Raw genomic sequence first — 56604 nt, forward strand, 5'->3', positions numbered from 1 at the left:
TGATCCTTACATGGACTATTTCATGTTCAGCGGCCTCCATAGCATTGGTGATCAGGTTACGGAAAATGGACATCAGGAAATAATGATCCTCTGTGTACAGGTCTTCTTCCAATGACAGATCAAGACAAAGGGTACGTCCGCCTGGTGTGGGGGCCGTATTCAGGCTGTTTTCCAAGACTGTGAAAATATCTTTTAGATGCATGCCCTCGTCGTCGAGATTCAGATCAAGAGCCTCGGAAAGTCCGCGCAGGATCAGAAGATACTCTTTTTTGATTTCGTGGATATCCTTTGCTACGGAAAGTGCCTGGCGGGATAATTCGCTGTCCGGCCGTTCCTTTTGCATCTCCTGGTAGAGATGATAGGAGGTATTCATGGTATCCTCGATCAGACGCGTATTTTTCTTCATCCACAGGACCTCTCCATTGAGCTTAGAAATCAATAGGAGCAGACGCTGGTAACGCTGGGCATGTTCACGGCGTAACAGGCTGAATTTGTAATAGCGCAGCACCAGATAGATACACCAAATAGAAGCGGTACGCAATACCGCCACCAAAAGGATGCTCAACTGATGTTTCCAGGTAAACGCTCCTGCCCCTAAACGCAGTGCAAGTTCTACCAGGTTCGCTGCATAATCAAAGAAAAAGAATACTGGAATATGAAAATCACCCCAGTCATAATTGTGCTTTAAGCAATATAGGAAGAATAGAACTCCGTAAGTAAGATAAAAGACCATCTCTGGGAAATTATCCACAGCAGAGCTCCCGATTGTCCCTTGACGAAACCAGTCCACAGCGATCCGGGAGGCGTAGACTCCGGCTGCTGAAAACAAGGTGACAGGAATGACAGGATATTTTCCGGCCAGCAGCAGTAGAACAGAGAACATGATAATCCCAGTAGAAATCTTGAAGTTGCTGATGAAAAGATTCATGTTGACCTGTGCTGCCAACACGATGATGAGTCCATACATCACGACCGGAGGCTGATGTTTTTCCCGCATTGCTTGCGCTCCTTTCTATTGAAATCAGTAGTTTCTTCTAACATAAATTTACAATATGTTACCATTTTAGCATGAAAGAAAAGGGGGGACAAGACTCAGATAAAGGATCCTTATAGAGCATCCTGTAACGCATGCCCTATGAGAATAGATATTTAGAAAAGACCTAAAAATTTTTTAGATTTTCACAAAAAACCTAAAAAAAAAAAAGGATAATCGTTGACTTTGCACAAATCAGGTGGTATACTCAAGAGGCTAGGGATAGCTATATGGTTTGCTGTTTTTGAGTCAAACAGCGCCATCGTGCTATCCTTTTTTATTGCCTCAAAATAAGCTGGAAGGTGGCAGATCGATAAAACAAGTAGACTCAATCATAGGTCAATAATCATGGAAAGGGGGAAGAAAGTTTTGTGTTTTATTTATAGAGGCAGTACAAGATAAATGCTTGAACGCAGAAAGCAGTCCGTGTTCATATTAGAAATGGAGTGCGAATTTCTGCTATAAAACTTTTGAAAATTAGGGGGACTCATCATGAGACAGACAAATCAGGAAGCGCTGTTTGATTTTTACGGGAAACCAGGTTTTAACCAGGTCTTTCCATTGGCGCTGCAGCATGTGGTGGCTGCAATCGTAGGAATCGTTACACCGGCAATTATCGTTTCAGGAGCAGCAGGGTTGGACAATGCGGATAAAGTGTTTTTGATCCAAGCGGCTTTGGTCATTTCAGGACTGGCTACTTTGCTGCAGCTTTTTCCACTTGGAAAGAAAGACGGATTTAAGGTAGGGGCAGCGCTGCCGGTGATTATGGGTGTTAGTTTTGCTTATGTACCAAGCATGCAGGCAATTGCAGGAGACGAGAGCGGCTTAGGAATACCGATGATTCTAGGAGCGCAGATCGTAGGAGGTGTCGTTGCGGTCATCGTTGGCTTTAGTATTAAAAAGATTCGAAAATTATTCCCGCCATTGATTGCAGGTACAGTTGTTTTTACAATCGGACTTTCCCTGTATCCTACAGCGGTGAACTACATGGCCGGAGGGGCAGGCAAACCACTTGCAAAGGAAGTAGGTAAGCTCGGGTTTGGTTCATGGCAGAACTGGACTGTTGCTCTTTTGACTCTGGTTGTTGTAACTGGATTGAACCATTTTGCAAAGGGAATATTTAAGCTGGCATCTATTTTGATCGGAGTGCTGGTAGGATATGCAGCGGCATTGTGCATGGGATTGGTAGATTTCAGTGGAATCGCAGCAGCAGGATATTTCCAATTACCTACCCCTCTTCATTTTGGCGTGGTATTTGAACCTTCCTCCTGTATTGCAATCGGACTTCTGTTCGCAATCAATTCTATCCAGGCAATCGGCGACTTTTCTGCGACAACAACTGGTTCTATGGACCGGATGCCGGAGGATAAGGAGCTGCAGGGCGGAATCGTCGGATATGGTATTTCGAATATCATAGGTGCGCTTTTAGGCGGTCTGCCGACAGCTACATACAGCCAGAATGTCGGAATCGTCGTGACGACAAAGGTAATCAGCCGCGTGGTTCTTGGCTTAGCAGCCCTGATGCTTTTGATCGCAGGAGTGATTCCAAAATTTTCTGCAATTTTGACTACCATACCTCAGTGTGTGCTGGGCGGTGCTACAATCAGCGTATTTGCATCTATTGCAATGACCGGAATTAAGCTGATCATGACAGAAGAGATGAATTACAGAAATACTTCAATTGTAGGTCTTTCTGTAGCATTGGGAATGGGAGTCACCCAGGCAGCCAATGCACTTGCATCTTTCCCAGACTGGATGACAACTATTTTTGGAAAATCTCCAGTAGTAGTTGCGACCTGCGTAGCAATCCTCTTAAATCTGATACTGCCAAAGACCAAGGATGAGAAAACAGAAAGTAAGTGATACATGCGAATTCCTTCCAAAACGAAAAGCTTTTATCAGTTATTTGAAAATATTTCATATATTTTATTGTAAAACATTGAATTATCTGATAAATTAAGACTATAGTTGAAGGATAACCGATATGCTGACGTTCACTGACAAGAGGTCGGGTCGCACATTTACTTTGAAGAAAGAGGTACTTTGTTGAAAGCAGCGAGCATGGTCCGAAGCAATGGATGCATCTCATATTGGAGAGAGATTCCTAAAACGGTCTGGGAGGAGGCACAGTTTATGGAACTGGAAGTTGCAATCATTAAAACAAAGGAAGAATTGACTGCATTGAGACCATTTTATGTGGAGAATGCGCTATGGGGAACAGAGAAATTTCCAAAAACATATGGTTATCTCGGATTTGTTCCTGAAGATGGGTTTTATTTAAAAATGATATGTGAGGAATCAAATCCGCTTCGTACATACACGAATGCGAATGACCCTGTCTATAAGGACAGTGCGATGGAGGCGTTCTTGATGTTCGAACCGCCGTCCGGCAGAGGCGCCAAGGAGAATTATCTGTCCCTTGAGGCCAATGCCAACGGTGCACTCTTAGCTGCGTATGGAGAGATGAGGACATACCGTACATATCTGACCGGAGATGAGCATCGGGCATTTGAATGCAAAGCACAGATAGAAGAAAACCAGTGGAGCATTGATCTTCGGATTCCAATCTGGATTCTGGAGAAAATATATGGACCGCTGGATTTAGGAGAGGGCAGCTATTTTACCTGTAACTTCTATAAAATATCAGAGACGGCTGAGATTGAACATTATGCATCTTACTCACCAATACTCACAAGCATACCAAGCTTCCACCTACCCGAATTTTTTGCAGAGGCAGAGATCGTAAATATTGCGCGGTAGAGGATGAGATTAGAAAAGGGACGCTTTTGAAAACCCGGGGGAGAAGACTGGACAAAAATCCAGACTTCTCCCCCGGGTTTTTGAAATCTATGCGCCAGAGTTGACAGTAGGATGGATTTCAGCTCCATGCATCGAAGATGCATTTAAAATGGACTGAAATCGTAACTGTGCGCAGGGTACCTGTGAACAGTTGCCCTCGATTCCTTATGTCTTACCATGAAGGAACAAGATGGTTTATTAATCATAATTTGTTTGGTATAATAGAGTACCGGCAGAGATTGTTGAATTACGGGAGGGGGCGGTTTATATGGAGCTGCTTACATTATATTTAGTAGATGATGAACCGATTATTTTGAAGGGACTATTGGAGACATACGACTGGGAGCGGATGGGGTTCGAGGTAATTGGATGGGCACGTGATGGGGAAGAAGCGCTTTTGGAGATTCCTGTGAAGGAACCGGATGTGGTACTGACGGATGTGCGGATGAAAAAGATGGACGGGCTTGCGCTGATCGAGAAGGTGAAAGAGCTGGATATGAAGACGAACTTTGTTGTGATCAGTGCTTACCGGGATTTTGAGTATGCCCAGAAGGCATGTCAGAACGGCGCGCTGTCTTATCTGGTAAAGCCCATCGATGAGGATGAGCTGGAGCGTACCATGTCTGAGATCTATGAGATGTGTACGGAGAAGAAGTTCAAGGAAAAGAACTATTCACTTTGGGAAAAGGTGCTTCTGGAGGATAAAGATAATTTCCTGAATCAGATGGTAGGAAAATATCTGGATGATGCCATGGAGGTACAGGAACTGGAGGAGTTTTTTATAAGTCTGTCCAGGGAGAAGGAGCTTCGGCATTCTTTTGCAGTCATCACGGCAGGAATCGATATTGCGCAGCGTGTCGTGAACCAGAAGGAATTTGATATGAAACAGTATGTGCTGGACACGAGCCTCTATAAGAAAATCAAGGAGAAATATCAGGTCTGGACTAAAAAGACCCAGGAGGGAGCGACCTGCTATATTGTGGATCTAGGGGAAAACGGCAGAATAGAGCATTTGAAGATTATCCTGACGGATCTTAGGACGGAACTAAAAGGGGATATGATTTCCACGCTTTCTAACAGTGAGAAGGGACTGGAAGGAATTAAGGAAGCATATGTGCAGTCCCTGCATCTGTTCGAGGTGGCAGCAGAGGCTGGAGCCGGACTTCTTTCTATGGAAGGAAAGGCACCGTTAAAGACGAAGAATCAGTATTCTTTGGATGTGGAGACGCAGATATTAGGTGCGCTTCGGAAAAATGACGTTGAGCAGATGAAGCGGGCTTATGAGAAGTTCGTCTATATTCTGCCGGAGGAAGAAAATGCGGTGCGCGTGTACCTGCGAAGGCTTGCCGTCCGGGTAGAATTTTCTATGGAGGATTCTTATGGACTGAGTGAAGAGATGAAACAAAGCTTTCGCAATTTTTATGATGCAGTGGATACGGTAATGCCGCCAAAAGGGGTCAATATTCTATATCAGCTCTTTCTACATATCATTGAACTACGAAGCAGCATGGAGGAAAGTACTACGGAGCAGTATTTTCAGGATTATATCCCGGTGGCACTGGAATATATCCGGGTGAATCTGCAGGATGAGAACCTGTCCATAGGAAGTGTGTCAGAGCATGTTTACCTGAATCCGGTCTATTTTGGGCGGATCTTTAAGAATGTGATGAAGATGTCCTTTAAGCGTTACGTCCAAAATATGCGGATGGAAAAGGCGAAGGAGATGATTCTGGAGGATAAGGAGAGCATTGCGAATATCTGTGTGCAGGTGGGAATTCCCAATCCTTCTTATTTTTCACAGGTGTTCAAGCAGTATACGGGAATTCTTCCCAGTGAATATAAAAGGAGCCTGGAAACATGAAATCTGGCAGGTATAGGAAATACTTCTTCGGAATCAAGAAGAAGGCAGTCTTTACGATTTCATTGATATTCGGGATTATCTTTTTCCTGACTTATCTGGGAATTGATAAAGTCGTGAAGGAAAATACAAGAGAGTTCTTGACAGAGCAGTATTCTTATCTGAATGATAAAGTATTGGGATCGTTCGGCGGTCTTTATGAGGAGTTGAATTCTCTGACCGCGGATTTTATTACCAATGATTACGTGCAGAAGACGCTGACGAATCAGCAAATTACTGCGGCGGACAAGGAAATGCTTGAAAAGACGTTATCTTATTATAATAAGAGCTTTCTGGACTCCTATCTGGTCATCGATAATAAGGGAAATCTTTATTCACAGAGGGATGTCAGCCTGGATATGGAGAAATTCAGGCGAAGCACGATCTATAAAAGTCTGGGGGAGGATTATTCGAAGACGAAGATTCTATGGACCAGGGATGTGATTTTCGGGACGAATAAGATGAGCTTTTTTGCGGTGCGCTATATCCATGAGATGAATTCTGTGCATGATGCTGGTGTCTTGATCCTAAAGCTCAATGAGCAGGTGATGGGGGCGGTACAAGAAAGCGCCGTGGATGAAGAACTGGCATATTTTATCGTGAATCCAAATCAGGAGGTCTGTTTTAAAAAGCTGCCCGAGAGCATGGGGGAGAACTGGCAGCAGGAGTTGGAGCAGGTGTTTCCGAAGGCGGATGGGGAATATGATACCGAGGCAGAAATGCAGCAGGAGGGGCAAAAGAAGGATCATATCTTGCTTTCCAATAACCTGAAACATGGTATCCTCAGCGGAAAGACGGATGAGAAGACACAGTTCACGGTCATTACCTATGCACCGGGAAGCATCACGAACCAGATTATCCGTGAGATTCAGCTTGTGATGGGGCTGATCTTTGGATTTATGTACATATTAACAGTTCTGGGAGTCGCAGCATTCACGGATAAGCTGACCAGACCGATCCAGTACTTAAGTTCTACAATGCGGGCGTTTGACGATAGTAAGCTGGAGGAAAAGGTCGCGCTGGATACGAACACAGAACTGGATTTTATCGGGCAGGCTTACAATAAGATGACTGTAAAGGTCAAAAGCCTGATGAACGACGTGATGCATAAGGAAAAGGAATTAAAGGATAGTGAAATGCAGACCATGCTCTATCAGATTCGGCCGCATTTTCTGTATAATACATTGGATACGATCTATATGCTGGCGAGGATTCAGAAGGAAGAGACTATCATGAAGATGACGCAGTCTCTGTCTAAATTCCTGCGGATCAACTTGAGCAACGGCAGAGAGAGTATTGCGGTCAGCCAGGAACTGGAGCATGTGAGCTCTTATCTGGAAATCCAGAAGATCAGGAATGCAGACCTCTTTCAGTATGAGATTGAGGCAGAGCAGGGGATAGAGCAGCTCTATGTGACAAAGATGATTCTCCAGCCAATTGTGGAAAATTGTATTAAGCATGGGTTCCGGGATATTTATTCCGATGGGAGAATCTGGATCAGGGCGTACCAGGAAGAGGGGTATCTCTGCTTTACTGTAAAAAATAATGGAACTGTGATTGGACAGGAGGCGCTGGTTCAATTGAACCGGATGGAGAAGGTGTCCATGGAAGAGATGGATCAGTTGATTCAGAAACGGCAGGGCGGCTTCGGAATCTGCAATGTGGTGAAAAGACTGCGCCTGCGTTATAATCATCAGATTCGATTCTATTATGAAGCGGAAGCAGACGGCACCCTGTGTGTGATTAAAATTAAATTGGAAGAGTTGGAAAATGAATTTGTGCCGACAGGAGATAGCATAAATGAGGAAAGATAGGAAATGCCGGGGCAGAAAGAGGGGCTTTTGCCTTTTGTGTATGATTCTGGCAATGATATACCTGTTATCAGGATGCAGCAAATCATCAGAGACTAAGACGTCTAAAAAGGAAGAAGTCACATCTATTCCAGTGACATTCCTGATTAATCCAGCAACGAATCTGAGTGAGAATCAGGAACTGGTGGAAGGCTTTAACGCTCGGTATCAGGGAATATATGAGGCAGAGGTGGAGTGGCTCACGGAGAGTGCGAGCGGCTACCGGGAAAAACTAAAGCAGTGGAATGTGCTGGATGAAATGCCGGTCATTATCACAGATGCCGGGTTTGATTACGATTTTTACCGGCTTCTTGTGGAAAATAAGCGTCTGGTAGATCTAAAGCCATATATGGAAGCGATTCCAGAGTGGAAGGCCTCAATCAAGCCAGAGATACAAAAAGAATGTACAGAGGAGTCCGGTGAAATCTACCTGGCCCCATTAGGGAGCGAAATCAAATCCTATGCGGGAATAATTTACAACAAGGAGCTTTTAAGGCTGGCAGGATATGAGACCTTCCCGGAAACCTGGGAGGAGTTCTGGAAGTGTCTGGACGCACTGAAAGCGCTTGGGGTCACTCCGATCTCCCTGCATGGTTCCGGCAGCTATTGGGTGCCCATGCTGTTTGCGACCAGTTATATTTATGGGACTAGGGATGGAAAGACATTTCTGGATGAGGATTTTCCAGACAGCTATCAGAATCCAGAGATGGAGGGGATGCTTGCCATGCTGGACAGGATGTATGGATATACCTTTGAGGATGCTGTGGAAATAGATTATGATGAGGCAGCAGAACGATTTTGTGACGGAAAAGCTGCAATTTTTGCTAATGGATATTGGATGATAGAGGAATTACCGGAAAATGTGAAGGAAAAGTTGCAATTCGCTCCATTCCCTGGAAATATCCTGATGAATTCTCCACGCATGAGTGCATGGGCGATGACTGCCGGATACGATGCAAAGGTCACCGACGGGGCCGCAAAACTTCTGGCATTCCGGGTACAGCAGGACCAAGAGAATACACAAAGATTGATGAACCAGGAAGATCTAAGCTCGGTGGAAGATACCTATATCAGTGCTGTGAAGAAGAATAAAATGGTGATGCCTAATTACCAGATGAAGTGGGAGCAGGAGATTCAGAATGATTTCTTTACGGAAAACCTGCCCGGTTATTTGGAAGGGGACGTGGATGCTAAAACGCTTTTAAAACGGATGGATGAAAGGCTGACAGAAATCAGGGCAAAGAAGTAAGGGGGCAGAGCTTTTTTAAATCACTATTTGTGGAGACATAATTCATAGCGCAGACCTTCTTTTTTGCGTGACAGGAGGGCAGTTTTATATTATAATCACTTAGGTGAGAAGAGCAAGTTTGATGCAGAACAGACGGGAGATACATATGAGCATTTATGATACTTTGAATGAACAGCAGAGGGAGGCGGTGTTCCATACGGACGGGCCTCTTTTGATACTGGCAGGGGCAGGCTCAGGCAAAACAAGAGTGCTGACCCACAGAATCGCATATCTGATAGAAGAAAAGGGGGTAAATCCCTGGAATATCCTGGCGATTACATTTACCAATAAGGCGGCAGGAGAGATGAGGGAGCGTGTGGATAATCTGGTCGGATTCGGCTCAGAGAGCATCTGGGTGAGTACCTTCCATTCTACCTGTGTCCGTATTTTGAGAAGGCACATCGACAGACTGGGGTACGATAATAATTTTACCATCTATGATGCTGACGATCAGAAAACGCTGATGAAGGACGTCTGCAGGCTGATCGATATTGATACAAAGGTGTACAAGGAGCGGAATTTGCTCAGTGCAATTTCCTCGGCGAAGGACGAACTGATCACGCCCGCCGAGTATGAGCTGAATGCGGCAGGGGATTATGGAAAACAGAAGATTGCGAAGGTCTACCTGGAATATGAGAAGCAGCTTAGGGCAAACAATGCGCTGGATTTTGATGATCTGCTCGTGAAGACGGTGCAGCTTCTGCAGACGCAGCCGGATGTGCTGGAATATTATCAGGAACGTTTCCGCTATATTATGGTAGACGAGTACCAGGATACGAATACGGTACAGTTCAAGTTCGTAAGCCTTCTGGCAGGAAAGTATAAGAACCTGTGTGTGGTCGGTGATGACGACCAGTCCATCTACAAGTTCCGCGGGGCCAATATCAAGAATATCCTGAACTTTGAACAGGAATTTCATGATGCAAAGGTCATCAAGCTGGAACAGAATTACCGTTCCACGAGCAATATCTTAAATGCGGCAAATGCCGTGATCAGCAATAATGTGGGCCGCAAGGATAAGTCCCTGTGGACGGACAATGGCGAGGGAGAAAAGATTCAGTTCCGCCAGTTTGATACTGCGTATGATGAGGCTGATTTTATTGCGGAGGATATCCGCAAGCACGTTAAGGATGGGGCAGCATATAATGAACATGCGATCCTGTATCGGACCAATGCACAGTCACGTCTGTTCGAGGAACGGTTTGTGGCTGGCAATATTCCATATAAGATCGTGGGCGGCATCAATTTCTATGCACGTCGTGAAATCAAGGATCTGCTGGCTTATTTAAAGACCATTGATAATGGCAAAGACGATTTGGCAGTGCGCCGCATTATTAATGTTCCGAAACGAGGAATCGGTCTGACTACGATCAACCGGGTACAGGAATCCGCGCTGGAGAGAGAGATCGGTTTTTACGAAGCTCTCCAAGGGCTGGACTTGATTCCGAATATCGGCAGAAGTGCTGGAAAACTGGATTCATTCGTGGCTTTGATGGAATATTTTAAGGGATTTGCTGCGAAGGAGACACTCTCTGATTTGATGAAAGAGATCATTGAGAAGACTGGTTATGTGGAAAACCTAGAGGCAGAGGATAAGGAAGATGCCCAGTCCAGAATCGAGAATATCGAAGAACTGCAGAGTAAGATCGCGGCTTATGAGGAATCCTGTGCAGATATGGATGAGAAGCCGACTCTAAGTGGATTTTTGGAAGAAGTGGCCCTGGTGGCAGATATCGACAGCCTGGATGAAGAGCAGGATTATGTGATTTTGATGACTCTGCACAGTGCAAAGGGACTGGAATTCCCGCATGTCTATCTGGCAGGTATGGAGGATGGGCTATTCCCGAGTTATATGACCATTACCTCCGATGATAATGAAGATCTGGAGGAGGAACGCCGTCTCTGCTACGTGGGAATTACACGTGCCGAAAAGGATCTGACCGTAAGTTGTGCCAGAAGGCGTATGATCCGTGGGGAGACACAGTATAATAAAATGTCCCGTTTCTTAAAAGAGATTCCGACAGAACTAATGGAAACCGGAGCTGCTTTTGAAGAAGAGGTGGAGATGCCGACCCAGAATGCTTATTTCCAGGCGAAGCAGGTGTTCAAGCAGAAAGCATTTTCTACGGGAAAGACAGCAAAACAGTTTACCGTGACTAAGGAAAAGGGACTGGATTATACTATTGGGGACAGAGTGAAGCATATGAAGTTCGGAGAAGGGCTCGTGACCGATATTACAGAGGGCGGCCGTGACTATGAGGTGACCGTACAGTTTGATACTGCAGGGGTGAAAAAAATGTTTGCATCCTTTGCGCGGCTCCAGAAAGTATAATATGAGAGGTTTTAATGTTACTGTTTGCAGTCTCAAATACATGCGCAGAAGTCGCCAACAAAGCGGACTGTCACTGTGACGCAGCGTAAATTTATGTTTATATCGGTGAAGTGACTGGTTCCAGTCGGATAGAAACCAGCAGCGTTTTAACAAATTAAAAAATAAATTTGGCATAAATGAGTAGTAATATGAAAATGATAGTGATATAATAATCAAAAATGAACCTGTTTTGACAAGATGGGGAAAGGACGTGGATAATATGAGCAAAGTAGAGGAATTAATCGCTGAGACAAAACTGAATGAATTACTGCGTAAGAAGGAAGACGAAAAGCAGAAAAATACAGTACTCTGGGTTCTGGCAATCGTTGGGGCAGTTGCAGCAGTAGCTGGTATTGCATATGCAGTATACCGTTTCTTCACACCAGATTACCTGGAAGATTTTGAAGAAGATTTCGATGATGATTTTGATGATTATTTCAGCGAGGAAGATCAGGTATAGACAACCGCATGAAAGAAACGAATAATGGACAGGATGTGGAAGCTTGCGCACCCTGTCTATTTTTGTGATATAGAAAACTTTTTCACTATACTACAAAAAGCCCTCTGGTGGGTTTCGCTTGTGGAATCCTTTGCTCTTGTAAGAGGAATTAGTGGAAAAAGATTAGAATTGGCAGCAGATGCGTGGAAAACGAGTGTGGAGGCAGATATGAAAAAAGGACAGGTTTTTGAAGGTACAATTGAAAAGGTGGAATTTCCGAATAAAGGATTGGTGTGGATCCCGGAGGAAGAACGGTATGTGACTGTGAAGAATGGGATTCCGGGACAAAAGATCCGGTTCGTGGTGAATAAGTTTAAAAAGGGGAATGCGGAAGGACGACTTTTGGAGGTACTTGAGAAGTCTCCGCTGGAGAAGCGGGAGCCGGTCTGCAGTATTTTCCCGGCCTGTGGAGGATGTATGTATCAGACTATGCCTTATGAGGAGCAGTTGAACATGAAGGCGGCACAGGTGAAGGAGATTCTGGATGAGGCTGCCGAAAAGGAATATGATTTTGAGGGAATCAAGGCGAGCCCGAAGGAATTTGAGTATCGAAATAAGATGGAGTTTTCATTTGGGGATGAGTATAAGGATGGACCGCTTTCTCTGGGGCTTCATAAGAAGGGGAGCACCTATGATGTGCTGACGGCAGGGGATTGTAAGCTGGTTCATTCGGATATGAATCAGATCCTGCTCTGTGTGCTGGAGTATTTTAAGTCGAGAGGTGTCAGCTATTATAGGAAAATGCAGCACGAAGGATATCTGCGGCACCTACTGTTAAGAAGAGGGGATACGACCGGGGAGATTCTGGTGAATCTGGTGACGACGACGCAGGAAGAGCATGAGCTTAAGGGGCTTGTGGATGAACTTCTGGGTCTGGAACTTGAGGGGAAGATTGTGGGGATTCTGCATATACTGAATGATTCACTTTCTGATGTGGTGCAGAGTGATGAGACCAGGATTCTGTACGGGCAGGACTATTTCTATGAGAAAATACTGGGGATGGAGTTTAAGATTACACCGTTTTCCTTTTTCCAACCGAATTCCAGAGGGGCAGAGGTGCTTTATAGTACGGTGCGGGAGTATATAGGGGATATCAAGGATATGACGGTGTTTGATCTTTTCAGCGGGACAGGGACAATCGCACAGGTGCTGGCTCCGGTGGCGAAAGAAGTGATTGGTGTTGAGATTATTGAGGAGGCCGTTGAGGCGGCGAAGGAGAATGCAAAGAGGAATGGACTGGATAACTGCAGGTTTATCGCGGGAGATGTGTTCAAGGTGCTGGATGAGATAGAAGAGAAGCCGGATGTGATTGTGCTTGATCCGCCGAGAGACGGGATACATCCGAAGGCACTGCCGAAGATATTGGATTATCAGGTGGATAAGATCGTGTATATATCCTGCAAGGTGACAAGCCTGGCCAGGGATCTGGAGATGATACAGGGGAGAGGGTATGAAGTCGTGAGGTGCGTGGCAGTGGATCAGTTTTGTGAGACGGTGCACGTTGAGACGGTAGTATTGATGTCACGGGTCGAAGGGAAATAGGCGCGAAAGCCCAGTAATACTGCGGTTTTCGAGCAATCGGGCAATTTGGCATCGGACAGACAAAACGCTTCTCGGTAACTTATCCAAGGGCAAAAAGGCTCGAAAAGTGTGAGAGTTGAGTTGCCACGATAGATGTCACTATGTTGAGTTGCCGAGTTAGATGTTGGGAAGTTGTGGCTGCGAGATAGATGTCGGAAAAAAGGCTCCCACACTGCCATCAGAGGCGGGGAGCTTTTTGAAACAATATTATATTCATACATTGACAACTGTAAATGTGTGTGATATAATATGTACATCTCTCGGAGGTGAAAATCATGGGTTTCAGAGAAGACGTTAAAAAAATAAAGGCGCTCACGGATGAGAACCGCCTTGCGATCATGCTTGCTCTCCAGCATGGGGAGAAGTGCGGGTGTGATCTGCTGGAGGAACTGAATATCACACAGCCGACTCTTTCGCATCACATGAAGATCCTTGCGGACAGCGGACTTGTAGATTACTACAAAGAGGGAAAATGGATGCATTACTCCATCTCCGCAGACGGGGTCAGGGAGTTCCGGGACATGATCGGTTCCTACGCAAGATGTGACTGCGAAACGGACGAGAGCGTATCCTGCGGATGCAAGGAAAAGAAGTAATCGATATCTATCATTCATAGGCAGTCCTTTGGGATTGCCTATATAAAGCACTTAAGCATAGATATATTTCAATGTATCAAACTAACGGAGGCGAAGTCATGAGCAATCAAAGCAAAGGCATAAATACATTTCAGCGTTATCTTTCTGTGTGGGTACTGCTCTGCATGGCCATAGGAGTACTGATTGGGCACTTTATCCCGGCTATTCCTGATACGCTCGGTCAATTTCAGATTTCCGGCATTTCGATTCCTATCGCTGTTCTCATCTGGGTAATGATCTACCCTATGATGATGAAAGTGGATTTTCAGAGCATAAAACAGATTGGAAAGAATCCGAAGGGACTTCTGGTCACATGGGTTACAAACTGGCTGATCAAGCCGTTCACCATGTATGGAATTGCTTATCTGTTCTTATTTGTCGTATTCAAATCCATCATATCTCCCGGATTGGCAACGGAGTACCTTGCCGGAGCTGTGCTTTTAGGAGCTGCTCCGTGTACGGCGATGGTGTTTGTGTGGAGTACGCTTACAAAAGGAAATCCTGCTTATACGGTCGTACAGGTGGCGACAAATGACCTCATCATCCTTGTGGCTTTTGTTCCAATCGTAAAATTCCTTTTAGGCGTTTCCAATGTGGCTGTTCCCTATAGCACCCTGTTCGTCAGCATCTTTCTGTTTGTAGTGATTCCGCTTGTGGGCGGCATCCTCACGAGGATAACAGTCACGAAGCAAAGAGGCGCGGATTACTTTGAGAGCGCGTTTATCCACAAGTTCGACAATGCCACAACGATAGGTCTGCTGTTGACGCTGGTTATTATCTTCAGTTCACAGGCAGAGGTGATTTTGTCCAATCCGCTTCATATTGTGCTGATAGCGATCCCGCTAACCATTCAGACGTTTCTGATCTTCTTTATCGCTTACGGAGCAAGCAAGTTACTTAAATTACCACATGATATTGCGGCTCCTGCTGGAATGATCGGTGCATCGAATTTCTTTGAACTCGCGGTGGCTGTGGCTATTGCACTTTTCGGAACGACAAGCCCAGCAGCACTCGCCACCACAGTAGGCGTTCTGACGGAGGTTCCGGTAATGCTGATGCTTGTGCGAATTGCTAATAAAACAAAAGCGAGGTTTGCGTAATGTGGACTTTTATTCAGGATCAAATACTTGGGATGAAGTGGCTGAATGCCCTTATTGGGAAAGTATTGCTCATGGTCGGACTCGATGTGAATAGCCGGATTGGCGGCAGCATTCAGTTCTTCATTTATGACACAATTAAAATAACAGTATTGCTTTGTGTGTTGATCTTCCTGATTTCCTATATCCAGAGTTTCTTCCCTCCGGAGCGCAGTCGGAAGATCATGGGAAGATTCCACGGGATCGGAGCGAATATTATCGGTGCCTTGCTTGGGACGGTAACGCCATTCTGTTCCTGCTCGTCCATTCCGATTTTTATGGGCTTTACGAGTGCGGGGCTTCCGCTTGGCGTGACATTTTCCTTCCTGATTTCATCACCGATGGTGGACTTGGGAAGTCTTGTGCTTCTCGTCAGTATCTTTGGCGTGAAGATTGCCGTGGCGTACGTGGTGCTGGGGCTTGTCATCGCCGTCATTGGCGGCACTTTGATAGAACACCTGCACATGGAAGACCAGATTGCTGATTTTATCCGCAATAACAACAGCAAGGTGGATATCGAGTCTCCGAATCTCACTGTTAAAGACCGGCTGATTTATTCCAGAGATCAGGTTGCATCCACCTTTAAGAAAGTGTTCCCTTATATCCTTGTCGGCGTGGCTATCGGCGCGGTGATCCATAACTGGATTCCCGAAGGCTGGGTGGAAACCGTTCTCGGCAGCAATAATCCGTTCGGTGTGATACTCGCCACGCTTGTCGGCATACCCATGTACGCAGACATTTTCGGCACGATTCCGATTGCCGAGGCACTTTTGGCAAAGGGAGCATTGCTCGGTACGATTCTCAGCTTTATGATGGCGGTTACCACGCTCAGCCTTCCGTCCCTCATAATGCTGAAAAAGGCTATCAAGCCAAAACTCTTAGCGACATTTATAGCCATCTGCACAGTGGGTATCATCATTGTCGGATACGGCTTTAATGTATTTCAAAGTTTATTCATCTGAAGGAGGATATGATCATGGCACTGTTTGGTAAGAAAAAAGAAGTAGTCAAGGCGGAGCCCACATGTTGCTGCGGAGGGACGGAAGAAGTTAAGGCTGAATCTACTCCCTGCTGCGGAGAAAAGATTGATGGCGTTTGCTGCATCAAAGTTCTTGGTGCGGGTTGCAAGTCATGTCACGAACAGTATGAGAATGCCAAGAAAGCTGTTGAGAATCTTGGATTGAATGTTGAGGTAGAGTACATCACCGATATGGAGAAGGTAATGAGCTATGGTGTTATGAGTATGCCTGCACTCCTTGTTAATGATAAAATCGTATCTGTCGGTAAAGTGCTAAAGCCGGGAGAAGTTGAAAAGTTGTTAGGCTGATCATTCAGAAGAGATAAAGGCTCCTCACTACCGGCAAATGCGTCGGCGGCGAGGAGCCTTTTTATGCTTCAATGTCGATTGTGATGCCGGACTTGAATTCCACGGTGAAGTGGTCGTTGAAGACGGTGATCTTCTCGATGAGTTTTTTGACCAGAGCCTCATCAAACTCTGTGATGTCGGTTTCCTGACCAGCGATGAAGTCCTGCAGCTCCTTGATCCGGTTCATGGCTTCTTCCCGGTGGTGGCTGTCGAGCTCTGATTGTTCTTTCTGGTCACGGAGCCGGAAAATCTCATCAGCGATGGCGTCATAGTCCTGTTTGTTATTTGCCTTCTTGATGAGCTCTTTTTGAAGTTCCTCCAGCCGTGCCTGAATGCCGTCCGGTGAGAGAATGTCAGCGTTAACCACGGCCTTGGCGATGTTCTGCTGTAAGGTTTTCAGGAAAAAGTCTCGTTCAGTAAGAATCTGATGGAAGGCATTGACCGTGACTTCCTGCAACAGGAGCTCGTTAACCGTCCGGTTGGTGCAGTTCTTTTCAGCCGAGGTCGGTTCCAAGCGGCTGATACAGCGCCAGACGATGGACTTGCAGCCGTGGTTGTTCCAGTGAACGCGCCTGTAAAGCTCACCGCAGTCTCCGCAGAAAACCATCTGTGCAAAACAGTGATTGCAGGAGAAGCTGCGTTTCTTGCCGGTCGGGCTGACGTGGACTACCCGGCGACGGACAAGCTCCGCCTGCACCTGCATGAAGAGCTCTTTCGGAATGATCGCTTCATGGTCGCCCTCGACGTAGTATTGAGGAACGGTGCCGTTGTTCTTGATGCGCTTCTTTGTCAGGAAGTCTGTGGTGTAGGTCTTTTGCAGGAGTGCGTCACCCATGTATTTCTCGTTGCGGAGAATCTTGTTGATGGTGCTGGTGTGCCATTTTGTCTTGCCAGCGCCGGTGAGGATACCGTCAGCCATAAGCCCGTCGGCGATTTTATCCATGCTGGAGCCTTCGAGGTATTCCCGGTAGATGCGCTTTACGATTTCTGCCTGCTCCGGATCAATGATCAGGTGCCCATTTTCATCCTTGGTGTATCCGAGGAATCGATTGTGATTGACCTGCACCTTACCTTGCTGGTAGCGGTACTGCAGTCCCAGTTTGATGTTCTGGCTCATTGACTGGCTTTCCTGCTGGGCAAGGCTCGCCATAATCGTGATCAGCACCTCGCCCTTAGCGTCCAGCGTGTTGATGGCTTCCTTCTCAAAATAAACAGGTATGTTCTTATCCTTCAGCTGCCGGATGTATTGCAGGCAGTCGAGAGTGTTTCGAGCAAATCGGCTGATGGACTTGGTGATGACCATGTCGATGTTACCAGCCATGCACTCGTCGATCATTCGATTGAATTCATCACGCTTTTTTGTGTTGGTGCCGGAGATACCGTCGTCTGCAAATATGCCCGCCAGCTCCCATTCTGGATTCTTTTGAATGTACTCGGTGTAGTGCGTGACCTGAGCCTCGTAGCTTGTTTCCTGTTCTTCGGAATCCGTGCTGACGCGGCAGTAGGCTGCAACACGGAGTTTTTTCTGCGCTGATTGCTTTACTGTATTTCCGACCTGCCTTCTGGCCGGAATCACCATTACATTTCCCATTAGCTTACCTCGCTTTCAATGAGGCTGTAGAGGTATTCTGCCTGCAGCCTCGGATCTTCATAGTGTTGCTCTGCCGCAGCCATGCGAAAGCCGGTAGGAGACGCTGCGGGTTTTACACTCTTTTTCCTGTTCAGCCTGCCAAGTTTCCCGGCGCGTTCAAATCGAATGGCGGCAGCTTTATCGTAGGTTTCCTGATCAATGATAGCCGGGTAAAAGTCATCTCCGAGGTAGTGCCTGTTTTCCATCAGGCGCTTTGCCGTGCCGTGGTAGGTTTCAATGCCAGCAGCGGCAGCAGCCTTGGCCAGTGCCATCCCGGAGAGGTAATTCTCATAGAGCTTTCGTATTTTATTGGCTTCATCCTCTTTAATCGTGGCGCAGCCGTTTTCAATGCTGTAGCCGTAGGGTGTATGTCCCATGTATTCACATCCTTTCTCGAAGCGTCAGACCGCATTTCAGTTCAAAGCGCACTTCATTTCTGGAGCGGACAATGATGCGGGTCACATATTCATTAAACAGGTCATCATCGAATTCCTGAAGTATTCCACCTTTTTCTGTAAAGTGCAGAAGCGCTGTGGCTGCTGTGACCTTTGTTACATCTCCGGAAACAGCGTTTTTTAAGGCGTTGATCTCATCCCGGAAACTGTCAGCCTGCGAAAGCAGCTCATTCGTTTCTTTGTTAAAAAGGATCGGGTCGATGATGCCCTGTGTCATGAGCTTTGTCAGCGTCTCGCGCTTTTCTGTGTTCTGCGCCAGTAGGGTCTGTATTTCCTGAATGCGCCGAAGCGAGTCATCAGACGAAGTGTTTTTCAATGCGTCCACATATGGTTTTAGGATGATCCTGTGCGCGTAGACCAGCTTGTTCATCATGGTGACGAAAGCCTGCTTCAGATCATCGTCTTTTACAAAAAGCATGTGGCATTTATCTTTATCCTTGATGTGGGTACTGCAGCACCATGCGGTGTATTTGTATCCTGTGCAGCTGTGTATCCGGCGCTTAAAGGTATCGCCGCACTCGCCGCAGATGATCTTCCCGGAGAAGGTGTAGCGATTCTGGTATTTGTCGCTCCCTTTGACGACACCTTTTTCCGTTGCCCGCTGGTGAATAAAAGCGTGAGCAGCTTCAAAGTCCTCCCGGCTGATGATTGCCTCGTGATGATCCTTGACCATGTACTGTGTCTGCTCGCCGTGATTGTTGTGCCGGACAAAGCGTGAATCCGAGTACGTTTTCTGGAAAAGGCAGTCGCCGACATACTTCTCATTGGAGAGCATCCCGCGAATGGTTGTGGCTGTCCAGCGTCCGTTTCGCTTGGTAGGAATGCCGCGCCGGTTCAGGTCATCCGCGATGGCGTGGGTGCCTTTTCCGGAGAGCAGCGCTGCGAAGATTTCTTTTACCACAGCCGCCTGCTCCGGATTAATTACCATCTGCTCGCCATCCCAATCGTAGCCGTAGGGTGGGTAGCTGACTTTATAGGTGCCGCTCTCAAAGCGTTTCTGGATTGACCACTTGCTGTTTTCTGATATGGAAACAGACTCGCCTTCGGCCATGCTGGAGAGAATTGCCAGAAACAGCTCGCTCTCCATTGAGCCGGTGTTGATATTTTCCTTCTCGAAATAAATCGGAATGTGCAGGGCGAGCAGTTTTCTTACCAGTTCTAAGCAGTCCGTTGTGTTCCGGCTGAAGCGGCTGATGGATTTTGTGATAACAAAGTCCACTTTACCGGCCTTGCAGTCGTCAATGAGTCGTAGGAGCTCCGGGCGCTTGTCCTTCTTGGTGCCAGTAATGCCTTCGTCGTAATAGAGTCCAGCGAACTCCCAGTCATCACGAGATGTGATGTAATTTTCGTAGTGGGTTTTCTGTGCCTCAAGGCTTTCAAGCTGGGCATCGGAATCCGTAGAGACGCGGCAGTAGGCGGCTACCCTGATCTTCTTGAGTTTAACTTTCGAGCTCGCTGTTTCTGCGATTTTCGTGACTTTTTTCAAGGGAAGTCCCTCCTTTCCGTACGTCTATACATCACTCTAAAGCGACTACATATCAAGGGATTTTCGGCATTATTTCCGCGAACAAGGGAGAGAAAGTTTCGCGATTGATGGCGGTTAATTTGTTAAATTCAGCCACAGAAATGAGGCCGTCATCGAGCATCTTCTTTGCGATTGTCTGTGCTCTGCGGTAGTCCAGATCGCCCTGAATCCGCTCCTGCGTGAAATATCCAGATTGAACATTTGTGATTTCGTCTGTCATAACATATCCACCTCCAGTTTCCACTGGAGATGAACTGCCTTTTTGAGCGGAGGAAAATAAAAAAAGCCTGCGGGCATTCCGAAGAACACTCGCAGGCATAGCAGATTGGATATTCAGTTATTTCGCTCTGATCTTCCAGCCGGTCAGAATGAGGTTGACGTTTTTGATAAGCGTCGGGTTGAGCTTCTGGATAGCGGAAACCGTGGTGCCGTATTTCTTAGCAATCCCGGAGAGGGTATCGCCGCTTTTTACGGTGTAGTAGACCGGAGTGGATTCCTGTGTTTTTACCAGAGCATTGACCTTTGCCTGTACGGCAGAATAGTCATATCCGGCAGCGGTGAGGCGTTCTTTGCGGTCAGTTCCGTTTCCCCATTTGCCGTCCAGCACCTCCTGCGCCAGCTCATCTACGGTCTTTGCCGGAGTGACCGGAGCAGGAGTGGCAGGCTTGCTGTCATCGGACACAGCCTTTGTAAAGCCGTTGAAGCCGCCGTTCTGGATAATGGCAGGATAATCAACATAGGCGTAGTCCATATCCACATTACCACTGATGCCGTCAACAGAGCCCTTGGAAGAATACTGCCAGATGCCGTAGTCGCCTTTATAGGAGCATTTGCTGGCATACTGCGCTACCCAGTGGGCGTAGGGCGTGAGCTTCGTGTCATCCATGCGTTCTTTGAAACCGGAAACAGCGGAGCCATAGATCCCGACGAAGTAACCGGCATCTTCCATAGTTTCACAGAAAGCAATGGTGGCCTCAGTGATTCCGGCTTTGGCAGAAGCGGGCTGTGCCTCGTTATCCATATAGACCGGGTATTCCAGCTGCTTGCCCTTCAGGATTTGCAGGAAGCGCTCAGCGTCTGCTTTTCCGGCGGCAGCAGTCACGCAGTCCTTTCCGACAAAGTAATAAGCACCGATTGGGATACCGGCAGCCTTCGCACCTTTGTAATTTGCTTCCCATTTGCTGTCCGTATAAAAACCGGCATCGGAGCCGCCAGCTTTGATGATGGCAAACTCGATACCGGCCTTTTTGACTTTATTCCAGTCAATGGTTCCCTGCCAATGACTGACGTCGATTCCTTTTCTCGTCATATTATTTTTCCTCCTCATCGTGACGGTCGTGGAGCTGCTCCAAGACCTCCTTTAATTTCTCCGGTACCGGCAGGCCGAGATGTGCTGCGTTCTCCGTCAGTGACAGGCCTTCATTGGACAGGTAGAAGAAGATGATCGCCGTGCGGAGCACTCCCGGATGGCCGAGTACCTGAACATCAATGACGTTTCCGATGCCTACCAGCAGGAAGATCAGCACCTTGCGGCAGATTCCCTTAAAGCCGACCTCGCTTGAGAGCTTTTTGTCGGCAATGGCACACATGATGCCGGTAAGGTAGTCGCAGGTCACAAAGATCACCAGCGCAATCAAGAGCCCGTCACAGCCGCCTAAGAAATAACCAAGCCATCCTCCGACAGCGGCAAATACCAGTTGGATCGTGTTCCAGAATTCTTTCATGAGAAAATCCCTCCTTTGTGCAAAATAAAAGCCGCCTGCATTTTGCAGACAGCCTCATGAACTGTATCCGTGTATGAAGTTATATCTGTTTTGGCAGCGCTTCCCAGAGCCGCATATCCTCCTGTCCCAGCGACCACATGGCAAAGCCTCTCACTCCCCAGCGGTAGGCCGCTTCATTTGCCCAGTAAACGAGCGAATCCACGTCTTGATAGTAGAGGATGGAAAATCCGTCAGCATCACCGAGAAAGAGCCTTGATATCCAGATGTCGATGTCCTTTGGCGTGATGGTCACCGTATAATCGTTGCCACAGGTCAGGGCAAGCTCATGGGAGTGGTAGAACTCATAATCCAGAGAAATGCTCTCGCTGCGTGTCGCATCCTCCTCGATATCCGAGGTCAGCGTAAACACCTGAAATTCCGTATCCCATGTGGCGTTCGACCGGCTGATCCTTCCATACTGCGTAACTGTGCCATCCGGGAAGGTAACATCAAAGCGCTCGTAGGGCTCGTAAGTCCATGCATCGCCAAGGCGGAGCAGCTCGCAGACCGTCCGGTTATCTGATCGGTATCCGGCATAGCCTCCGGAAAAGCCGCTGACCGTAGCAGTGAAGCGAAGCGTATAGGAAGAACCGGAATAGACACGCACCTTGTTTCCACGGATACGCATTTCGACCGTGTACATGGATGGATTGTTACGAAGGTCGGCATTTGTTGTTCGTTCTATGGTCTGGCTGTAGCTGCCAAGGAGCGTGCTGCCGTTATAAAGCTCCACAGCTTGAGAATCATAATTCAGGCAGCAGAACAGATCACCGCAGAATACTCCGGCCTTGCCACTTCCTGTCGCTGGAAAAGCCAGCCTTGCTCGCAGGTGAATATCGGAAAAGCCGTCGTATTGCCATGCGAGCTTTCCGGAGCCGTCAAGCTGGGAGTAGACGCGGCTTTCGGAATATTCATCCTCGCGCCATACCGTCCAAGAGCCTGAAAGCGTCGTCCAGTAGTTTGTTTGCAGCACACCGTAGTCCCGGAAATCCTCATACCAGATGAGGGCAGAATCCGGCTTTCGCCTCAGCATTTCACAGGTGAGCTTGAAGGCTCTATCCGGCTGACACTCGTTGCCGTCCACGTCGATAAAGTGGCGAGGAGAAAGCGTAAAGGTCGCAGTGCCTGCAGAGGGAGCCTCCGAAAAGCTGCTGCAAACACGGTAGCCGTAAAACTGTACTCCTTTTACATCTACAGATATCACGATGGTGTGCGTCCCGGCAGATAGTGAAATGCTGCTGGCGAGCGTCGTCCAGAAGGTGCTTCTCCAATATGGCCACCAGAGCCTGCTTTCCGTAAAATGCGTCTGATTACCGTCAATCGAAACATAGATACCGTTTTTATCCCAGAAGGGATAGCAAAGTCGGATGGCGATGTCGTAGGTTCCGGCGCTTGATACGGAAAAGGTATATGTGGCAGAGCCAGCGTCACCGAGAGTGGCCACACCATTTTCAAAGGATACAATGCCGGAGTAGGAGCTTGTCGTTCCATCCGCATCCACATAGATGGTGCCGAACTCTGTGTGTTGTTCTTTGCTGTAAGCCGTCAGGTAATGCCGCCTGTTATAGGTTCCGTTCATCAGAGGATACTCATAGCTTGTGGCGTCTCTGCCTTCCATGAAGTCGTAGACCTGCGGAAGCGCCCAAGGCACCATATCGTAGTCATCCCAATATGCGAGGATCGGGATGAATGGCTGTGGAGGAGCATCGTCTGTAAAGTTATACTGACCGGTCATCCAGTTTTTTGCCGCATAGTAGGTGTTTGACGTGCCGCGATAGGTTTTACCAAGGTTTGCAGGAAGGTCATAAATCTGCCAGTTCCAGCCGTATGCAGGAAGGCCGAAGAATATCTTCTCCGGGTTCATGACTGTGACCGCATAGTCGTAAATGCCCTCCAACCAGTCCCTTGGAGAGACGGCTCCGGGAGCAGAGCCCGCCCACGCCATGCCATAGCTCATGATGGCCGCCGTATCACAGTAAGCGTTGAGATCGCCGTAAACGCACCAGTTTTCACCTCCGACCGAGCCGTTGATGGAATTCATACCCGGCAGGCATATGTTCATGAGCTTGCTGCTGTCATATCCTTTTACTGTGTTATAGATATTCCGAAACATCGCCGTAGAGGCAGCGTGCGTGGAATATCCGTCGCCTTTCTCAAGGTCGATGTCGATTCCGTCGCACCACGGGTATTTTTCCATAATGCGGACGATCTCCGAAAGGAAGGTATCCTGAGCGCCGTCGGTGTTATCTCGGAGAGCTGCAAAGATACTGTTCGTGCCATCGTTGGATATCGTCAGCAGCCATTTGATGTGCGGCCATCGGTTGATGTAGGTCAGCATATTGGAGATGGCCACACCGCTTTCTGTGATGACACCGGTGCGCGATACCTTAAAAGAAAAGAGACCTACCTGCGAGAGGCGGTCTCCATATGCGGCAAGTGCCTGATACATTCTGGAATTGCCCATGAATGTCCAGACCATGCACTTGCGGCCTTTCAAATAATCATAACTCACAGGGCATCACCTCCGTCCTGCATTTCCTGAAACTCAACATAGATGCGTGCAGACTTTTTATCTGCCACAGTAATTGGGTGCTTGCTGTCACCAGCAGCAGAGTATTGAAAAAAGCCGTCCTTGGATGTTGCAGAGCCGTTCTTTAGGCACTCCCTTGTAGAGGCAAAAAGGTCAAATTCATCACCGGCAGCAGCCGCTGCTTTGAAAATTGCCTTATGAGCACCTTCACCCAGCGCAAGCGATATACTCCCGGCAGCCATCGCCTGAATCGGATAGACCTTGTAGTCAAGACCGGCAGCAGTGGAGCCGAGATTAAAGATGACACAGGTAGCAGCGGAACGGACGATACCGTTATAAAACTTCTTTCCGTCTGTAGCATCATCGCCATCGTATTTTTCCAGAAGTGTTTCGGTGTTGATGACAAAGCCCGTGACTTTATCGCCTTCCTGCAGCATCAGGTCGGTAAACCAGACCGAACCGGTGCAATCTATGACGGTGGGCTTTACCGTGATGTTTACGACGCGCTTATCCTGTTTTTTTGTTATTGTCTCTGTAAAGCGTGTAAACTCCGGCATTTATCCATCCTCCGTCCATTGAATTTCTGATACATGACCTACCCAGCCAGTGGCGATGGAGCCGCCCTGCAGGAGCATGTCTGTGATATAGACTGTACCGGTGCAGTCGGTCACGCATACCCGGATGGTGATCTTTGTGACGCGGCCATACTGAGGAGAGACATCCTGTGCCACGTGTGTAAATGAAGCCATAGAAATCCCTCCTTCAGATCAGGTCTATAAATCGTGTTTCCGTTGTTCCGTCCTCGTATTCAAAGGTCACCTCAATGCCCACCTGTCCATTCGTACCTTTTGAGAGATTCTCAGAGGCAATCTGCGCCGAAAAGGTATAACACTGCCTGTTGGCGGGCGTTATGGTCTGTGAAAGACTCTTTGTGGTATTCAGCGCACCTTCGCATTTGAAGGAAGCCGTGCCGGATACGCCATTATCTGCATCCACGGTAAATCCGGAGTTTTGCCAGTAGCTAAGACCGGAATCTGCTCTGGAATTACGCAGGTGATTAAACGGCACCAGATCCTTCATTTCCTGACTGTCTATCAGATCGGTAGACTCCAGCGTATCGGCTGCGCTATCCCAGCGTGAGGAGGAATCGCCCAGTTCCCGGAGGGTAGTGGAAAGCTCCAGCACCGTATTCCAAGGCTCCTGCAGGTTGTATTCCCTACGGACGATTCTGGTCTTTACAGACAGGTTCAGGTCATCATCCTTCACCATGACCGTATCGCCCAGCGCCCATGTTTCATGTTCATAGCCGGTCAATACTGACAGATCCATCGCCTTTAGCACATAGGAGATACGCGGAGAGGCATAGTCTGCAAGTCGCATGTTGGCATATTCCAGCATCTGATATGGATTGGTGAAGTTCGAGCAATCCAGCGTAGCAATTCGTATTTCGGAAGTATAGGTTGTGTCCTGCACATATTCGTTGCCGCCATTGATCGAAGCAAAGGTCATGCCGTCCTTGCCATAGGCGTAAAGCCTTGTAATCAGGCTGGTCGTATCAATGACGCGTTGGATGGATTTCATGTTTTTCTTGTAGCAGAACAGTACGCCGGAATCCTCACCGGAGAAGGTTAGGAGCTTCACGATCCTGTTTGCGTTATCAAAAATCAGGTCGCCGCCGTGAATGTTCTGTACTGCACGCAAAATTGCCAGCGCGTTTTTCTCAGAGCAAGTCCAAGTACGCTTTGTGGAGACATTAACCGTGCCCACATCCCAGTCGGTACCCTGCAGGGCATAAGCCATCGGCACATCAGCCGTGTCTGCGTTAAAGGTAATCTCGTCCTTTTTTACGGAGTAGGCAAGGTCATAGAATGCCGCTTCCGCATAGACCGTTGTGATGGCCTTGCCGCTTTCTTCCTTGTCGTCCGTAATCGTGCGGATGCGATAGGTGTCGCTGACAATACGCACGGTCTTTTCGTTATCAATATAGGCGCGTTTGCTGTCCTGAAACGGCAGCTTAAATTCCAGCTCATCCACGCCGTTGATCTCACTGGTCACTATGATGTCATAGGCGTTATCCAACACAGCTTCCACATTCCCGTCTGAGTCCAGAATGACCGGTCTTGCATAGCCAAGTTTGGTATAGAGAGGCTTTGGATTATCGTACAGACTGATAGATGTCAGCGTAGGAGTCCTTGCTGTATTTGTGGTAGAAAGCGTGACGCGGTACTTGATGTATTTCTTTGCAGGAGATTCCAGCTCGCCGTTTGCACCGACAGCCTGCCACTCTGTCCAAGTGGAGAGGTCATCTGAGGTGGCTGTTTCCACAAGCGAGATAGAGGTCTCTCCCGGAGAGTAATCTGCCTTAACAGAAACTCTGCCGTTACCAGTCACGCCACAGTCCCTTGCTGCAGTAATGAGCTGTCCGCTTGACGGATAGACAGAGTCTGTAGCTCGAAGCGTAACGACATCCGGTGTCGTCAGAGCGTCCACATCACCGGTCAGATCTGCACCGTTTGCGGAGAGCGATTCCAGAAAATATTCTGCAAGGTCATCGGCAGTTAGATCAGAATCACAGTCGAGGAACCAATCATCAAAGCCGCCTGCATACCAGTAGGAGTCTGCGTGCATTCCCCAGATGAGGTCAGCCACACAGCTACGGTTCAGCTCTCCGGTAAAGGTCAGCACACTTGACTGCCAAACCGTGCCGGAGCTTTTATCGCCAAGGATGTACTGCGCTGTCTTGGCATTTGGCTTGATCACACAGGCGATAAAATACCAGTAACCGTTTAGCAAAGAGAATGATGGCGTTACCGACGTATCGAGGATCAGAGAACCGGAGGAGTTATACAGCATAATCCTCGGTTTTCCTCTGATCAGCGACAGATAGAAAATCGGCTGTCCGGAACCATAGCGGGTATTTAGGATCGGAGTATAGGTGTTGCCGACTGAATATGTCGTGGGCTTCATCCAGCCGCCGACCACGATGGTTTCACCGAGGCTTGAGAAGATGCTGCCGTCATTTTCTACTTTCAGGTAGGTTTTCTCCGATGAAGGATTATTGATGTTCATCTGAAAATAGCGACCGAAATTGCCTGTTTTCATATCTGCGGTTGTTCCGCTCCAGTTATGAATATATGCCTTACGATCCTTCCCGGAGGAATCCGCCAGATAATCATCTGCATCCGGTTCGGACTCGTTAAAACGCCAGAGACCGTCGGGAGCCCATGCAGCCGGGAACTCGCCGGTGAAGGCATCTTGGGTATTCAATATATTTTTAAGAGCCATGCAATATCACCTCCAGCGGCTTCTGGCTTGAATGTTCAGTTCCGTAAATGTTGTACTTGTACCGACCGCAGCAATCACGATGGTGTTATCTCCCGTATTTAAGACCGGGAAATTCAGCTCCGACAAAAGCGGGAGACCGTTTCGGAGGGTTTCTCCATTAGAATCAACTACTTTTGCCGTCATCAGATCGGAGTCAATAATCAATGTTTCTCCGGCGGCAAGCCGTCCAATGATCTGAAGCTCGCTGCCGTTTGTGGTTATGGAGATATACGAGTCCGTCCCGGAAGGAATTACACCCGTTAAGGAGTAGACCGGGTAGGACTCGATATTCCCAAGAGCGCGAGACGCGGTAAAGGTTCCGGTTTCCGCAAAATCAAAGGTCTCGTCTGATATGGCATAGCCATAAGGGTCTGGGCAGAAAAATTCCAGATCAAAGGTGCAGGAATTACGGACTGCCCGGTCAAAGGAGAATCCGGACGTAAGCCTTGCTTCATACACTCGTCCCGGTTCCTTGTCCAGAATGAGCTGGCAGAGGCCGTTGTCCGGATTCAGCCATTCGATAATGTCGTCCTTTTTTGAAAGAAACTGCTCATCTGTCTTTCCCGGAGGAATGAAGCAGGAAATCAGTATCTTTCGCTCGGATACCGTTTCTCCAAAATCAAATACACCGTGTCGTCCGGGCATGGTGATCGTGTTGTTTCTAAGATCCGGCATACGGTATTCGTTTGTAATTCTTGTCGCAAGTCCCATAGACTGGGAGGTTGTTCCGTTAAATGAAAATCCCATATTACACCAGTCCTTTCGCCCTGCGTCCGGCAGTCAGCAGAGTATTGAGCTGCTGAGAAATCTTCCGGATATCGTCGTCGCTTCTGACGCTCATCTCCTCGATATTGATGAGAGGCTGGTCGCCTGAAACACTGAGGGTAGCGCTGCTTACTGCATCCTGAATCATGGAGCGCAGCGAGCTCACACCGACCACAGCTTCGTCACCGGCCTCACCGCCGCCAAGAAGCGTGCCTCCGCTCTGTCCGAAGATGGTCGCATCCTTTAAGATCATGCCGCCGGACATCGCCTTCTTATACCAGTCCACAGAAAAGTGCGGTATGGATGGCGGGTTCAGCGAAAAGCTGCCTGTGATGGAGAAATGCGGCAGCTTGATCTTCGGCAGGCTCCAGCTGAAATTGAATACGCTCTTTAGCTTGTTTACGATGCCGGATACCGTGTTCCAGATGGTATTGAACACATTCGAGATGGTACTCTTGATCCCATTTACGATATTGGACACCGTGCTCTTGATCGCATTGAAGCCGTTGCTGATGCCGGACTTCATGGTATTAACTACATTCATGACCGCGCTCTTTATGCCGTTCCAAACGGAAGTGACCACGCTCTTAACGGCATTGAAAATCGTAGAGGTCGTAGTCTTGATGGCATTCCATGCGGTGGTGATGACCGTCTTTATGGCGTTCACGACAGTTTCAACAGCTGTTTTTATCGCGTTCCAAACAGTAGTAACCACGGTCTTTATCACGTTCAGGACGGTTTCGATGATCGTCTTATAGATATTGAAGTAAGTGGTCACTACAGTTTTGATTGCATTGAATATTGTTTCAAAAAAGCTCTTGATGCCATTCCAGATCGTAGAGATAACCGTCTTTATGGCATTCATCACGGTTTCGACCGTGCTTTTTATCGTATTCCAAGCTGTGGTAAGAAAACTGCTGATTGCATTTGCCACAGTGGTGAAGGTGTTCTTTATTGCCTCCCAGACACTGACGAAGAAGTCCTTGATCGCCGTCCATACAGTAATGGCAATCTCCTTGACCTTTTCCCAGAGGTTGATCCAGAATTCTCTGAAGCCTTCGCAGTTGTTCCACAGGTAGATAAACGCAGCTACCAGCAGGCCGATGGCCGTAATGATCAGGCCTATCGGATTTGCCGCCATGACAGCATTCAGACCAGCCATCGCCGTCTTTACTCCGGCCATAGCAGTGGTAACAGTAGGAATAATCGTCATAATGGTACCAACAGCGGATATAACTTTGCCGACGATTATAAGTACCGGCCCGATTGCAGCAGCCACGAGCGCAATTTTTACGATCATCTGCTGCATAGGCTCTCCGAGGTTGTTCCACCATTCGGCGAGGGATTTCAGCTTGTCAGAGAGCTCTTTAAGGACAGGAGCGAGAACTGACATCAGGGAGTTGCCGACCTCCGCACCGGTTTCCTTCAGAGAGTTCATGGTCATCTGAAACTGGTCAATCGGGTCGAGTGTCTCATTGAAGGTATTCTCGACACTGCCTTCAAAATCTCCGAGGAAGCCGGAGAAATCCGACAGGTTGAGCTTTCCGGTCTGCACGGCATTATAAATGGAGGCACCGGCCTTACTTCCGAAGAGGTCATAGGCCGCCTGCAGCTTTTCTGCATCGCTTCCGCTTCCCTGCATGGTAGTGGAGAATTCCGCAAGTGCCTGATCCAGCGTTTTGCCGTCTGCCGTTGCATTCTTCATGGCTGTCTTTAAGCCCATCATAGCGGCAGAGGTATCAAGACCTGACATTTCCACCATGCCCATAAAGCCAGCGGCCTGCTGGGCGGTGAGTCCCATTTCCTTCAGCTGTGCGGCATTAGAGGAGAGGGCGTTTGCCAGTGTATCCATATCAATGCCGGTGGCCTGACCGGTGGCATTTAAGGCATCCAGAAGATTATCTGCCTCGGAAGCGTCCATGCCGAAGGCGTTCATGACGGAGGATACATTGTCGATAGATGTCGAAACATCGGTATCATTGAGCTGGGCAAACTTGATGAATTTTGCCGAGAGGTCATCCAGCGCCTGCCCAGTCAGGCCGAAACGGGTGTTGACCTCGCCGACAGCAGCACCGGCAGTTTCGAAGTCCGTCGGTATCTCCGTGGCGAGGTCTTTTACGATCTGGCACATATCCTCCAGCTCATCGCCGGTAGCACCAGTTTTCTGTGCAACGATGTCAAGGCCAGCATCCACCTCGTTAAAGGCAGCAATGGAGGCAGCACCGATGGCGACAATGGGAGCCGTTACATGCGTCGATAGGCTCGTGCCGACATCAGATATTTTCCCGCCGACCTCCTGCAGTTTAGAGCCGGTCGCCCGGAGTGTTGCCGTGATAGAAGTATCTGTTTCCCGACACTGCTGTTCGAGGTTTTTGAGCTCGTTTTCGGTCTCTATGATCTCACGCTGCCATGCATCATATTGCTGCTGGGTGACGGTACCGTTTTTAAGTCCAGCATCCATCTGGTCTTGCACGGACTTCAGCTGTGTGAGCTTTTCCTTCGTTTCGGAGACTGCCTGTTGTAGGAGCTTCTGTTTCTGTTCGAGCAGCGCGGTATTTGTCGGGTCGAGCTTTAGGAGTTTGTTGACGTCCTTTAGCTGCGACTGAGTTGATTTGATTTCTTTGTTTACGCCGGAGAGGGCTTTGGAAAGGCCGGTCGTATCGCCGCCGATTTCCACGGTTATGCCTTGTATTCTGTCAGCCATGCGATGACCTCCTTCCTGTTAAAATCGATCCATCTGCTCCTGTGTCGCGAGCGCAGGATAGTTGAAATCGTCGTTGCTCATTTCTGCGTACATGTCATTGACAGTTCCGATGGTGAGCAGATCAAGCTCCGAGATGGAAAGCCCGATCTGCACGCACCGGAGTAAAAAGAGCGGGGTTGTCATTTCCCGCTCTGTCGGATGATGTTTTTTTTAGATTCCACCTGCTGTTCCACATTCAGTCCCCACAGTTCGATGATCTGGGGCAGGATTTCATAGATGGAGAAGGTGTTGAACTGGTCGAGCCAGTCCTCCGGAGTATCCGGGACATCAGGATTCTGATGCTTTGCCATCAGCCATGCGATGTTCTCAAAAAGCTCCAGACTGAAAGTGTCCAGACTGGAGCTTTCTGCGTTGCTTTCATCGATGCCTTTCTGCAGCTCGTTTAAATCCTTGTAAATATCCCTGTGGAACTTATTTCTGTAAAGGCGAGGAATGGCGGCTGAGGCACGGAACTGCACCTCTTTGCCGTCAACCTCGATTGTTTTTGTTACTGCCATATCGCGCCTCCTTATTCACCGCTACTTACTGAAGCACTCGGCTCATATACAGAGCTGTACCAAGCGTCGTAAACAGCGCTTGTAGTGTTCGTACCGGTTTTGACCTTCACAATGCCGGAAGGGAGCGGAGAAGCTGTGATGGAGAGCGTCTCCGTCTGCACCTCGGTAGAGTCCTCCTTGGTGCTGCCGGTGACGGAAGGACGGGTCGCGCTGCAGTAATACATGCAGTGGCGGATCTTTCTCTGGTCGCCGGAAAACTCAAAGAGCAGCGCAAAATGCTCCGGCTCTACATCCTTGTTCTCAACAATGACGCCGTTTGCATCCTCAGTCTCGTGCATGACATCCGTAAGAAAGCTCTCCGGGATCAGCGCCAGTTCAAAGTCGCCGGAATATCCGTTGTTGTTTGAAACCATGTAATATACGGAGTCGTCCGCATAAAATGGATCATTATCTCCCTCAGCATCCAGCGAAAGGGATACGGCACCGGGCATTGCTACGGGTGTACCAAAGGTGACAGTGCCGTCAGCGGCAAGCGTAGCAATGGCGTAGTGGCAGTTTTTAAGGCCGAACTTGACCTTGTTACTCGTGTTAGGCATAGTTTTTAACCTCCTATGATCTGTGTTTGATATAAGACCTCGTACAACTTCTCCGACTCGATCCATACCTCAGATTTCTCATAAGGCAGGTCGTGGGCAATTAAGATGTCCTCGATCTGGGTTTCTGTTTCCGGGTCTTTTACATCCGTGTATAATTCGATGTTCAGTTCATCAATTTTCTTGAACACGGTGTCATCCGCGAACATATTGTCAGAGCCCGGATAAAGAAAAATGAGGAAGGGTGGGTCTGGTGACTCGCCTTCGGCAAAATGGTCGTAGGCAAGCGGCAGACCGGCTCCCTCTAACATGGTGATTACATCGTCGTATGTCATGATCCACCTCCCAACTTCTGCTTGATGGTATTGACGAGCTTTTCGTTTCCGCGCTCCTCGGCTGAGGCGATATGAGGCTGTGCCGGAACACGTCCGCCGCCACGTTTCACATGCCCATGCTCCAGAAGGTGTGCCAGCTGATAGCGGTTCCTCGAATGCACTACGAGGTCAATACTCTGTGAATCCTCATGCATATTCTTGACTGACCAGCTTTTCTTGTATTTGCCGGTATCGACTGGAGCGCCTGCCTGAATATCCTTACGGACGGAAGCAGCCGTTTCTTTCACAGCGGCCTTCATGTCATCTGTGGCGAGCTTTGAATATTTTTCGAGCTCCTCCATAATGGCATCGCCCATCTCGTTTATTGATATATTTCTACTCATGCGTTCTTCTCCAGCTTGCAGTTGAATTTCAGGCTGTTATGCTTATAGCCCATTGGATTCACATAGGTGATGTTGTAGGTGTGGCCTTCCGCGATGATCCGGTATTTTGTCGATTCCACATTCGCGAGCTCAGAGCAGTAGCGGCAGGTGAAGTCCAGCGATTCCTCCGGATTGATGACTACACTGGAAGATTCGGAACCGGAGCTTGTGCCGACAGTCGCCCAGCAGGAGAAATAATCTGCCCAGCCGGTTTTGTGGTTTCCGTATTTGTCGACGATGACCGTATTTTTCTGGAAAGTGACGCGCACCCTCATAGCCGCTATATTCATGAAAACGCTCCTTCCCGTATTGCAAAAAGAAGTGAGCGTAGTGTCATGGTAAGAGCATGGTGGTCGGCTTCCTCCCTGTGCTCAAAGAGATAGGCACAGGTATAGAGGATAGCGACCTTCATGGTTTCCCGGATTGCAGACAGCTCCGCTTCGGTATATTCATCAGAAGAAGCAGCATCGGAGTCGATCACTTCCCACTGATCATCCGTAAGTCTTGCAATATCAATACATAAGCGAATTGCGGAGGCCAAGAGGATACCGACCGTGGCATCCTCATCCGACGAATCTACGCGCAGATAGGCCTTCGCATCTTCAGTTGAAATCAAAGCCACGGTCGTTCACCTCCTTGCCTTAAGAACCGGAAGTTGCCTTCATGTCAAGAATCTTGATGCCTTCGGAAAGGATCAGCTTGCCGTCAACACGTTCCGTGCAGGTAAAGCCGACCTGACCGTTGGTAGCGTAAAGCTCGTTGAGGCGCTTGATTGTGCGACCGGCTCTATCAGCGATCCAGTAGCAGGAGAAGTCGCCGAATGCGATGGCTCTTGCACCTGCGGCCATTGTAGGTACCTTAGGAGAGGTGTAGAGCGGATAGCCAAGCAGTCTATCAGGCTCTCCGGCAGTAAGAGCAGGCTGCCATACATAGACGCCGTTCAGATCCTTGAGCTTTCTGATAGCTGCGACAGTGGCATCATTCATGAGGAACTTCGCCTTGCTGCGATACGGTGCCTTGAGAGAGTACACAAGGCTGATCAGCTCATCGGCGGTAATTGCCGTAGCGGAAGCTGCGGTTACGCCGGAAGGAGCACCACCAGCGGCAGAAGGAATGAACAGGCCAGTAGGTCTGTCGATAGCCGTCTGGCCGGTCTGCACAGCACCGTTGATGAAGGCATCTTCTTCAGCTTCACCGAAGGCGCGACCGAATTCCTCAGAGATGTAGCCTTCGATATCAAAGAAGCTGTCGGAAAGCAGCTCGTCGGACACCTTGATGAGGTCAGTCAGCTTAAAAGCGTCAATGCTGGTCTGCGCGAAGGTCGGATTGCTCTCGGTGTAGGCACCGTTCTCGGCAGTCCACGCCGCCTGCGTGTGACCATTTGCCACAGGGATCTTGCGCTCGTTCTGTGTGGTAATGACCTTGCAGCCGATAGTACGCATGATATTGTTTTCGTTGAGCGCCTGAACAAGGGTGTGCTCGAATTCAATCGGAACAAGGTATCCGCCGTTTGCATCGGTTCCTTCCTCAAGTACATCGCGGATTGCGGGATTGCCGGGATGACGGATGTTGTCCCAGAAGGCCTTTTTATAGGCTGCAGAAGCTCTGCCGGGCTTATCTTCCGGTTCATCCTTTACACCGGGCTTTCCGGTGAGCGGAGTAGAAGTCGGTGCGCTCATCATCTTGTCGATCTGCTCCTGACGCTGCAGGCGCTCGATATCCTTGGTGAGGTCGGTGACTTCCTTTTCCATCTTGTCGTAGGTTGCAGCATCCTCCGCAGAAACCATGCCGCCGTTCTGAGAGTGGCTATTAAGAAACGCCTTAGCGGCCTCCCATGCCTTCGCTCTCTTGTCCATGAGTTCCATAATCTGAGTCATAATAAAAATCCTCCTTTAATGTGCGAGAAGCGAAAGGCGCTTCTCAAGATCGGTTACTGGTACCATGTGTTTATTTGCTTCCGGCTTTTTCTTAGGAATCAGTCGGGAAAGCAGCGAATCAGTGACGGCCTTGCGGGAGAAAAGCATCTCCGCGTCAGCCGTATCCTCAGGGACGGATTTTTCTCCATCCCTGAACAGAATCTCGTCAGCGAAGCCGAGCTTCACGGCTTCTTTGGCGTTCATCCATGTCTCGGCATCCATGAGCTGTGAAATCTTGTGACGGGAGAGCCCAGACTTGATTTCGTAGGCATTCATAATGGATTCCTTGACTTCGTTTAACATGTCGATGGCTTTCTGCATTTCCTCGGTATCACCGATGGCGATGGTTGCAGGGTTGTGTACCATCATCATGGCCGCGGGACTCATGCAGACCTTTGTTCCGGCCATAGCGATAACCGATGCCGCCGAAGCAGCAAGAGCATCAATTTTGACCGTCACATCATGTGGGTAATCCATCAGCATGTTGTAGATCTGCGCAGCAGCAAAAACATCACCGCCCGGAGAGTTGATCCAGAGGGTGATGTTTCCATCGCCTGCATGCAGTTCATCACTAAATAGCTTGGGTGTTACTTCGTCGCCGAACCATGTCTCATCGGAAATTTCCCCGTCGAGGTAGAGCGTTCGGTCGGAGCCAAAGCTGTCCGGCTCCTCGTTTCGCACCCAGTTCCAAAACTTTCTGGTCATAGTGCCTCCTTCTTTCTGAACCGGGTGCGCCCGTCTTCGGGTTCCGGTTTGGTTTGTGTTTCCTTCGTTTCATCAGCTTCCTCCTGCGTCTGTGCTGAGGCCGCAAAAATACCTGCGTCCTTGAGCTTGGTCATATTGCCATTGATCAGGTACAGGTCGCCGCCTTCCTCCTCTGGAATACGGTCGAGGTTTTCAAGCTCCCTGATATCGTTAGCGGACATCCAGCCATTTTGGCGTCCGACCGCATAGCCGTTCATGCGGCTCTGGTAGTCGCCTCTGAGCAGACCGTCCACGTTGAATTTGAAGAAGTAGTTTTTCTTTTCATCCGGAGAGAGCAGGGCTCTCTGCATGGACTGTTCCCAGCGACATACCCACGGGTCGAGCGTGTATTTCACAAATTCCAGCGACTGTTGCTCGATATTTGAGAAACTCGATTTCTCAAGATCGCCGATCATGTGAGGCGGGATGCGGAAGATACGTGCGATTTCATTGATCTGGAACTTACGTGTTTCCAAAAACTGCGCCTGTTCCGGTGAGATGGAGATAGGCGTATATTTCATGCCTTCCTCCAGCACAGCCACCTTGTTTGCATTAGAGCTGCCGCCGAAAGCAGAGTTCCAGCTTTCTCTTACACGCTCCGGATCTTTTACCACACCGGGATGCTCCAAGATACCGCCGGGAGTCGCGCCGTTTGCAAAAAACTTAGCGCCGTATTCTTCGCAGGCTATTGCCATGCCGATGGCATTCTTAGCCATAGCAATCGGGCTGTAGCCCACAAGGCCGTCAAAGCCAAGGCCGGGAACATGCAGTACGTCGGACGGCTGGAGCCTTACGCGGCTGCCGTTCATCGTGTGCGCCTCATCCTGTGATGTTTGGTATTCGTAATAAAGCTCTCCGTTTTCATCACGGTTGACCGTCATACGATTTGGCATCAAAGGATAGAGCGCGACCACTTCACCTTTGCCGTTCCGAATGATCTGCGCGTAGGCATTTCCCCACAGGAGTAGGTGCGTCATCAATGTTTCCCGGAATACAAAGGATGTCATTTCCGGATTTGGCTCATCGTGAAGCAGGAAGTAGAGCGGATGATTTATCGCTTTTTCCTTGCTGCCGCCTTCGTCGTATCGATAGAGGTGAATCGGCAGGCCTGCAATCGCCTCGGACAAAATCCTCACGCAGGAGTAGACCGCCGTCATCTGCATGGCGGAGCGTTCCGTTACAGCCTTGCCGGAGGTCGTGCCGCCGAAGAAGAAGCGGTAGGAGCTTCCGGTTGTTGAATTGGTAGGCTTATCTCTTGAACGAAACAGTCCTGAAAATATGCTCATATTGATCACCTGCCTTTCAGATAAATAAAATGCCTCTGTCGTCATAGACAGAAGCACCGTTGTCATTGCCGCAGCGGATCGCACGGTCAAGCGCCATGATGGTGGCGATAGCACCGTCGATCTTCTCTGTAGATTTTTCCTTGTCAGCCTTGATATTTCCGGCTGGGTCAGTACGAATGAAGATGTTATCCATATTCCAGCGGAGCACCGGGTGGCCGCCGTGAGCGAGCTTTTGCTCAAGTGTCAGCTTCATGAGCTCCTTTGTGGGCGGGCTCATATCCTTAAAGCCCTGTCCGAAGGGCACAACAGTAAAGCCCATGTTCTCCAAGTTCTGAACCATCTGGACTGCTCCCCAGCGATCGAATGCGATTTCGCGGATATTGAAGCGCTCGCCGAGGCGTTCGATGAATTTCTCGATATAGCCGTAATGGATGACATTGCCCTCGGTTGTCTGCAGCATTCCTTCTTTCTCCCAAGTGTCGTAGGGCACATGGTCGCGTCTCACGCGAAGTTCCAGCGTATCCTCTGGCACCCAGAAGTACGGGAGGATCACATACTTGTCGTCTTCATCTCGTGGCGGGAATACCAGCACAAAGGAAGTAATATCCGTAGTGGAGGACAGGTCAAGGCCGCCATAGCAGACACGGCCTTCGAGGTCGTCCTCATTAACTGGAAAGGCGCAGGCGTCCCATTTATCCATTGGCATCCAGCGGACAGCCTGCTTTACCCATTGATTAAGGCGCAGCTGCCTGAAGGAATTCTCTTCACCGGGGTTTTGCTTTGCCGATTCGCAGGCCGCTTCCACCTTGTCAATGCCGACCGTGATACCGAGAGAGGGGTTTGCCTTTTTCCACACTTCCGGATCAGTCCAGTCCTCGTCAGGTTCCGCACCGTAAATGACCGGATAGAAGGTTGGATCGACCTTCCTGCCGTCGAGGATGTCCTGCGCTTTCTGGTGGACTTCATAGCAGATGGTGTTTGTATCATTTCCGGCTGTGGTAATCAGGAAATACAGCGGCTGCATTCTGGCATCGCCGGAGCCCTTTGTCATTACATCAAAGAGTTTCCGGTTCGGTTGGGTGTGCAGCTCATCGAATACCACACCGTGGATGTTAAAGCCGTGCTTACTGTAGGCCTCAGCGGAGAGCACCTGATAGAAGCTGTTGGTAGGCTCATAGATGATCCGTTTCTGGGAGGCCAGTATTTTGACGCGACGATTAAGCGCCGGGCACATTCTCACCATATCCGCAGCAACATCAAAAACGATGGTGGCCTGCTGTCTATCTGCAGCGCAGCCGTAGACTTCGGCGCGTTCCTCACCGTCACCGCAGCAAAGGAGCAGGGCGACAGCAGCGGCCAGCTCTGACTTTCCCATTTTCTTAGGAATTTCGATATAGGCCGTATTGAACTGACGGTAACCATTCGGCTTCAGGACACCGAACAGGTCGCGGATGATCCGTTCCTGCCAGTCGATGAGCTCGAAGGGCTTTCCTGCCCACGTGCCTTTAGTGTGGGTGAGCTGCTCGATGAACATCACCGCGAAGTCCGCCATCTGCTTGCTGTAGTGAGAAGTCTCTGCCATGAAGCGGGTCGGCTTATAGTTTTTCAGTTTTCGCATTGGCACGGTAGCCGCCTCCTTTCAGGGCAAAATAAAAGACCGCCATAGCGATCTGGTATCAGTACGAGAGAAAGAGCCTACTGGCTCAGTCTCCCGGAATATTCATATTCGGGTTTAATGCTTAGTTGTGATTCTCCAGCAGGATGCAAAGCGCCATCTCTGCTTCTTTGCAGGTGGGATGAATGTCCCAGCCTCTGTCGTAGTTGCAAACGATCTTGCCGTCAATCTTGATCATGAGCTTGCTGATCCTGCCGCCGTTGATGCCGTAGGTCTCGCTTGGCTCATCGTAGTGCTTTACCCAGTAGTGACATTTGGTATATTTTTTCTTGTCCTTGGCATCCGGGATGCCGATAACTCCTTCACTCCACATTTTCTTACGCCTCCTTTACCGTCATCTTGAAGGCTGGGATGAGGGCGTGCTCGTCGCTTCCGAAGTGGGTGTAGCGCTCCTTGACCTTTACAATTCCGTCCAGCGTGCAGCCGAGCTCCTCAAACTTTGCAATGGTCTCGATGAGGCTTGAGAAGGTGGAGCTGATGGTGAATTCCTTTACTCCGAGCTTCCGGCAATCTTCGAGGATCGCTTCGATGTCGTAATCCCAGATGACTTCGGCGAAGTTCGGCAGGTCGTTTCCGGCTTCCTTGCTGTAAAGGTAGGCCTGTCCCAGCGTCCAATGGCATCCGATCTCTTCCCAGCGCATTCCGGGTTTCGCGTTTTCTATGGCTTCGATTGTGTACTTCATGGTGGTTCCTCCTTGTGGTTGTTTTCCTTTTGGTATGTACATATATCACTCTGAACGCCTGTAATAGCAAGCTATTTATCGAAATATATGTGACAATCCTGCGGGAAGTTTTGAGGCCTAAATTGTGTAGTTTATGCCTCGCCGGTCAGAATAAAATTCACGTATTCTTTCCGGTGATCCTCAAGGTATAAAACCAGCTCGTAGAAGTCTCTCTCATAGGCCAGCCGCTGCACTGTGTTTACATCGAACATATTTGTAAGGCCGGTGTCCCGGATGGCAAGAATCTGCTCCTTTACCTTTTCATCCATCTCAGTCCACCACCTTCCGCACACGGTCGATGCCGTAGATGACATTCAGGCCGGAGCCGTTGTCCCAGTTCACCGTGAGGCTCCCCGTATCATCGACTCCCGTAACGGTTCCCATGGTGCCGATGGGCGGTGCCTGTACATCGTCCATCTGGAGAAGTTCCACGCGGGTACCTGCCGGGTAGCAGGAGCGGAGCGCTTCAAGCTGCTCTTTCGTGATCATTCGCATACTGCCACCTCCTTTTCCGGTGCGCCGTTCTTCCAGCTGGAGTTGCCGGAGAGATTCTTAAGGAGAATCTTGCGCTCTGCCTTATATTCGTTTCCGATGAAGCCAAGTCGCAGGAGGAAGCAGCGGAATGCGTACTTCTCGTTGTCGACTTCCTTCTCAGTGGCGCTGATGCGCTTCAAATCCCGGCTCATCTTGCCAAGGGATGCAATGAAGTGGCTGTAGGCCTTGACCTCGTCCGGCTCCGGCATCTCAGTAAACCAAGGGAAGCTGACCGTATCCTCTGTGACCTCGATGCCAAGGTCGTCAATGCCGAGTGCCTTTTTGATGAGGCTTTCCTTGGCTGTGAGGAGGTTGGTGAGGTTTCCGACCGCCACCTTGTCGAGCGGGAGGCTGACTGTAAGGCCGGTGGCTTCATCGTCGCTTTCGACCTCTTCGGTATCCTCCGGTGTGAACCCATCCGCGATCAGGCTGTGGATGATGCGCTCCAGCTTGTCTGCGTCCTCGCAGGTTACGCTGCCTTCCTTGTCGACCGTGATGTCGCCGATCTCGTAAGCGCAGGTTGGCATACGCATGTAGATCGCCTTGTCGCCGGTGAGATTTTCGATGGCTGCGACCAATGCTTTTCTGTCGTTTCCGGTTACGTTGTAATTTGCTTTCATGAGAGTGTTCCTCCTTTGTGAATTAAGGTTTTAATCTGTGCCTTTCGGCATGTATATACATCACTCTGAAAGCCTTATTTATCAAGCGATTTCCGACATTTTTTGAGGTAGAAAATCGCCGAAGAATCCGTGCAGAAATTGTGTATTATACACCCGCCGTCGGAGAGGTCTCGACTTCCTTTGCCAGAGCGGAATAGAGGAGCTTTTCGCCGTTCCTTATTACATACACATTTTCCTCATCGCCGGTATCCTCCACGTAACGACGAAGGATGACAGAGGCGTATTTCGGATCGAGCTCCATCATGTAGCAGATACGGTTTAACTGCTCACAGGCCATCAGTGTGGAACCGGAGCCGCCGAAGGTATCAATAACTACAGAATTCTCCTGAGAAGAGTTCTGGATGGGATAGCCCAGAAGGTCGAGCGGCTTGCTGGTTGGGTGATCCTTATTGCGCTTTGGCTTATCGTAGTTCCAAATGGTGGTCTGCTTGCGGTCGGAATACCACGGGTGCTTGCCGTTTTGCAAAAAGCCGTAGAGTACAGGCTCGTGCTGCCATTGATAATCGGAGCGACCGAGCACGAGGCTGTTCTTTACCCAGATACACACACCGGCGAGGTGGAAGCCTGCGTCAATGAATGCCTTTCGGAACGTGAGCCCTTCGGTATCCGCATGGAAGCAGTAAGCGGCTCCGCCTTTTTCGAGGTGGTCAGCCATGTTCTTAAAAGCTGCCAGCAGGAACTTGTAAAATTCCTCGCCCTTGAGAGAGTCGTTCTGGATCGTAAGGCCGTCCGAGGCTTTGAAAGATACGCCGTAGGGCGGATCGGTCAGGACGAGGTTTGCTTTCTTGCCGTCCATGAGCTTTCCCACATCTTCCGGCGAGGTGGCATCGCCACACATAACACGATGCCTGCCGACTGCCCAGATGTCGCCGGGCTCCACGAAGGAAGCCTTCTCAAGGGCAGCGGTGAGGTCAAAGTCATCATCGGCGATGTCCTTTTCATTCCCGGTGCCGAGCAGCTTATCCAGTTCACCGGCATCAAAGCCGAGGAGAGATAGGTCAAAGGACTGATCCTGTAGGTCAGATAATTCGACCGACAGCATTTCCTCATCCCAGCCTGCGTTGAGCGCCAGCTGATTGTCCGCAAGGATATACGCACGCTTTTGTGCTTCCGTCAGGTTCTCGGCAAAGACGCAGGGCACGGTTTCATATCCTTCCTCGCGGGCAGCCGTAATGCGACCGTGGCCGACGAGGATGTTATAATCTGCATCAATGACCGCAGGACTCACAAAGCCGAACTCCCTGAGAGAAGCGCGGAGCTGTGCGATCTGCTCCTTGCTATGCGTCCGGGCATTCCGGGCATAGGGCACCAGTTTATCAATAGGTACCTGTTCCAATTTCTGTGTGTTCATTTACATATTCCTCCTGCTTCGAAGCAGCTGCTCCATCACGCTGTCCTGCGGGCTGCCCTCAAAGGGCTCGGTGCAGTTTTGCTTCACAATGTCGTATATTTCATACCAGAGCAGGTTGGCCTGCTTCTGAAAGTTCATTAAAAGCTGTGTGAAAGGGCTCGCAATGGCAGCGCCGGTGGTCGGGTGCTTCCCGAGCATGCCGTATTTGCTGACCGCTTCGGAGCACTGAATGTACCGGGCAAAGGCCTCAGAGTAGCTTTCGAGCAGGCGCTTGTTTACCAGCCTCTCGCAGCCACGTTCCTTGAGCCACAGCCATGTTTCCTTATAGATTTCATCTGCGCCGAGGGGCTTGCCGTCCTTCTGCAGAGCAGAGAGGTAATCGTCCGGACTTGGCATATCCATGCCTTCCAGCTCTACACCGTCACCGATGTCGTCAACATCGAAGTCGGTCATGTCTTCTGTGAAGTCCGGCAGCTCCATACGCTTTGCAGGTGCGCCTTTCATTATTTTGTCGGCGAGGGCGTCCGGCTTGGAGCCAGCTTTGACACGCCGCCCGCCGCGATAGGTTCCGTCTTTCGCCATGTCGATCACTTCCATTTCTGTAGTGCAGGGTTTAATACCCTGTTTGAATTGCAATTTTTGCGTAAAAGACCCCGCGCCGTTTTCCGGGGAAAAGGGTCGTAGAGATTTTGACCGCCCTACCGGTCGCCGCGCTCGTGGTGAATCTTCTCGTGACACGAACGACAAAGACTCATAAGGTTGGACTCGTCATTCGATCCTCCCTCAGCAAGCGGCACGATGTGGTGGACTTCCTCAACCGCGACGTAGCGTCCTTCCTTTAAGCACTGCTCACAAAGCGGGTGCTTATGAACGTAGCGATCACGGATTCGTTTCCACGCTCTGCCGTAGCGTTTGCCGGGAGAGTAGCCGCGCTGGAACTTCTCGTAGTGCTGTTCCATGACCTTGGCGTGCTCCTCACAATAAACACCGTCCGTTAGGTGTGGGCAGCCGGGATAGCGGCACGGTCGTTGTGGTTTTCTTGGCATAAGCCGTGCCTCCTTTCAGGGCATAAAGAAAGCCCTGCAGGGTGTTCCCGCAAGGCTTGTGTGCTGCGCGTGTAGCTGTTTCTTTATTCTTTTCGCTGATTATATACTATCATAAAGAGCGGGTGGACATCTTAGGACAAAGCAGGACATTTCGGGCGCATTTCAAATGATAATTGGATCATCCGGAAGCGTCACATGAAGGAGCGCCTTGCCGTGCCAGCGACGAATGGTGCGGGCATCTGCACAGAGCTCCATTCCGATCTGCTCCCACGTATAGTTGTGGATGTACCGGTACTTCAGTACCATGCGCTCGTCGGTATCAGGAACTGCCTCAATGACCTCCCGTATCTGTTTCTTAAGGTCTGATAGCATTTCCAGCTCACCGGCGATTTTCTTTTCCAGAGTCCACAGCTTCTCAAGCGTCCGGACAAAGGGTGCTTCGGTATTACGCGATGTCTGCACGCGGTCTTTATCATATTGGATAGCCGACACGCTGCCTGCCATCTCACGCAGGTTTTGTGCTTCCATCGTGTCGGACTTGATTCTCTGATCAAGGCGGTAGGCCTGATGGAGATATTCTTTTACTGTCATAAGGACTTCGCCTCCTCTCGTAGTTTTTGTATGAGATACTCGCCATCCACACTCGTCAGTGCTTTGTACCAGCCGGAGCGGAAGAACCGTTCACACTCCATTGCATCCGACATGGCGGCTTGATTACCGGGCTTCTTTTTCAGGCGCTTCAGGGCGTCCCGGTAATCCTTCACGGCCTGCAGAACGATGGCGTTGGCGAGATTTTCATAAGGATCGGTCATCACACCACCTCAAGGTCAGCCTTGACCGCGTCAATCAGCGCAGTCTGCGTCATTTCTTTTTTGGATAGCGCCTTTACGATCCTTTCGTCGATGGTGCCCTTGGTAATAATGTGCTGGATCACCACAGTGCCGGATTCTTGACCTTGCCGCCAGAGACGGGCGTTGGTCTGTTGATATAATTCCAGCGACCATGTAAGACCGAACCACACAAGGGTGGAGCCTCCGGCCTGAAGGTTCAAACCGTGACCGGCAGAGGCCGGATGGATGACTGCTACAGGAATCTTTCCCGCATTCCAGTCAGCAATATCGCGGCTGGTCTTGATCTCCCGAACATTGAAGCGGTTCTTGATGCGGCTTAGGTCATGTCGGAACCAGTAGGCCACAAGAAGCGGTTTTTCATTGGCGGCCTCGATAATATCCTCCAAAGCGTCCAGCTTCCTATCGTGGAACTCGATGACCTCACCGGTATCGGCATAAATGGCACCATTTGCGAGCTGTGAGAGCTTGCCCGTAAGCGATGCGGCATTGGCAGCAGTCACTTCACCATCGGGGAGCTGCAATATGAGCTCTTGTTTCAAATCTTCATAACGGCTGCGCTCAGAGTCGGAAAGCTGCACTTCATATTCCGTTGAAACCAGCTCCGGCATCTTCAGATGGTCGGTAGATTTCATGGAAATCGTGATATCCGAGATCCTCCGATAGATGGCGTCCTCCGCATAGGGCAGCGGTTTATAGGAGTAGATGATCTCGCCGTTTCTCTTGTCCGGCATGAAGTAATTTGTCCGGTACTGCGTGATAAAGCGTCCGAGGCGCTCGCCCATATCCAGCACTTTAAACTCCGCCCACAGATCCATGAGTCCGTTGGAGGAAGGAGTGCCGGTCAGGCCGATAATCCGGTGAATCCGTGGCCGTACCTTCATCAGAGACTTGAAACGCTTGGATTTATGATTTTTGAAGGACGACAGCTCATCAATAATCACCATATCGAAGTCAAAGGGAAAGCCGGACTCGTCAATGAGCCACTGCAGGTTCTCACGGTTGATGATCGTAATATCTGCTTGCTGCATGAGAGCAGCTTTTCGCTCCTTCGGTGTCCCGACTGCGACCGCATAGGTTAGACCGGCAAGGTGCTCCCATTTCTGGATTTCTGCTGGCCATGTATCGCGGGCGACTCTTAAGGGAGCCACCACTAAAACGCGATGCACTTCGAAGCTGTCAAACAACAGGTCATATACTGCTGTCAGACTGATGATCGTCTTGCCAAGTCCCATATCTAAAAGGACTGCGGCCACAGGGTGCTTTTCAATATAGCGGATGGCATAGTCCTGATAATCATGTGGATTGAAGTTCATCGATCATCCCTCCAATCTGCTCCGGATCGTCAATGACATATACCCGGTAGCCAAGCTCCCGCAGCAGCCTGTGGCGCGAGAGCTGGAGAGGGCGTGGCTTTTTGCCGGGTGCCTTCAGCTCCGCGAAGCCGATATGGCCGTCAGGGAGTAAGATCAGACGGTCGGGCATTCCTGCGAAAGAGGGACACACCAGCTTAAGTGCAATGCCGCCATTCTTTTTCACCGCCATAGTTAACTTGTTTTCTATCTGTTTTTCTATCATTGCAAACCTCCGTCAGGCGTTAATTTCAGGGGATGTGCAAGGTGTATCAATGGTATTTACCAAACTTTTTCTTAGAGCTATTTTTTTAGGCCTAAGAGAGTTTTTATATAAGACCTTGATACACCTTGTCATAGTCCCGGATTACTGCAGAAAATCTTCCTCTGCGCCGTTGTCCTCATGAATCTTTAAGCCCTTGAAATAGCGCTTCCGATTCAGTGTCAGCCGCTCGAATCCGGCTTTCTCCAGCGCAAAGTAAAAATCTGCCGTGCTGCGCACATACTCATTGCAATCCAGCGAGTAGTTGCGGTATGCCTGATAGAGCGCCGAGGAGCTTTCCTTAAAGGACTCATCCACATCGCACTTCTCATCCAGAAAATGTCCGAACCAGTCGTTCTGGCTGCGATATTCGTCGATGGCCTTCGTCACACAGTCCGGTACCGGAATCTGGTAGTCCAGCTCGATGACCTTTTTAGCTCCTTCGATGATCCATGCCAGAATGCTTTCACCGGCATTTTCATATAGGTACTCACCGTAATTTTTGATGTCGGCCTTGCCCTCGATCTTGGCATTGAACGGAATCACGATAAGCCTGCGCCAGATACCATCATCAGAGGCGGAGACGCGAGGCAGGTGGTTCGTATACAGAACCAGCGTGTGGCAGGGCTTGAAGGAAAACGGGTCTTTATACTTTTTCTCCGCAAATACATCATCCGTAGAGCAGAGCTGCTTGACGGTAGAGTCGTTGAGCCTTGCGCCTTCCTGCATTTCCGCAGCGATCAGCAGGCGTTTGCCTTTGACCTCAGCCATTTCCGGCTTGATGTTCCTGCGGCAACCGACGGTCAAGGTATCTGCGGATATATTTCCGCTGTAGAGTCCCAGTACGCGGGAGATGGCATTCCAGAAGGTGGACTTTCCGTTGCGTCCATCGCCGTATGCGATGATGAGTGCCTCCACAAAAACCTTCCCGATAGCAGCAAGGCCACAGATCATCTGTACATAGTCGATAAGCTGTTGATCCTTCTGGAAAATCAGATCCAGATTATCCTGCCAGAGCTGCGCTCCCTTACTGCCGGGTGACACGGACGTGATTTTTGTAATAAAGTCATCAGCTGAGTGCTCGCGGGCTCCGGCCATACCTTTGCGAAGGTCGTAGGTCGCCTCCGGTGTGCAGAGCAGGAAGCAGTCAGCGTCCAAGTCTCTCGGCGAGATTTCCAGCATCGGGTGCGTCTCTTTGAGGGTAGATGTAATGTTCTTGGAGTCGCGTCTGCGGACGGCAAAGCTCTGGTAGGCCTTGGCGGCAAGGAACTCCTGATAGGCCTCCATCTGTTCGTCGCTCATCAGCTGTTCAGCTTTGGCCTTGGATGTGTTATCAAGGATTTCTTGCGCTCCGCAATTTTTGAGCTTCTGTAGAGCCTCCATCATATTTCGATTGGCTTCTGCGAGCTGCCTGCGGGTGAGTTCATGAGCGACGGCCTGTGCGCCGGGCTCTGTTTCCTGCCAGTAGTGATCGCTGTATCGGATAAAGTGGGTGGCCGGTGAGTAGCGCAGCTCGTTTGCAAAATACTTCGAGAGCACCTCAGCCTGTCCCACATCGGAAAAGTCCTCCGGCTTATAGCTGTTCTCGTCGTTATAGACCTCTGGAGGGACATATCCGTCCTCACGACAGATCTTGGAATAAAAGCGCTGGGCGCTGTGCCAGATTGTATTAAGCTCGCTGTTATCCAGAGGCGGCACGCAGGTCGCGGCCTTTTCCAGAAAACTTTGGTAGGCTTTTTCTGTATCGCCGTATTTCTTAATGACGATACCGGCAAAGCGGGACATGGTAGCATTACGGCTTCCTTCCGGGATCACGACGTCTTTCTCGTGGCCACCGGGCAGGTCTGCATCGAACTCGTCGTCATTCAAAAATTCAGTGAGGTTCATGCGACCGGGATAGAGCTCCACATTTGGCTCCTGTGTTCCGAAGAAGAAGCGAGCAGCATCCAGCGCCTTCGTATCGAAATACGGAAATATGGAGTTTACCAGCTTCTTCATATCACTATAGAGGGCGGCATCCGTCACCCGGTCGATGGGAAAGAGCACATGGAACTTTGGCCTTGCCGGTTTGCCGTTTTTCTCGCGCTGATTAAAGCGGCTGTAATGGATGGCGAGGCTTACTCCCGGAAATGCCTCCAACACGTCTGCCGGTGTGATCCAGTCTTTCGGATCTTCTGAATGGTCATTATCACAGTCCACGGGAAGACAGTCAGCGGAGAGGAAATTGTCGCTGTTGCGGTAGTGATTTTTGTACTCCGCACACACATAGTCGTGACCGACTGCGGCTTTCATGCTGTCCGTATCCATGACAACGGTTTTATGCGGATAGGAGCAGTTTCCGGGATTGCCGATAAAATCGGCGCTAAACAGGGTAAACATCAGTCGTACACCTCCTCCGATTCTTCCTCCAGCACCTTCGTGATAAATTTCAGGGCGCGGATCATGGTTTCCAGTTCGCAGTCGCCGCCAAGGGTAACTTCAAAACCGTTGCAGCCGAATCTGTCCATAAAAGGCGTGACATGGATATCTGTGCTGGCTTCATCGGAAATGCGGAAATAGGTGCGTCCGCCGTGGCCGGTGTCGCCACCTTTGTAGCCGGTCGTCCCGGCTTCGACCTGCAGAATATTGGCGCTTACCACATCGCGGGTGTAGGTTGTGATCTCAGTGCCATCGAAAAGCTTTCTGCGATTTTCTTTAATTTCATACATAGCGTTAAACCTCCTGACATTCTTCTGTGAAATAGCGCAAGTGATAGCCCTTCCACTTGGCGCGTTTGATTTCTGCTTCCATACCGGATGAGATGCGGCTGCCGAATACCCAGACCTCAGCGCACTTGCTCATGAAGGCATTTCCGAAGAAAAGACCAAGCTCACGTTCTTCTGGATTGTCATCATCAAGGAACTGCGGAAATAGCAGGTGCGGTGCGATAGGGATATATCCCTTGTCCACGGCAAAACGGCTGTAGCGTCTGGCATTGGCCACATTTGTCTCCACATCTCCAGAAAACGGAGAGCAGATGTAGACGATAGGCCGGAAAGCACGAAGGGACTGCTTTTCATTTGCAGCAATCCGGGAGAGTGCTTCACCTGCGGTTGGGTCAGGATAGCCTTCGCTGTTGCGATATTCGTTGCTCACTCAAAAGTCCTCCTTTCCGGGCAGACTTAAAGGCGTCCACCTCCAATTTCCACTGGAGATGAACGCCTGATTTGAGCGGACGATTTTTAATCTTTTTTGTAGAAGGGCGTGGTGTAACCGTCTGCGCGGAGCTTCAGGCCTTCTGCCCACGGCGGAGTCCTGCCCATCTGTTCACAGAGAACGTCAAGTGACATGCGAGGGTCTGCTTCGATGACCAGTTCGTCGTGAATATGCATGACGATGGAGCAGCAGCGCAGCGTCTTCATGGCATAGCAGAGAATGTCGCGGGAGGTTGCCTGCACGATATTTTCCACGAATTTCGGCCCGTATGAATCGAGCCGTTCCCATTTTTTCGTGCTGCCGATGCCCTCATAGGTAATACACTCGCTTCCGAATTTATTCGTACCGACCTTTGGCTTCACATAGGCGAGGTTCCGTCCGGAGGGCAGCGTAATAAAGAGCATCCCGGAGCGGCAGGAGAAGGTAAGCCCATAGCTGCTGGTTGTGTGTTTATACTTCACAGCCTCCATGACAGCGCGGTCGACATCCCACCAGAATTTTACGATGTTGGGATTTGTCTGCCTCCATGCGTCCACCAGAGGAGGAAGCTCATCCTCGGAAAGTCCCATCTCTATAGCGCCCATTGCCTTTAAGGCTCCGACCGAGCCGCCGTAGCCGAGCGCGAGTTCCGCGATTTTGCCTTTTTGACGCAGATGGCCGTTAATGCCATGCTTCTCAACCGGAACATGGAACATCTGACTGGCACTGGCGCAGTAGATGTCACCTCCGGTTTCAAAGACTTTTTGACGCCACGTCTCACCGGCATACCACGCGATGACTCTTGCTTCGATGGCACTGAAGTCGGAAACATAAAACTGCGTACCGTCTTTCGGGATGAACGCTGTCCGGATCAGTTGAGAGAGGGTGTCCGGGGCGTCTTCATATAAGAGTTTCACGGCATCAAAGTCGCCAGATTTTACAAGAGCGCGTGCGTCGGCCAGATCCGGGAGATGATTTTGCGGGAGGTTTTGTAATTGTATAAGCCTGCCTGCCCAGCGTCCGGTACGATTAGCGCCGTAAAATGCAAACATGCCGCGAGCCCTGCCGTCATCACAGACCGCACGCTCCATCGTTTGATATTTCTTGACGGAGGATTTGGCAAGCTGCTGTCGGAGCTCCAGAACGGTCTGAAGTTCGGGCGGAGCGGTTTTGATAAGCTCTGCCACGACTTTCTTTCCAAGGCTGTCGGTTTCGAGTCCGTTGTCAGAGAGCCACTGTTTCATTTGCTGGACGGAGTTTGGATTATCAAGTGCTGTCATATCTTTCATGGCAGCAGTCAGTTCTGACCGGGAGCGGGAGTCCATTTCGATGGCTTCTTTTACCAGATCCATATCGAGTCGGACACCACGATCGTTGATTTCCTGATCGATATGGTATTCATCCCAGACCTCCTCCGGCACAGGGAATTTGGCAAGACGATCCTTAATGCCAATCTCGGTCTCTACATCTCTGATATTATATTTTTTGAAGGCTTCCCACTTGTCCGGCGCATTAAAAGGGTGGTTCCTTGTGCGACCGCCGTTTGCTTTCGTCGGAGCGCAGGGCACGGAGAAGTATTTGATCAGGTCTTTTCCCTCCGTGAGTTTCTGTTTTTCAAGACCGAGGACGGCACCGACGCCTTCCAGAGAAAGCGGCAGTCCCATTGTTGCCGCCCAGACCATAGAGCAGCGCCAGCTTTCCGGATTTAAGAAGCGTGCGCATTCGGTCGAGAGAGGGTGGTTATCATGGAAGGGATCAAGGCTTACTCCAAGATCACGGAGATATCGTGACAAGCACACCCGTTCAAAATTTGCGTTGAAAGCCCATTTGATGACAGTATCATCAGTCAGAGCATCTATAATTTTCTGTGGCAGGTGCTCTCCCTGTGCAAGGTCAATGACCGTCACCTCGGAGCCGTCGGCACTGTAGCCGAACAGTAGTATCTCAAAATCCGGTGACTCGGCATATTTATATACGCCGCACTTGGATAGGTTCACGTCGCTGTAGGTTTCGATATCAATACTGAGTGTTTGCATAGATTTTCACCTCAATTCAAACAAGCGGCTTAAGATCACTCCTAAGCCGCCTGCCGGTACTGGATTATTTCAGGGATTCCATACGCTTGATATGGTATTCGTCGTCCTGCGCGGCCTTTTTCTCCTCGCGTTTCTCACGCTTGAAGTCGTTGATCACCGTCTGGATGGCGACCACTGCCCAAGACAGAACTACGATGCAGAAGCATCCGATCAGGATGTTGCAGAGAAGGGATGAAATCATAACTGTGCTTTCCATTGTTTTGCGCTCCTTTCCTTAGTTGAGAAAATCTTCATCGTCGTCAGTAGCAAAGTCGGACTCAGCGCTTGCCTTGCCGCCGAGAGGCTCACCGTCACGGATCTTCTGCAGGTTGTTGAGCCCGCAGGCGATTCCCTTGTTGCCGGAAGAGTTGAAAGCATAAAACGTGATGCTGGCTCTGCCGTACACGCCGCTGTACACTTCGGAGCGGGTGAGAATCGGATTAAGGTCTGCGTCCACGATGCCGGGTGCAGAGGTTGCATTGGCGTTGACGAAGTAGGCGTTCTTGTAGGCCTCGTCGTCCGGACGTTCTGCATCGCCATCGCGCAGAGGAGTCTTCAAAACAGAGAGCGCCGGTACGGACTTGCCGTTGCCCTTGAGCTTGGCCTCTCCCTCCTTGTAGGCAGCTTCGATAGCAGCCTGAATCTTGGCGATGGTCTTGGTGTCGGACTTCGGGATAATGAGGCTCACGCTGTACTTGGGTGTGCCGCCGTTGATAGACTTCGGCTCCCAGACGTTTGCATAGCTCCAGCGAGTGTCAACACCGGTGATAACCTTCATGGGATTGCTGATTTTTACATTTTTACTCATTGTCGTTTTCCTCCATAAAATCATTTTTTGCTGTATTCATGGCCGGGCGCTTGTCGCTATCCGGCACAAGTGTGGGTTTGCCCTGCGGCTTTTCAATGTAAGCCGTCAGGAGTTCATCAAAGCGGGATTTGCCGAGGAGCTTCTGCATGGCGGTGATGCCGAGCAGCTTTTTCTCATACGGGTCAAAGCCTGCTTTCTCGACCGCGTCAATGACGGCGGTCTCATTGCTGTATCTGCGGTTGCTGCGTCCTTCGACGATCTTGAAACCTGTCCATTCCTTACCAGCGAGCGCCTGCTGCAGAGCGTATTCCTTAATATCGGAAGCCCAGCTAACCAGTTCATCTACCTTGCCGAGAATGACCTCGATCTCGGTATCTGTAAGCAGTGGCGGGAGCTTGAAATCATGCTGCGCGAGTTTCAGATTCGCCTCGGCTCTGGCGCGGCACTCGTTCTTAGCCTTGCAGAAGCCGCACCATTCACCGCACAGGAAGTTCCCGTCACCGGCAAAAGCCAGATCTGCGGTAGGCTTCAATACTTCATCCGCCCAGCGATACAGGTCGTCCTTGCTGATTTCGTAGGTGCTTACGTTCTGTCGTCTCGGTTGGTAAATGGTCATGGAAACCTGATCGATGTCGTAAATGTCATCGAAAAGCTCCAAAGCGCCGAGGGCATAACACTGCATCTGCGGATTCTCCTCTGCGGAGACTAAGACGCCTAAGCCGTGCTTGTAGTCGATCACCCGGAGCGTACCGTCTGCAATGATGACGCAGTCGGCGGTTCCGAAGCCCTGTTCTACCCAGCGGGAGAAGTCAACTCGCTGTTCGATAAGGACTACCGGGTCAGCACAGGTTTCCTTGGCGGCTTCGATCTGCTCCAGCACATATTCGGCATAGCCGCTGGTGCAGTCTTCCATCTCCTCGGAATACCACTTGAGGCTGTCGGTCGGGTCTTCTGAAGGAAGTCCCAGCGCGGTTTTCAATTTGTGCTCACCAAGCGCATGAGCATCGGTGCCTTCTGCAGCGTAGTCTGATCCTTTGTCCTCATAGGTTTCGCAGAGCCTTGCCGACGGCGGGCAGTGCAGCCACCTGTCGGAGCTGGATGCGGACAGGATTGCGTGTGCTTTAGCTGCCATTGCCGATCACCTCCGCGCCCTTCATCAGGGCTTCGTAGTTTGCCGGGGCGATCTCCGAGAGCTTTGCGGCACCGTACTTTTTTAGCAGGGCGCGTACTTCTGCGGTATGACCGGCGCGGGACTTCTCAGCAAGGACGGCTCTTACGTCCTCCAGCTTGAGTTCAGGCTTCGATTCCTTCTTGGTGGGAGCTTCCGTGGCCTGCGCTTTGTTGTCATCGCCGGAAAACTGCTGGTAGAGCCAGTCAGCTGCGGCATTAATAGAAGCAGCAGCGGTGCGGAGCTCTTCGATGGTCTGTGCCATTTCTGCCATTTTTGACATTCTCTTTTCCTCCTTCCTCGGATTGGCTTGCGGCAAGGAGTGAGAGGTTCCTTGCCAGTCTGGCGGATACGTGACTGATGGAATTCAGGAGCTTGATCTCCTCGTTCACGTTGCCGCCGGTGTCTGCGTAACTGCGAATCATCTGTTGTTCACCTCGCTTTCTGAAGGCTGTGTTCTCTTGCCTTCACCTTCCACTGGAGATGAACTGTCGATTTGAGCGGAGGATTTTATAAAAAATTTCCGACCACCATCCGAAAGAGGGACAGTGGCCGGAAAGGGTGTGGTTCGTGGTCTTAGTATTACTTATCGCCGGTAATCCTGCGCAGGTCGGTGCGATATTTCTTCATCTGATCTGCGAAGGTCTTCTGCGGGCGACCGAGTTCTCTTGCAATAGCACGGTCGGAGATGCCCTCCGGGTGATCCTTCCAAAGCTGGATGATGATATCGGCCTCCGGGTCAAGCTCACGCAGTCTGGCAAAGAGCTGCTCCAGCAGCATGCGGTCGGCGATGACTTCCTCCATCGGCTTACTGCGGTCGGGAATATAGTCGCCGAGGGTGCCGTTGCCATCAGGGAGTGGCTGATCCAGAGAAGTAATGTCGCCTGCCGCATGGTATTCGCAACCGATACAGTCGCCGTCGCACTTCCAGATAAAGCGGTAAGGACACATGCACCTGCCGTGATCCTGCTCTTTGTGGCGAATACGGTCAGCTTCCTTATAGAAGGAGTCGTGCTGTTCTTTGGTGACCGGTACCTTCTCGCCGGTGCTGCGAACGTAGATAAAATAGGTCTTCTGATTGTCGTTGTTTTGCATAATGAAAGCCCTCCTTCGGCTTTTGCCGAAATGGAGAGCTCCAGACATGCAAAACCAGACCACAGGCGTGAGAGCATACCGAAGGATTACTCCATTTCGGCTGCACCTCACTTCCGGTGATCGGTACAGTATTTGATTGTCATCGGTAGTCACGTGGAACCGGAAACACCCTGCGCAGATGGCTCCCACGTGCTAATTACATTTTAGTCAGGAGAGAAAAAAACCAGAAAACTCGACGAGTCGCAGAAATGCCTTGAAACAGGCGTTTTTACGAGTCTTGAATAGGGTACAGATTTTGTGAAAAGACGGCGATGGTAAGGAATATAGGCATAAAAAAATCCGACTCGGCGAGTCGGAAAAATTTAAAAAACCGCACCTCCATGACGGAAGTGCGGCAAATTAGGTCTGCTTACAGGCGTTGTTTGGAGCCGAGCGGCTCATAATTGTATGATTCAAGAAACTCGTTTGCATCATCAATGGACATCCCAGAGAAACCGGTAATGCAGTATTTTAATGCTTGGTGCTCATCAGATTCATCAAATGCATGCCCGGCAAGTTGCAACAACTTTTCGGTTGTTCCAATATCAAGGTCAAGTCCTCTGCCTATAGCGACAATCGTTCTCAGACTTGGCTTTGTATCGATGTTCTTCTCGGCTTTTCGGTACACCTCTTCGCCGAGACCGGTCAAAGAACAGAAATGCGATTTACTAAGTCCGCGAGACTGCACGATCTCAAAAATGACCTCCCAGCAGGTTTTATTCACACCTGTTATCTTTCTTGCGGCACTCTGGCGCTCGAATTCTTCGCGTTTCTTTTGCAGCGCCTCGGACATCTGAACGGCGGAGGCACTTTGTTTGGAATCGTATTTTGAGGCTTTGCGCTCTCCGGTTTCACGGTGAAACAGCTCGAATGGGAAGTGTTTTTCTGCATCATCTGCCCGCAGGGACTGCCATGTAAATTGCAGGGTGCATTCATTCAGATTTGCCCATGCATAATCAGTAAGGGTCGGCTTGCCTTCATTGTTACGATCGATGTATTGCTCGTCGTTGATAACAAAGTATCCGTCCACATACCGAAAAAGACCAGAATCAACAAGGTTGCGGAATTCGCTGCTGGTGCGATAGGCATAGAACGCATCACGCTGGTCTAAGTATCCGTGGTATGGAGATTCTTCGTCATACTGGTAGATGATAGCAGCGTCTTTGTAGCCGGTTTCCATCATACGGATCAATGCTGATTGACGGGACACACCATAGAATTCACGCAGCTCCTCGGCAACGGAAGTGAGAATAGCTGGTTTTATAGGACTATTTTCATAATCGTATGCCTGTAGAAGCTCATCTACTTTCATTCGAAAAGTACGATATGGCATGAGAATACGAGGCGCCATATTGTTTGCCTGCCACTCCATACGTTGGATATCAGACCACTCCTCATCTTTCTGAGGGTATGCCATATTGGAAGGACAGCGGCATGCAACGAAGTCCTGACCATAGAGGACATGTTTTATCGCTGCATACATTCGGTGCTTATACCAGTGATAGACTTCATGGGCGATTGTGTTTTTAACGCACCCAAGATTCCGCTCCCAGAAGGTGTAGGCATCTACCAAAATGGTGCCGCGCTTTACATCGATTGTTGTTTCTGAAACCTTAAAAAGATCATAGATGGTTGCCTTTCCTGCAGTGAAGTATATTTCTCCAAAAACACTGAAATCATCTGTGATTCGATTGCCTTGGATAATTTCAAGTCCCATATCTTTTGCAATATCAGCAATAGGGACGGCCATTGGCTTTTCCAGTGCTTCCGGGAAATATTGCTGGAGAAAAGTTGTAGCTTCATCATCCAAATCCTTTTTGTATAAGATTGGAACTATGTTCTTCGAGACAGCATGACCATCCGTTTTGCGAGGTTGGCCAGAGGTGTACCCGGAGATATTCTTAACAGTAACAGATTCGAGTTTATCGGTTACGACCGCCACACAGGAAAGGACGAGCCATTGACTTGTTTCGTGCGATGCTGTGCCTTTGTATGTATCTTCGGTCAGATTGATTGTGCAGCTTACGACCGCGTCAAACAGAAGGCTGTCTTCATCTATTCGGATATTCTTTGTATATTCGAGGATCATGTCCTCAAGCATGGCAGAATCCGGATTCTGAATTCTGGAATAAGATAAATTCAGGGCATAAGGATGCTCTGCAATGTATGTATAAGCTGCCTCCCACATGGGGCGGTAGCACACAGTATATATAAACTGCTCGATCTCGTTGTTATACGTTCCCACGGCCAGCAGACTCCCTTTCTTGAATACAAAATTTGAGAATTTAAGGATACAGACACAGTATAACATAAATATGCTGATTTTTCAATAGTAACGAAAGAAAATTCTTGCAAATGTGAAGAAATACTCTTGATTTTTCAAAGACTCTGTGCTATACTGTGGAAGTACAGTGGCAAAAATCACGTTTTTGAAAATCGAGAGGTGACTACCGTGGAAGTTAGTTATAAAAAATTGTGGAAAATATTGATTGACAAAGACATGAAGAAGAAAGACTTGCAGGCAGCTGCCGGGATAAGCTGGGCTTCGGTAACCAAGCTCTCGAAGGGAGAGACAGTAAGCATGGAAGTTCTAATGAAAGTGTGTAAAACGCTGAATTGTGATATTGGGGACATCATGGAGCTAATCCCCACAGAAGAAAATGAAACTACTTGAGGAGTGATATGATGTCCGGCAGGAAAAAGGGCGTAATCAGTAAAGCAAGTCCTCATACGATCAAGAAATTTGAGTTGATTGAGGAATATATAAAATC

At 49.6% G+C, this 56604-nt stretch carries 61 protein-coding genes (2 of these 61 running past the window's edge); 14 read left to right on the forward strand and 47 right to left on the reverse strand.

Annotated elements, in window-relative coordinates; all coding sequences use genetic code 11:
- Positions 1-997 carry the 5' portion of a sensor histidine kinase gene (locus HGO97_RS23795; RefSeq protein ID WP_246597448.1) on the reverse strand. The gene continues 269 nt to the left of window position 1, outside the view, so the window shows 997 of its 1266 coding nt (coding positions 1-997); the start codon lies at positions 995-997; its stop codon lies beyond the left edge, outside the window.
- 528 nt (positions 998-1525) lie between these two features.
- On the opposite strand from HGO97_RS23795, the gene HGO97_RS13775 reads away from it, so the two are divergent.
- From HGO97_RS13775 to HGO97_RS13830, 12 genes are all read left to right on the forward strand, one after another.
- Complete coding sequence (locus HGO97_RS13775; RefSeq protein ID WP_216242757.1) at positions 1526-2896, forward strand: uracil-xanthine permease family protein; 1371 nt, start codon at positions 1526-1528, stop codon at positions 2894-2896.
- A gap of 270 nt (positions 2897-3166) precedes the next feature.
- A complete protein-coding gene (locus tag HGO97_RS13780) occupies positions 3167-3793 on the forward strand; it encodes a carbohydrate-binding family 9-like protein (protein ID WP_168866749.1) in 627 nt (208 codons plus the stop codon).
- Between the two features lie 307 nt (positions 3794-4100).
- Positions 4101-5693, forward strand: coding sequence for a response regulator (locus HGO97_RS13785; protein WP_216242759.1), 1593 nt, complete (start codon positions 4101-4103; stop codon positions 5691-5693).
- Complete coding sequence (locus tag HGO97_RS13790) at positions 5690-7543, forward strand: sensor histidine kinase (RefSeq protein WP_216242761.1); 1854 nt, start codon at positions 5690-5692, stop codon at positions 7541-7543. Before HGO97_RS13785 ends, HGO97_RS13790 begins: the two co-directional genes overlap by 4 nt.
- On the forward strand, positions 7530-8828 hold the full coding sequence (locus HGO97_RS13795; protein WP_216242763.1) for an ABC transporter substrate-binding protein: 1299 nt from the start codon (positions 7530-7532) through the stop codon (positions 8826-8828). Before HGO97_RS13790 ends, HGO97_RS13795 begins: the two co-directional genes overlap by 14 nt.
- A 145-nt stretch (positions 8829-8973) precedes the next feature.
- Positions 8974-11199 (forward strand): DNA helicase PcrA, encoded by a 2226-nt coding sequence (pcrA, locus tag HGO97_RS13800; protein ID WP_216242765.1) that lies wholly within the window; start codon positions 8974-8976, stop codon positions 11197-11199.
- Positions 11200-11458: 259 nt separating this feature from the next.
- Positions 11459-11698, forward strand: coding sequence for a hypothetical protein (locus tag HGO97_RS13805; RefSeq protein WP_216242767.1), 240 nt, complete (start codon positions 11459-11461; stop codon positions 11696-11698).
- 207 nt (positions 11699-11905) lie between these two features.
- Positions 11906-13279: a 23S rRNA (uracil(1939)-C(5))-methyltransferase RlmD gene (gene rlmD / locus HGO97_RS13810; RefSeq protein ID WP_216242769.1), complete on the forward strand. Its 1374-nt coding sequence runs from the start codon at positions 11906-11908 to the stop codon at positions 13277-13279.
- Positions 13280-13593: 314 nt separating this feature from the next.
- On the forward strand, positions 13594-13914 hold the full coding sequence (locus HGO97_RS13815; RefSeq protein ID WP_216242772.1) for an ArsR/SmtB family transcription factor: 321 nt from the start codon (positions 13594-13596) through the stop codon (positions 13912-13914).
- 98 nt (positions 13915-14012) lie between these two features.
- A complete protein-coding gene (gene arsB, locus HGO97_RS13820; RefSeq protein ID WP_216242774.1) occupies positions 14013-15053 on the forward strand; it encodes an ACR3 family arsenite efflux transporter in 1041 nt (346 codons plus the stop codon).
- Positions 15053-16051, forward strand: coding sequence for a permease (locus tag HGO97_RS13825; protein WP_216242775.1), 999 nt, complete (start codon positions 15053-15055; stop codon positions 16049-16051). The genes arsB and HGO97_RS13825 overlap by 1 nt, the downstream gene beginning before the upstream one ends.
- A 14-nt stretch (positions 16052-16065) precedes the next feature.
- Positions 16066-16416 (forward strand): thioredoxin family protein, encoded by a 351-nt coding sequence (locus HGO97_RS13830; protein ID WP_152354811.1) that lies wholly within the window; start codon positions 16066-16068, stop codon positions 16414-16416.
- 61 nt (positions 16417-16477) lie between these two features.
- On the opposite strand, the gene HGO97_RS13835 is transcribed toward HGO97_RS13830, so the two are convergent.
- From HGO97_RS13835 to HGO97_RS14060, 46 genes are all read right to left on the reverse strand, one after another.
- Positions 16478-18046: a recombinase family protein gene (locus HGO97_RS13835; RefSeq protein ID WP_216242777.1), complete on the reverse strand. Its 1569-nt coding sequence runs from the start codon at positions 18044-18046 to the stop codon at positions 16478-16480.
- A complete protein-coding gene (locus tag HGO97_RS13840; protein ID WP_009242888.1) occupies positions 18046-18462 on the reverse strand; it encodes an integrase in 417 nt (138 codons plus the stop codon). Before HGO97_RS13840 ends, HGO97_RS13835 begins: the two co-directional genes overlap by 1 nt.
- Positions 18463-18466: 4 nt before the next feature.
- Positions 18467-20026: a recombinase family protein gene (locus HGO97_RS13845; RefSeq protein WP_216242778.1), complete on the reverse strand. Its 1560-nt coding sequence runs from the start codon at positions 20024-20026 to the stop codon at positions 18467-18469.
- A gap of 52 nt (positions 20027-20078) precedes the next feature.
- On the reverse strand, positions 20079-20285 hold the full coding sequence (locus HGO97_RS13850) for an SHOCT domain-containing protein (protein ID WP_006291492.1): 207 nt from the start codon (positions 20283-20285) through the stop codon (positions 20079-20081).
- Between the two features lie 117 nt (positions 20286-20402).
- Positions 20403-21374, reverse strand: a complete 972-nt coding sequence (locus HGO97_RS13855) for a GH25 family lysozyme (RefSeq protein WP_216242790.1) — start codon at positions 21372-21374, stop codon at positions 20403-20405.
- 1 nt (position 21375) lies between these two features.
- On the reverse strand, positions 21376-21789 hold the full coding sequence (locus tag HGO97_RS13860) for a phage holin family protein (RefSeq protein ID WP_195389650.1): 414 nt from the start codon (positions 21787-21789) through the stop codon (positions 21376-21378).
- A 79-nt stretch (positions 21790-21868) separates the two neighbouring features.
- Positions 21869-24307 (reverse strand): glycosyl hydrolase family 18 protein, encoded by a 2439-nt coding sequence (locus HGO97_RS13865; RefSeq protein WP_216242878.1) that lies wholly within the window; start codon positions 24305-24307, stop codon positions 21869-21871.
- A gap of 29 nt (positions 24308-24336) precedes the next feature.
- Positions 24337-24915 carry a hypothetical protein gene (locus tag HGO97_RS13870; protein WP_216242792.1) on the reverse strand — a complete coding sequence of 193 codons (579 nt, stop codon included), beginning with the start codon at positions 24913-24915 and terminating at the stop codon, positions 24337-24339.
- The gene (locus tag HGO97_RS13875) at positions 24916-25107 is read right to left on the reverse strand and encodes a hypothetical protein (RefSeq protein WP_022117855.1); all 192 of its coding nucleotides are present in this window, start codon (positions 25105-25107) and stop codon (positions 24916-24918) included. It lies immediately after the preceding gene.
- Between the two features lie 13 nt (positions 25108-25120).
- Positions 25121-27643, reverse strand: a complete 2523-nt coding sequence (locus HGO97_RS13880) for a phage tail spike protein (protein ID WP_216242794.1) — start codon at positions 27641-27643, stop codon at positions 25121-25123.
- Between the two features lie 6 nt (positions 27644-27649).
- On the reverse strand, positions 27650-28429 hold the full coding sequence (locus HGO97_RS13885; RefSeq protein ID WP_009242880.1) for a distal tail protein Dit: 780 nt from the start codon (positions 28427-28429) through the stop codon (positions 27650-27652).
- A gap of 1 nt (position 28430) precedes the next feature.
- Positions 28431-31151 (reverse strand): phage tail tape measure protein, encoded by a 2721-nt coding sequence (locus tag HGO97_RS13890; protein ID WP_216242796.1) that lies wholly within the window; start codon positions 31149-31151, stop codon positions 28431-28433.
- Positions 31152-31169: 18 nt separating this feature from the next.
- The gene (locus HGO97_RS13895) at positions 31170-31334 is read right to left on the reverse strand and encodes a hypothetical protein (RefSeq protein WP_022117859.1); all 165 of its coding nucleotides are present in this window, start codon (positions 31332-31334) and stop codon (positions 31170-31172) included.
- On the reverse strand, positions 31331-31708 hold the full coding sequence (locus HGO97_RS13900; RefSeq protein ID WP_216242798.1) for a hypothetical protein: 378 nt from the start codon (positions 31706-31708) through the stop codon (positions 31331-31333). Before HGO97_RS13900 ends, HGO97_RS13895 begins: the two co-directional genes overlap by 4 nt.
- A gap of 11 nt (positions 31709-31719) precedes the next feature.
- The gene (locus HGO97_RS13905) at positions 31720-32304 is read right to left on the reverse strand and encodes a major tail protein (RefSeq protein WP_009242876.1); all 585 of its coding nucleotides are present in this window, start codon (positions 32302-32304) and stop codon (positions 31720-31722) included.
- 5 nt (positions 32305-32309) lie between these two features.
- Positions 32310-32636, reverse strand: a complete 327-nt coding sequence (locus HGO97_RS13910; protein WP_216242800.1) for a hypothetical protein — start codon at positions 32634-32636, stop codon at positions 32310-32312.
- Complete coding sequence (locus HGO97_RS13915; RefSeq protein ID WP_216242802.1) at positions 32633-33019, reverse strand: HK97 gp10 family phage protein; 387 nt, start codon at positions 33017-33019, stop codon at positions 32633-32635. Before HGO97_RS13915 ends, HGO97_RS13910 begins: the two co-directional genes overlap by 4 nt.
- Complete coding sequence (locus HGO97_RS13920) at positions 33016-33348, reverse strand: phage head closure protein (protein WP_216242805.1); 333 nt, start codon at positions 33346-33348, stop codon at positions 33016-33018. Before HGO97_RS13920 ends, HGO97_RS13915 begins: the two co-directional genes overlap by 4 nt.
- Positions 33345-33680: a head-tail connector protein gene (locus HGO97_RS13925; protein ID WP_009242872.1), complete on the reverse strand. Its 336-nt coding sequence runs from the start codon at positions 33678-33680 to the stop codon at positions 33345-33347. The genes HGO97_RS13920 and HGO97_RS13925 overlap by 4 nt, the downstream gene beginning before the upstream one ends.
- Before the next feature lie 19 nt (positions 33681-33699).
- Positions 33700-34935, reverse strand: coding sequence for a phage major capsid protein (locus HGO97_RS13930; RefSeq protein ID WP_009242871.1), 1236 nt, complete (start codon positions 34933-34935; stop codon positions 33700-33702).
- 15 nt (positions 34936-34950) lie between these two features.
- A complete protein-coding gene (locus HGO97_RS13935; RefSeq protein ID WP_216242807.1) occupies positions 34951-35679 on the reverse strand; it encodes a head maturation protease, ClpP-related in 729 nt (242 codons plus the stop codon).
- A complete protein-coding gene (locus tag HGO97_RS13940) occupies positions 35676-37004 on the reverse strand; it encodes a phage portal protein (RefSeq protein ID WP_216242880.1) in 1329 nt (442 codons plus the stop codon). Before HGO97_RS13940 ends, HGO97_RS13935 begins: the two co-directional genes overlap by 4 nt.
- A 16-nt stretch (positions 37005-37020) precedes the next feature.
- The gene (locus HGO97_RS13945; RefSeq protein ID WP_044953140.1) at positions 37021-38622 is read right to left on the reverse strand and encodes a terminase large subunit; all 1602 of its coding nucleotides are present in this window, start codon (positions 38620-38622) and stop codon (positions 37021-37023) included.
- A 121-nt stretch (positions 38623-38743) separates the two neighbouring features.
- Entirely contained in the window at positions 38744-38992 is a 249-nt protein-coding gene (locus HGO97_RS13950) for a DUF7678 domain-containing protein (RefSeq protein WP_216242809.1), read from the reverse strand.
- Between the two features lie 4 nt (positions 38993-38996).
- Positions 38997-39362, reverse strand: a complete 366-nt coding sequence (locus tag HGO97_RS13955; protein ID WP_022117869.1) for a DUF7698 family protein — start codon at positions 39360-39362, stop codon at positions 38997-38999.
- A gap of 131 nt (positions 39363-39493) precedes the next feature.
- Complete coding sequence (locus tag HGO97_RS13960; protein ID WP_075714354.1) at positions 39494-39670, reverse strand: DUF5049 domain-containing protein; 177 nt, start codon at positions 39668-39670, stop codon at positions 39494-39496.
- Position 39671: 1 nt separating this feature from the next.
- Entirely contained in the window at positions 39672-39896 is a 225-nt protein-coding gene (locus HGO97_RS13965; protein ID WP_216242811.1) for a DUF4314 domain-containing protein, read from the reverse strand.
- A complete protein-coding gene (locus HGO97_RS13970; protein WP_216242814.1) occupies positions 39887-40555 on the reverse strand; it encodes a virulence protein in 669 nt (222 codons plus the stop codon). Before HGO97_RS13970 ends, HGO97_RS13965 begins: the two co-directional genes overlap by 10 nt.
- A 145-nt stretch (positions 40556-40700) precedes the next feature.
- Positions 40701-41966: a site-specific DNA-methyltransferase gene (locus HGO97_RS13975; RefSeq protein WP_216242824.1), complete on the reverse strand. Its 1266-nt coding sequence runs from the start codon at positions 41964-41966 to the stop codon at positions 40701-40703.
- Positions 41967-42548: a P27 family phage terminase small subunit gene (locus HGO97_RS13980; protein WP_009242861.1), complete on the reverse strand. Its 582-nt coding sequence runs from the start codon at positions 42546-42548 to the stop codon at positions 41967-41969.
- A 116-nt stretch (positions 42549-42664) separates the two neighbouring features.
- Positions 42665-43012, reverse strand: coding sequence for an HNH endonuclease (locus HGO97_RS13985; RefSeq protein ID WP_022117873.1), 348 nt, complete (start codon positions 43010-43012; stop codon positions 42665-42667).
- A 162-nt stretch (positions 43013-43174) separates the two neighbouring features.
- A complete protein-coding gene (locus HGO97_RS13990) occupies positions 43175-43603 on the reverse strand; it encodes an RNA polymerase sigma factor sigma-70 region 4 domain-containing protein (protein WP_009242859.1) in 429 nt (142 codons plus the stop codon).
- Positions 43600-43824, reverse strand: a complete 225-nt coding sequence (locus HGO97_RS13995) for a hypothetical protein (RefSeq protein ID WP_009242858.1) — start codon at positions 43822-43824, stop codon at positions 43600-43602. Before HGO97_RS13995 ends, HGO97_RS13990 begins: the two co-directional genes overlap by 4 nt.
- Positions 43824-45176, reverse strand: coding sequence for a DEAD/DEAH box helicase (locus HGO97_RS14000; protein WP_216242827.1), 1353 nt, complete (start codon positions 45174-45176; stop codon positions 43824-43826). Before HGO97_RS14000 ends, HGO97_RS13995 begins: the two co-directional genes overlap by 1 nt.
- Entirely contained in the window at positions 45157-45438 is a 282-nt protein-coding gene (locus tag HGO97_RS14005; protein ID WP_183326639.1) for a VRR-NUC domain-containing protein, read from the reverse strand. The genes HGO97_RS14000 and HGO97_RS14005 overlap by 20 nt, the downstream gene beginning before the upstream one ends.
- A gap of 141 nt (positions 45439-45579) precedes the next feature.
- Positions 45580-47853: a phage/plasmid primase, P4 family gene (locus HGO97_RS14010; RefSeq protein WP_216242829.1), complete on the reverse strand. Its 2274-nt coding sequence runs from the start codon at positions 47851-47853 to the stop codon at positions 45580-45582.
- Positions 47853-48182: a hypothetical protein gene (locus HGO97_RS14015; RefSeq protein ID WP_009242854.1), complete on the reverse strand. Its 330-nt coding sequence runs from the start codon at positions 48180-48182 to the stop codon at positions 47853-47855. The genes HGO97_RS14010 and HGO97_RS14015 overlap by 1 nt, the downstream gene beginning before the upstream one ends.
- 4 nt (positions 48183-48186) lie before the next feature.
- Positions 48187-48609 (reverse strand): DUF7768 domain-containing protein, encoded by a 423-nt coding sequence (locus tag HGO97_RS14020; protein ID WP_216242831.1) that lies wholly within the window; start codon positions 48607-48609, stop codon positions 48187-48189.
- 86 nt (positions 48610-48695) lie between these two features.
- Positions 48696-50684: a DNA polymerase gene (locus HGO97_RS14025; protein ID WP_216242833.1), complete on the reverse strand. Its 1989-nt coding sequence runs from the start codon at positions 50682-50684 to the stop codon at positions 48696-48698.
- Positions 50685-50748: 64 nt separating this feature from the next.
- Positions 50749-50940, reverse strand: coding sequence for a hypothetical protein (locus HGO97_RS14030; protein ID WP_009242850.1), 192 nt, complete (start codon positions 50938-50940; stop codon positions 50749-50751).
- Between the two features lie 18 nt (positions 50941-50958).
- The gene (locus HGO97_RS14035) at positions 50959-51531 is read right to left on the reverse strand and encodes a DUF2815 family protein (RefSeq protein WP_138337770.1); all 573 of its coding nucleotides are present in this window, start codon (positions 51529-51531) and stop codon (positions 50959-50961) included.
- Positions 51524-52663 carry a DUF2800 domain-containing protein gene (locus tag HGO97_RS14040; RefSeq protein WP_216242835.1) on the reverse strand — a complete coding sequence of 380 codons (1140 nt, stop codon included), beginning with the start codon at positions 52661-52663 and terminating at the stop codon, positions 51524-51526. Before HGO97_RS14040 ends, HGO97_RS14035 begins: the two co-directional genes overlap by 8 nt.
- Entirely contained in the window at positions 52653-52982 is a 330-nt protein-coding gene (locus HGO97_RS14045) for a DNA ligase (RefSeq protein WP_216242843.1), read from the reverse strand. The genes HGO97_RS14040 and HGO97_RS14045 overlap by 11 nt, the downstream gene beginning before the upstream one ends.
- Positions 52918-53124 carry a hypothetical protein gene (locus HGO97_RS14050; protein ID WP_216242845.1) on the reverse strand — a complete coding sequence of 69 codons (207 nt, stop codon included), beginning with the start codon at positions 53122-53124 and terminating at the stop codon, positions 52918-52920. The genes HGO97_RS14045 and HGO97_RS14050 overlap by 65 nt, the downstream gene beginning before the upstream one ends.
- A gap of 157 nt (positions 53125-53281) precedes the next feature.
- Positions 53282-53794: a sigma-70 family RNA polymerase sigma factor gene (locus tag HGO97_RS14055; RefSeq protein WP_216242847.1), complete on the reverse strand. Its 513-nt coding sequence runs from the start codon at positions 53792-53794 to the stop codon at positions 53282-53284.
- Positions 53795-54203: 409 nt separating this feature from the next.
- A complete protein-coding gene (locus tag HGO97_RS14060) occupies positions 54204-56144 on the reverse strand; it encodes an ImmA/IrrE family metallo-endopeptidase (RefSeq protein ID WP_216242849.1) in 1941 nt (646 codons plus the stop codon).
- A 141-nt stretch (positions 56145-56285) separates the two neighbouring features.
- Here HGO97_RS14060 and HGO97_RS24030 point away from each other — a divergent pair, with 141 nt between their 5' ends.
- Positions 56286-56507: a helix-turn-helix domain-containing protein gene (locus tag HGO97_RS24030; protein WP_117874444.1), complete on the forward strand. Its 222-nt coding sequence runs from the start codon at positions 56286-56288 to the stop codon at positions 56505-56507.
- On the forward strand, positions 56504-56604 hold the 5' portion of the coding sequence (gene tcmP / locus HGO97_RS14070; protein WP_246597449.1) for a three-Cys-motif partner protein TcmP. Its footprint extends 1039 nt past the window's final position; the window shows 101 of its 1140 coding nt (coding positions 1-101); the start codon lies at positions 56504-56506; its stop codon lies beyond the right edge, outside the window. The genes HGO97_RS24030 and tcmP overlap by 4 nt, the downstream gene beginning before the upstream one ends.

This window comes from Faecalicatena faecalis (genome assembly GCF_012524165.2).
In the GTDB taxonomy this organism is placed as follows: Bacteria; Bacillota; Clostridia; order Lachnospirales; family Lachnospiraceae; genus Faecalicatena_A; species Faecalicatena_A faecalis.

Excerpts from the sequence above, each read along its gene's own strand:
- pcrA (WP_216242765.1), top strand. The coding sequence starts at position 8,974 with ATGAGCATTTATGATACTTTGAATGAACAGCAGAGGGAGGCGGTGTTC.
- HGO97_RS13965 (WP_216242811.1), bottom strand. The coding sequence starts at position 39,896 with ATGCGAATGATCACGAAAGAGCAGCTTGAAGCGCTCCGCTCCTGCTAC.
- HGO97_RS13915 (WP_216242802.1), bottom strand. The coding sequence starts at position 33,019 with ATGAGTAGAAATATATCAATAAACGAGATGGGCGATGCCATTATGGAG.
- HGO97_RS13920 (WP_216242805.1), bottom strand. The coding sequence starts at position 33,348 with ATGAATATAGCGGCTATGAGGGTGCGCGTCACTTTCCAGAAAAATACG.
- HGO97_RS13795 (WP_216242763.1), top strand. The coding sequence starts at position 7,530 with ATGAGGAAAGATAGGAAATGCCGGGGCAGAAAGAGGGGCTTTTGCCTT.
- HGO97_RS13895 (WP_022117859.1), bottom strand. The coding sequence starts at position 31,334 with ATGACAACCCCGCTCTTTTTACTCCGGTGCGTGCAGATCGGGCTTTCC.
- HGO97_RS13825 (WP_216242775.1), top strand. The coding sequence starts at position 15,053 with ATGTGGACTTTTATTCAGGATCAAATACTTGGGATGAAGTGGCTGAAT.
- HGO97_RS13840 (WP_009242888.1), bottom strand. The coding sequence starts at position 18,462 with ATGGGACATACACCCTACGGCTACAGCATTGAAAACGGCTGCGCCACG.
- HGO97_RS14025 (WP_216242833.1), bottom strand. The coding sequence starts at position 50,684 with ATGCAAACACTCAGTATTGATATCGAAACCTACAGCGACGTGAACCTA.
- HGO97_RS13950 (WP_216242809.1), bottom strand. The coding sequence starts at position 38,992 with ATGTGGAGTGAAGGAGTTATCGGCATCCCGGATGCCAAGGACAAGAAA.
- HGO97_RS13990 (WP_009242859.1), bottom strand. The coding sequence starts at position 43,603 with ATGACAGTAAAAGAATATCTCCATCAGGCCTACCGCCTTGATCAGAGA.
- HGO97_RS14010 (WP_216242829.1), bottom strand. The coding sequence starts at position 47,853 with ATGTTTACCCTGTTTAGCGCCGATTTTATCGGCAATCCCGGAAACTGC.
- HGO97_RS13855 (WP_216242790.1), bottom strand. The coding sequence starts at position 21,374 with ATGACGAGAAAAGGAATCGACGTCAGTCATTGGCAGGGAACCATTGAC.
- HGO97_RS13815 (WP_216242772.1), top strand. The coding sequence starts at position 13,594 with ATGGGTTTCAGAGAAGACGTTAAAAAAATAAAGGCGCTCACGGATGAG.
- HGO97_RS13860 (WP_195389650.1), bottom strand. The coding sequence starts at position 21,789 with ATGAAAGAATTCTGGAACACGATCCAACTGGTATTTGCCGCTGTCGGA.
- HGO97_RS13785 (WP_216242759.1), top strand. The coding sequence starts at position 4,101 with ATGGAGCTGCTTACATTATATTTAGTAGATGATGAACCGATTATTTTG.
- HGO97_RS13930 (WP_009242871.1), bottom strand. The coding sequence starts at position 34,935 with ATGACTCAGATTATGGAACTCATGGACAAGAGAGCGAAGGCATGGGAG.
- HGO97_RS13900 (WP_216242798.1), bottom strand. The coding sequence starts at position 31,708 with ATGGCAGTAACAAAAACAATCGAGGTTGACGGCAAAGAGGTGCAGTTC.
- HGO97_RS13865 (WP_216242878.1), bottom strand. The coding sequence starts at position 24,307 with ATGGTCTGGACATTCATGGGCAATTCCAGAATGTATCAGGCACTTGCC.
- HGO97_RS14035 (WP_138337770.1), bottom strand. The coding sequence starts at position 51,531 with ATGAGTAAAAATGTAAAAATCAGCAATCCCATGAAGGTTATCACCGGT.
- HGO97_RS13870 (WP_216242792.1), bottom strand. The coding sequence starts at position 24,915 with ATGCCGGAGTTTACACGCTTTACAGAGACAATAACAAAAAAACAGGAT.
- HGO97_RS13805 (WP_216242767.1), top strand. The coding sequence starts at position 11,459 with ATGAGCAAAGTAGAGGAATTAATCGCTGAGACAAAACTGAATGAATTA.
- HGO97_RS13775 (WP_216242757.1), top strand. The coding sequence starts at position 1,526 with ATGAGACAGACAAATCAGGAAGCGCTGTTTGATTTTTACGGGAAACCA.
- HGO97_RS13830 (WP_152354811.1), top strand. The coding sequence starts at position 16,066 with ATGGCACTGTTTGGTAAGAAAAAAGAAGTAGTCAAGGCGGAGCCCACA.
- HGO97_RS14005 (WP_183326639.1), bottom strand. The coding sequence starts at position 45,438 with ATGATAGAAAAACAGATAGAAAACAAGTTAACTATGGCGGTGAAAAAG.
- HGO97_RS13890 (WP_216242796.1), bottom strand. The coding sequence starts at position 31,151 with ATGGCTGACAGAATACAAGGCATAACCGTGGAAATCGGCGGCGATACG.
- rlmD (WP_216242769.1), top strand. The coding sequence starts at position 11,906 with ATGAAAAAAGGACAGGTTTTTGAAGGTACAATTGAAAAGGTGGAATTT.
- HGO97_RS13905 (WP_009242876.1), bottom strand. The coding sequence starts at position 32,304 with ATGCCTAACACGAGTAACAAGGTCAAGTTCGGCCTTAAAAACTGCCAC.
- HGO97_RS13980 (WP_009242861.1), bottom strand. The coding sequence starts at position 42,548 with ATGGCGAAAGACGGAACCTATCGCGGCGGGCGGCGTGTCAAAGCTGGC.
- HGO97_RS13975 (WP_216242824.1), bottom strand. The coding sequence starts at position 41,966 with ATGAACACACAGAAATTGGAACAGGTACCTATTGATAAACTGGTGCCC.
- HGO97_RS13885 (WP_009242880.1), bottom strand. The coding sequence starts at position 28,429 with ATGGGATTTTCATTTAACGGAACAACCTCCCAGTCTATGGGACTTGCG.
- HGO97_RS13955 (WP_022117869.1), bottom strand. The coding sequence starts at position 39,362 with ATGAAGTACACAATCGAAGCCATAGAAAACGCGAAACCCGGAATGCGC.
- HGO97_RS13850 (WP_006291492.1), bottom strand. The coding sequence starts at position 20,285 with ATGACAGACGAAATCACAAATGTTCAATCTGGATATTTCACGCAGGAG.
- HGO97_RS14015 (WP_009242854.1), bottom strand. The coding sequence starts at position 48,182 with ATGTATGAAATTAAAGAAAATCGCAGAAAGCTTTTCGATGGCACTGAG.
- arsB (WP_216242774.1), top strand. The coding sequence starts at position 14,013 with ATGAGCAATCAAAGCAAAGGCATAAATACATTTCAGCGTTATCTTTCT.
- HGO97_RS13995 (WP_009242858.1), bottom strand. The coding sequence starts at position 43,824 with ATGACCGATCCTTATGAAAATCTCGCCAACGCCATCGTTCTGCAGGCC.
- HGO97_RS14060 (WP_216242849.1), bottom strand. The coding sequence starts at position 56,144 with ATGTTATACTGTGTCTGTATCCTTAAATTCTCAAATTTTGTATTCAAG.
- HGO97_RS13940 (WP_216242880.1), bottom strand. The coding sequence starts at position 37,004 with ATGAGCATATTTTCAGGACTGTTTCGTTCAAGAGATAAGCCTACCAAT.
- HGO97_RS13985 (WP_022117873.1), bottom strand. The coding sequence starts at position 43,012 with ATGCCAAGAAAACCACAACGACCGTGCCGCTATCCCGGCTGCCCACAC.
- HGO97_RS13945 (WP_044953140.1), bottom strand. The coding sequence starts at position 38,622 with ATGCGAAAACTGAAAAACTATAAGCCGACCCGCTTCATGGCAGAGACT.
- HGO97_RS13960 (WP_075714354.1), bottom strand. The coding sequence starts at position 39,670 with ATGGATGAAAAGGTAAAGGAGCAGATTCTTGCCATCCGGGACACCGGC.
- HGO97_RS13835 (WP_216242777.1), bottom strand. The coding sequence starts at position 18,046 with ATGGGAAATGTAATGGTGATTCCGGCCAGAAGGCAGGTCGGAAATACA.
- HGO97_RS14030 (WP_009242850.1), bottom strand. The coding sequence starts at position 50,940 with ATGGAAAGCACAGTTATGATTTCATCCCTTCTCTGCAACATCCTGATC.
- HGO97_RS13875 (WP_022117855.1), bottom strand. The coding sequence starts at position 25,107 with ATGGCTTCATTTACACACGTGGCACAGGATGTCTCTCCTCAGTATGGC.
- HGO97_RS13935 (WP_216242807.1), bottom strand. The coding sequence starts at position 35,679 with ATGACCAGAAAGTTTTGGAACTGGGTGCGAAACGAGGAGCCGGACAGC.
- HGO97_RS13790 (WP_216242761.1), top strand. The coding sequence starts at position 5,690 with ATGAAATCTGGCAGGTATAGGAAATACTTCTTCGGAATCAAGAAGAAG.
- HGO97_RS14045 (WP_216242843.1), bottom strand. The coding sequence starts at position 52,982 with ATGTCAAAAATGGCAGAAATGGCACAGACCATCGAAGAGCTCCGCACC.
- HGO97_RS14050 (WP_216242845.1), bottom strand. The coding sequence starts at position 53,124 with ATGATTCGCAGTTACGCAGACACCGGCGGCAACGTGAACGAGGAGATC.
- HGO97_RS13910 (WP_216242800.1), bottom strand. The coding sequence starts at position 32,636 with ATGACATACGACGATGTAATCACCATGTTAGAGGGAGCCGGTCTGCCG.
- HGO97_RS14055 (WP_216242847.1), bottom strand. The coding sequence starts at position 53,794 with ATGCAAAACAACGACAATCAGAAGACCTATTTTATCTACGTTCGCAGC.
- HGO97_RS14000 (WP_216242827.1), bottom strand. The coding sequence starts at position 45,176 with ATGAACTTCAATCCACATGATTATCAGGACTATGCCATCCGCTATATT.
- HGO97_RS13880 (WP_216242794.1), bottom strand. The coding sequence starts at position 27,643 with ATGGCTCTTAAAAATATATTGAATACCCAAGATGCCTTCACCGGCGAG.
- HGO97_RS13970 (WP_216242814.1), bottom strand. The coding sequence starts at position 40,555 with ATGAAAGCAAATTACAACGTAACCGGAAACGACAGAAAAGCATTGGTC.
- HGO97_RS14040 (WP_216242835.1), bottom strand. The coding sequence starts at position 52,663 with ATGGCAGCTAAAGCACACGCAATCCTGTCCGCATCCAGCTCCGACAGG.
- HGO97_RS13780 (WP_168866749.1), top strand. The coding sequence starts at position 3,167 with ATGGAACTGGAAGTTGCAATCATTAAAACAAAGGAAGAATTGACTGCA.